Origin of the sequence: Neorhizobium lilium (genome assembly GCF_004053875.1) — a bacterium.
GTDB classification, from domain to species: Bacteria; Pseudomonadota; Alphaproteobacteria; order Rhizobiales; family Rhizobiaceae; genus Neorhizobium; species Neorhizobium lilii.
The window spans coordinates 280,048-335,711 of sequence record NZ_SBIP01000003.1 but is presented as its reverse complement, the minus strand read 5'-3'; the positions used below and the strand labels follow the sequence as shown (position 1 = coordinate 335,711).

Here is a 55,664-nt window from a genome sequence, read left to right as displayed (position 1 = left end):
GCAAGCCGCCCTTGCCCTCCTTGACGTTCGGCTCGACCAGATAGCGGGTATCGCCTGCCTTCTTGTGGCGCTGGTCGCGCTCGGCAAGTTTGGCGGCGATGAATTCGGGGCCGGTGTCGGCAACGACTTCCTTATCGAAGCGGCTCTCGAGCTCGCTCACCAGCGCGCGGCGGCCGCAAATGTCGCGGCTCTCCAGGATCGCGGTACGGATGGTCATGTCGCTCTTGGCGAGGCGAATGCACTCTTCCACCGTGCGGGTCGCATGGCCGACCTTGAAGCCGAGATCCCAAAGTACGTAGAGCAGGAACTCCACCGCTTTGCGCATATTGTCGGTGTTCTTTTCCGGGAGGAGGAAAAGCAGATCGATATCCGATCCCGGCGCCAGTGTACCGCGGCCATAGCCTCCGACCGCGGCCACTGCAATCGTGTCGGCCTCGGGATAGACATGGCGTCCGGTTGCTTCATACAGCACGCAGATCAACTGGTCCTGAATCCAGGAGATGCGGCGGGCGCAATTCAAACCGCTGCCGTCCTTGTCCAGCAACTTGCGCGCCTTCTCCCGACCTTCCGTGCTGGCGCGCCTCAAAATGGGCAAAAGCGCCGAGCGCTTGTCCAGAAGCGGTCGTTCGGGGCTGCTTACCACCTCCTCGCATTCGGCTTTCAGGCGAACAAGGTCAATGAGGTCGGAAAAATCGATATCGTGTCTGGCCATGTCATCCTACCGGTGCCGACCTGCCGGGGAGGCTTGGCTTTGTTTTTCTGGCACCTGACCAGCAATTATGACCGCTGGACGTTTCCAAGTTGTTGCCTTGCGCCGCGAAGGTCAAGCCCGTTATTGCGTGGATTTGCTCACTTGACGGCAAGATGTCGATGAAGAGATGAAACCGGCGGACGACCTCAGGCAGCGCGTGCCGCCTCTTCTACCGCCAGCTCGGCCATGGCAAGGGCTGCCTCGCGGGTCTTGGCGGCCGCAATGAAGCGCCCGTTGTGACAGAAGGTGGCGCCCTTGACGCCGGAGACGGCCTCAAGCTCACCATTGGTAAGCCCCGCCCAGGCCGCGGGCAGGTCTGCACGCAGCTCGAACCTGTTTTCTTCACGCCTGATGCCCGTGACGCACCAATCGGAATCACGCGGATGGACGACGAAGAGGAGGTTGTCGGCACCGGCCTGGATGATGGCAGCACGGAAGGGCATGCCCTTCGGCAGTTCCAGAACGCTGCCCTTGCCCGTTTTCTCGATGGCTTCCATCACCAGCGCCTCGGCTCGCAGCTTTGCCGCACGCTGTGCAAGCTCCGCCTCTACGAAGATACGGCTGACGGACAGGGCTTGATGAAAGGCTTGATCCGCCGCATCCGGGCTCTCTTCATCGAAGACCGGCTTCAGGGTTTCCAGCAGGCTCGGCAGCGTGAGGCCTGCCAGCGGCCCCGCCACCGAAGGGCTGAGCGCGCCATTGTCCAGCAGATCGATCGGCAGCACGAAGCCGGCTTCAAACGCTGCGTGGATGATGTCGATATGCTCTTCCGGCGTGCTTAGATCGGCCAGATAGGGGCGCCCATAGTGCTTCCAGATCAGGCCGAAGGAGCTATAAGGCCTGCCATCATCCCGAAGCGGCGCGCCGCGCTGGTGGTGGTCGAAGATCTGGGCCTGCGGATCGTACGCACCGCCGACATCGTAGACGATACGATCACTGGCCGGAGTGATCCATTCCGGCGCCCGGCTGCGAACAATCCGGGCCTGTGGAAAAACCCGTGTGAGAATGACGCTGGAGAGCAGCTCGTCTGCATGAAAGCCACCCGAATGGGTGACGAGGAATTCTGGTTTCATGCCGCTCCGCGCCTTTGCCTGGTTCAATCACGCCAGATACCACAGCCGGCTGTAATCTCAAGTTGTCCACGCAAAATCCTGTCTAGGCGTCACCATTGCCGGGTCGCTCAGGAGATATCGATAATTTCCAGCTCCTGATCACCAAGCATGGCCACATCGCCGACGGCCTTGCCCATCAATGCTGCTGCCACAGGCGCGACATAGGAGACGGATCCGGTTTTGGGGTCTGCTTCGTCCTCTCCCACGATACGGTAAGTCTGGACGCGGCCATCGTCGCGGCTGAATTTGACGGCGCTGCCAAATGCGACTGTGTCAGTCGACACCGGCGCCGGCACCACCTGTGCCGTGTGAACCCGTTCCGACAGGTAACGCAGGTCGCGCAACGGGCCGGCCATCTGACGCCGCCGCTCGTTGACGTCTTCGACCTTGCTCGCGACTTCATAGGCTTCGCGGGCCTGCTGCAGCTGGGCTTCGAGCGCCCTGAAGCCTGCTTCCGTCACCAGGTTGTGAGGTGAAATTGCCCGATCAGGCAGCAACGTTTCCGCGGCCGTCTCGGCACTTTCTTCCTTGACGAAAGCAACGCTCACTTTTGAAACTCCTTAAACCGGCCGCCTTGCGAAGAGGGCCGTGACAGTACATGCGACGTCATTCGACATCGGACAGACTCTTCCAAACCAATATATAGGTCGGCGAGCATGCAGTTGCCAATTTCAACCAGCGGCAACTGTCCGTGTCTACTTCGTGGAGAGCTGCTTTTTCAGCGCATACAGCGCGTCCAGCGCCTCGCGCGGGGTCATGTCGTCCGGATTGATCGCCTTCAGTGCCTCTTCCACCTTTGAAGAGCCGGTGCGCTTGGCTTCCTCCCGCCGCACCGCCACCTGGAAGAGCGGAAGATCGTCGATCAGCTGGCTTGCCGGGTTCTTGCGATCCGAATCCTCCAGCTTCGCCAGCACATCTCGGGCACGAGTAACGACGCTGTCTGGAAGGCCCGCCAGCCGCGCGACCTGGATGCCGTAGGAACGATCCGCAGCCCCGGGACCCACCTCATGGAGGAAGATGACCTCTCCGTCCCATTCCCTCACCTTCATGGTGGCGTTGGAGAGGCGGTTCAGCTTCTCCGACAGAACCGTCAGCTCGTGGAAATGGGTCGCGAACAGGCCGCGGCAACGGTTTGCCTCATGCAGATGCTCGACAGCAGCCCAGGCAATAGACAGACCGTCGAAGGTCGCCGTGCCACGGCCGATCTCGTCCAGAATGACCAGGGACCGGTCCGTCGCCTGGTTGAGGATGGCCGCCGTCTCCACCATTTCGACCATGAAGGTGGAACGGCCGCGGGCGAGATCGTCCGAGGCGCCGACGCGGGAGAAGAGCCTGTCGACCACCCCGATATGGGCTGAAGCCGCAGGCACGAAGGAGCCCATCTGAGCCAGGATCGCGATCAGCGCGTTCTGGCGCAGAAAGGTTGATTTACCGCCCATGTTCGGGCCGGTGAGCAGCCAGAGCGCGCCGAACTCCGCAGTGCCATGGGGCGACAGATCGCAATCATTGGCAATGAAAGGCCCTGTCGATTGGCGGCGCAGCGCCTGTTCCACCACGGGATGACGGCCGCCTTCGATGGCGAACATTCGGCTGTCGTCAACGATCGGCCGCCGGTAATTCCATTCCTCCGACAGCAGCGCCAGCGCGGCTCCCACGTCGATGATGGAAAGTGCGCGGGCGCCGGCCTTGATCGCCTCGGCTTCCGACGTGACGGCAGCCACCATCCGGTCGAAGGCTTCCAGTTCGATCGTCAGCGCCTGATCGGCAGCATTGGCGATACGGCTTTCCAGATCGGCAAGCTCGGTGGTGGTGAACCGCATGGCATTCGCCATGGTCTGGCGGTGGATGAACCGCGCCTTGCCCTCCAGCGTATCGATCATGGGAGCCGCATTGCCGGCGGTCACTTCGATGAAATAGCCGAGCACGTTGTTGTGCTTGATCTTCAGCGACTTGATGCCGGTTTCCTCGGCATATTGCAGCTGCAGCCCGGCGATCACCTTGCGGGACTGGTCCCGCAGCGCGCGCACCTCATCCAGCTCGGAATTCGCACCATCGGCCAGAAAGCCGCCATCCCGCTTCAGGAGCGGCAATTCCTGCGCCAGCATGTTGCCCAGCATGGATTCCAGCTGCAGTGGCAGGTTCTTGAGGTCAGCCAGCGCTTCGCCCAGCTCCTCGGGCAACAGGGAGCGTTCCAGATAGGCCGCGACCCCGCGAGCGGCCTCCAGCCCCTGGAGAATGGCACCGAGATCACGCGGGCCGCCGCGGTCCAGCGCCAGGCGCGACAGAGCGCGAGGCATGTCCGGCACATGCTTGAGCGACGCTCTCAGCTCGCCACAAAGCCCCGGCTCGTCCAGCAGGAAGGAGATGGAATCGAGCCGCTTGTTGATCCGCTCCGGGTCCGTCAGCGGCGACATCAGCCGCTCCGCCAGAAGACGGGCGCCGCCGCCCGTCACGGTGCGGTCGATCACTTTCAACAGGGTGCCGTCACGTTCCCCGGAAAGGGTCCTCGTCAGTTCGAGGTTGCCGCGCGTGGCCGGGTCAATAAACAGCGTGGAAGCGCCGCTTTCACGCTCCGGCCGGCCAAGCGGCGGGCGCTCGGCGATCTGTGTCTTTTCCACGTAAGCAGTTGCGGCGGATGCGGCGGCAAGTTCGGCCCTCGAAAACGTGCCGAACCCATCCAGCGTGCCGACGCCGAAATAGCGGGCGATGCGCCCTTCTGCGGTCGCGCTGTCAAACAGTACCGCAGGCTGCGGCACGGCCACGCGGCCGAGCACGTCGAAGACCGGCTTCAGTTCAGCATCGTGAAAAATCGTGTCGGGCAGGATCAGCTCGCGCGGATCGATGCGCAGGATATCGGCGAGCAGCCGCGACGGGTCGGTCTCCGCCAGCCGGAAAACGCCAGTGGAAATATCGATCCAGGCGAGCGCCATCTGCGCTTCTGCGGCGCCACGCACCCGCGCCAGCGCCATCAGATAGTTGGATTCGGAGGCGACGAGCAGCTTTTCCTCGGTAATGGTGCCGGGCGTGACCAGCCGAACCACATCACGCTTCACCACGGATTTCGAGCCGCGCTTCCTGGCTTCCGCCGGGTCTTCAATCTGCTCGCAGACAGCGACGCGGAAGCCGAGCCCGATCAGCTTCTGGAGATAGTCGTCCGCAGCATGGATCGGGACCCCGCACATGGCGATGTCCTGTCCCATGTGCTGGCCGCGCTTGGTAAGCGTAATCCCGAGTGCGCGCGAAGCGGCCACGGCGTCTTCGAAGAAGAGCTCGTAGAAATCGCCCATACGGTAGAACAGCAGCGAATCCGGATTGTTCGCCTTGATCTCGATATACTGTTCCATCATCGGCGTGGCCGAGGCACGGCTCGCCTCCGAGGCAAGCTCGGTTGCGTTTAACGGCTCAGTAGACAATCTTTCGAATTGGGTCACGGATCGGATTTTTTGTTGCGCGGCGGAACTGGCGACACTATCGGTTATGGCCCTTGAAAGACAACATCTGCTGCGGCCCGGAGGATGGCTGCCCACAAAAAACCTGGAGGAAGCATGCCCGTCCCAGAAAAGCCTGGTCAGGACAAAGCGACACGCCCGCGCACATCGGTGACGGAACAGGAGGCTCTAGACTTCCACTCTGAGGGAAGGCCCGGGAAGCTGGAGATCACTCCGACCAAGCCGATGGCGACCCAGCGCGATCTTTCGCTTGCCTATTCGCCGGGGGTCGCCGTGCCCGTGAAGGCCATCGCCGCGGACCCGGAGGCAGCCTACGACTATACGACGCGCGGCAATATGGTGGCGGTCATCTCCAACGGCACCGCGATCCTCGGGCTTGGCAATCTGGGCGCACTCGCCTCCAAACCTGTGATGGAGGGCAAGGCCGTCCTCTTCAAGCGCTTTGCTGACGTGGACTCCATCGACCTCGAAGTCGATACGGAAAATGTGGACGAGTTCATCAACTGCGTGCGCTATCTCGGGCCCTCCTTCGGGGGCATCAACCTCGAAGACATCAAGGCACCCGAGTGTTTCATCATCGAAAGCCGCCTGCGCGAGTTGATGGATATTCCGGTCTTCCACGACGACCAGCATGGCACGGCAATCATCGCCGCTGCCGGTCTCATCAACGCGCTGGAACTCACCGGCCGGGACCTCAAGACGACCAAGCTCGTCTGCAACGGCGCCGGTGCGGCAGCCATCGCCTGTATCGAGCTCATCAAAGCCATGGGGTTCAGCTCGGACAACATCATCCTCTGCGACACGAAGGGTGTCATCTACCAAGGCCGCACCGAGGGCATGAACCAGTGGAAATCGGCCCATGCGGTGAAGACCGACAAGCGGACGCTTGTGGAAGCCATGAAGGGCGCCGATGTGGTTTTCGGCCTCTCGCAAAAGGGTGCTTTCACCGAAGACATGATCCGCTCGATGGCCGACAAGCCTATCATTTTCGCCATGGCCAATCCCGATCCGGAAATTACTCCGGAAGAGGTGGCGCGCATCCGCGACGATGCGATCATGGCGACCGGTCGGTCAGACTATCCGAACCAGGTCAACAACGTGCTCGGCTTCCCCTATATCTTCCGCGGCGCGCTCGATGTCCGCGCCCGGCAGATCAACGATGCGATGAAGATCGCCGCGGCCCGGGCGCTTGCCGATCTTGCGCGCGAAGACGTGCCGGACGACGTGGCTGCCGCCTACCAGGGCAACCGTCCGCGGTTTGGCGCGCAGTACATCATTCCCGTTCCCTTCGATCCGCGGTTGATCTCGGCCATTCCGGTCGCCGTCGCCAAGGCCGCGATGGAAAGCGGCGTCGCACGCCGCGATATCGGCGATCTGGGCGCCTATGCCTCCGAGCTTTCCGCACGCCGCGATCCGATCGCCGCGACCACGCAGAATATCTATGAGCGCGTGCGGCGCTTCCCCAAGCGCGTCGTTTTCGCGGAGGCCGAAGAAGAGCAGGTGATGCGGGCGGCCATCTCGTTCACCCACCAGAAGCTCGGCACCGCCATCCTGCTTGGCCGCGACGACGTGATCCGCTCGACGGCCGAAAAGGCGGGCATCGATCTCGATCGTCCCGGCATCGAGATCGTCAATGCGCGTCTCTCCAATCGCGTCGATACCTATATCGACCATCTGTATGCACGCCTGCAGCGTCACGGCTTCCTCTATCGCGACGTGCAGCGCCTGATCCATAACGACCGCAACCATTTTGCCGCGACCATGGTGGCGATTGGCGATGCGGACGCGATGGTGACGGGCACGACCCGCAACTATGCGACAGCGCTTTCCGACGTGCGCCGCTGCATCGACGCCAAACCGGGGCACAAGGTGATCGGCGTCTCGCTAGTGATTTCCCGAGGCCGGACGATCTTTGTGGCCGATACTGCCGTGCACGACATGCCGAATGCCCAGGAACTTGCCGATATCGCCGTGGAGGCCGCTCGCGTCGCCAAGCGCATGGGCTACGAGCCGCGTGTTGCGCTCGTCGCCTATTCCACCTTTGGCCAACCGATCGGCGAGCGGTCGGAACGGGTGCGCGAGGCGGTGAAGATACTCGACAGCAGGCGCGTCGATTTTGAGTACGATGGTGAGATGGGCGCCGATGTGGCTCTCAACCCGCACCGCATGGAGCAGTATCCATTCTGCCGGCTTTCAGGCACGGCGAATGTGCTGGTCATGCCGGCGATCCATTCGGCCTCGATATCCACCCGAATGCTTCAGGAACTCGGGGCCTCGACGGTGATCGGACCGCTTCTGGTCGGCCTGGACAAGTCCGTCCAGATAACCTCCATGGGCGCGAAGGATAGCGATATCGTCAACATGGCGGCGATTGCGGCCTATAACGCGGGCACCTGAGGCGGTTGAAAGTTTTCACCCAGTGGACTAAGTTCAGTGAACTAAGTTCACTAGGTGCAGGCCATGAAAACCGTCAATATCCATGAAGCCAAAACCCATCTGTCGCGTCTCGTCGAGGAAGCGGCAAACGGTGAGGCTTTCGTTATAGCCAAGGCCGGCAAGCCGATGGTGAAGGTCGTGCCGCTAGAGGAGGCGCCCCTGGAGAAGCCAAAGAAGCGCAGAGCCGGCTTCCTGAAGGGCTATGCTCAAGTTCCCGATGACTTCAATACGATGTTTGCCAAAGAGATTGAGGAGATGTTCTACGGAGACTCTAAATGAGGGTTCTTCCGGACTCTCACATCCTCGCATGGTTTGCGGAAGACGACGAGAAGCTTACTGCAGAGATGCGTGAGATCCTCGAGGACGATAGCAACGAGCTTTTCTTCAGTGCGGCGAGTATTTGGGAACTTGCGATCAAGCGTGCCTTGAACCGCCACGGTTTCAACATCGAGCCACGCATGCTGGAACGCTCTCTCGTCGAGAACGACTTTACTGAGCTTCCGGTCACGTCGCGGCACGCCCTTGCCGTCGAAAGCTTGCCACCGATCCACAAGGACCCGTTCGACCGCATCCTGATCGCCCAGAGCATGTCGGAGGGAATGCTGCTCTTGACCTCAGACGAAACCATCGCGCGATATAGCGGGCCGATCCGGCTCGTCAGGTAGACCCTCGCGATATTCCTGAGGTCATTTCACCGACGGTGAAAACTCAGCTCGCAAAGCGGCGGGCGTCGGCGCCGAAATGGTTGATGTAGCGGCCGGAGATGGCGGCAATCGGCAGGACGATCAGCACATCTGTGGTGTTGAACGCCTCGTCCACCACCGCACCGTCGCCGATCATCGCGCCAAGGCGCAGATAGCCCTTGATCAGCGGCGGCATAGCGGACAAAGCCTTGCGTGCATTGATCGCTTCCACGGGCATGAGATCCATCTGGCGATAAAGCTCGGGCAGCGCCGATACGGCCCAATCGTCCTTCGCCGAAACCGTATGATAAAGGAAGGACAGCGCCAGCGCATGCTCTTCCGGAGAAATGCCTGGGAAAGACGCGCAGCCGAACATGGCATTCATGCCGTGCTTCAGCGCATAGGCCCAATTGCCCTGCCAGAGCAGTTCAACCGTCCGCTTGGTCCGGTAGTCCGGCAGAACGCAAGAGCGGCCCAGTTCCATGAACTGCTTTTCAGGATGACGCGCCAGAAGCGGGGCAATGTCGAATTCGGAAGCTGAATAGAAGCCGCCATTGGCCAGCGCCACCTCCTGCCGCAGCAGGCGATAGGTGCCGACGATCTGATCCTCGATATCGCCTTCGATCGCGTTGTCTACGACGAGAAGATGGTCGCAGATCGCGTCATAAGAATCGACGTCGCGGCGAATGCGCATGGCATCCGGGCTCAGCTTAGCGTGCATTTCCTCGACAAAAACGCGATAACGCACAGCCTGCGCAGCATCGATCTCGCGGGCATTGCGAGCCAAGCGCGTTTCTAGCGTGCCGATGCGTCCGAAGACGTCGCTGCTTGCCGGAGTAAGGGCCGGCGCCTGGTTTGCTTCAGGAGTCAATTCGCGGTTCAGGAATTCAAGTGCCATGGTGATTCGTCCCGTCCCGGTTGGATCACCGCCATAAAACATCTCTCTGCAACAACAAGGTGACAGAGTTGTCACAATAGGTATTCCGGCACAGCGCGTCAACGCGCCTGACTGCGATTAGTTCCCTCCGGACGGAGATGCTGCACCTCCTCGACAAGCTGTCCGGGATTTACCGGCTTCTGGAGAACCCGATCCGCCCCGCAACGTAGCAGTTTCTGATGCAATTCGGGTGCCGCCTCTCCCGTCAGAATCATGATCGGCGTGTAGCGAGACGGAGCAGCCGCACGAAATGCGGCCAGGAACTGCATTAATGTGCCGCCCGGCATGTGCATATCGCAGATAACGAGATCGGGCGCGTTTTCTGCATGTGTCGCGGCCGCTGTCAGATCCGGGAAATCCGCCATGATCCGGACCCGATGCCCAGCTTTTTTGAGAATGGCCTTCACCAACATGGCGTTGACCGGATCGTCTTCCCCCAGCACGATGTCGAGCCCGGCCGGGACCTGTGGAACCGCGGCCGGCAAAGAAATGACCGCCGGGTGCTGCTCGGCAACGCTGTCGCGAGAGCGAAAGCCACGCAGGCGGCCGCTGAGCACATCGATCAGCGACTTTTCGCGCAGCGGCCTGATCAGCCAGGCATCGAAGAAGTCCTGCGGCTGCGAAGCGCGCTCCTCCGGGTTGACCAGAAGAATGCGGTGCAGGGGCGCATGCGAGGGCTCGCAGGCATAGTCGGACGCCAAACGGTGATCGACGATCAAATCCGTGTAAGGCGCGGGTCCGGCCGCGGCACGATCGAGGAACATCTGCACGAGAGACGGATCAGAAACATGGCGGCAGCGCCCGCCGAGTGTTTCGATGCTTGCAACCGTGCCCGTGGCCGCCGGCCCTTCCGGCGCAAGAAGAAGCACGCGGGAGCGGGACAGAAGAAAACGGCGCTCGCCTGCGCCTGCCGGTGCATCCTCGGCAAGCGAAAGAGGAAAACGGATGACGAAGGTGCTACCCTGACCCTTGCGGCTTGCCACCGAAAGCGAGCCGCCGAATTCCGTCAGGATGCGCGACGCAATGCCAAGTCCGAGGCCGGTGCCGCCGCTGCGCTCGGACGCCGAACCAATCTGCTCGAATTCGCCGAAAATGCGCCCCTGTTCCTCGGGTGTCATTCCGGACCCGCTGTCGATGACAGCAATCGAAACCTGGCCGTCTACCAGCGTGGCCTCAACCAGAACGCCGCCGGTCGCAGTGAATTTGACTGCGTTGCCGATGACATTGAACAGCACCTGCCTCAGCCGGCCAGGATCGAAATCGAGGAGCTCGGGGATATCCGCGGCAATTGTCGCTGCGACTTCTATGCGCTTTTCGTGAGCGCGCGGCGCCAACATCTCGACGACGCTTTCGATCAGCTGGCGCAGATTTTCCGACCGGTTGTTGAGCCGGAAGCGGCCCGCCTCCATGGTCGAATGATCGAGCAGGTCCTCGACGAGCTGGGCCAGTGCGTAGCTCGACTGCCGGATACCGCTCAGGTAGTTCTGCTGTTCGGCGGTCAGCTTGGTCTGCCCCAAAAGGTGGGTCATACCGAGCATACCGTTCAACGGCGTTCGAATTTCATGCACGACGGTTGCGATCTGCCGCGATTTGGCGGCGCTTGCGGCCTCGGCATTCTGCAAAGCCTGCCGCATGTCAGCGGTTCGGCTCGGCCAGCGCCAGAAGAAGATGTGAGAAAATAGCCGGCCGATCGGGTTTTGCGATGACGGCGTCCGTTGCAGCGGCGGCACCAGGTGCTCGCCCGCGGCCTGCTCCTCATCCCCAAGGGTGGGAGCCGTGAACGCCTTCGAGATACGTTCATGTATTTCGGCGATCTGGCGCATGGTAGAAAAGGTATCCGCCTTTTCTTTCCGATTTCCTAGATCAATTCGATAAAATCTTATGCAGCCGGCTTTTTAGGACCGACAAGCTCGTCGATGATGACCAGCGCTGCGCCGATGCTGATGAAACTATCCGCCAGATTGAAGACGGCGAAAGACCAGTTCGCCGTGTGGAACAGAATGTAATCAATCACATGCCCATAGAGGAAGCCATCGATCAGATTGCCGATGGCACCTGCAATGATGAGGGCGAAACCCGTATGCGCGAAACGCCGATCCTTGGCCGTTCGCCGCCACAGCCACAAGACGAAGGCGACGATGAGGATGCGCATGCCGACGATGACTTCGCGCTCCATTCCAGACAGCAGCGAGAAAGCGACCCCGAGATTATAGGTGCGGTAAAGTGCGAGCACCGGCAGAAGCGGAACGGCCTCTTCAAGCGGCAGATAAGCCTCGACAGCCAGCTTCACGGCCTGATCGAGCACGACCGCCAGAATGATCACGATGGCGGCCACGATGGGCCGAGACAGGGGTGCGGCGCGGGCGGTCATTCTTTTGCGTCCAGTGCGAGAAGATGGCGCCGGGCCTCGAACAGCATGACAGCGGTCGCGACGGCGAGATTGAGGGAATCGGCCCTCCCCTGCTGGGGAATGCGCACGGTGCGATCCGCGGCCTTGGCAAGATTTTCGGGCAGGCCCGATTGCTCGTTGCCCATCAGCAGCACGGTCGGCTTGTTACGATAATCGACGGTTCGGTAATCGACGGCGCCGGCCAGATGCGTGGCGACGACCTGTGCGCCCGCATGCTTTTGCCAGGCCAGGAACTCTTCCACCGATGCCTTCACCACCGGTACGGCAAACACGGAGCCCATGGTAGCGCGCACCGTTTCCAGCGAAAAGGGATCGGTGCAATCGCCGATCAGCAGAACCGCCGAGGCGCCAGCCGCGTCCGCCGTGCGAATAATCGTGCCTAGATTGCCGGGATCGCGCACCCTGTCGAGCGCCACGATCGTCGCGCTCTTTTCAGGCCGCAGGTCGTCTAGCTTTCTCCAGCGTTGCTCAAAGACACCGACCACCATTTGCGGGTTGTCCCGCCGCGTCACCGAAGACAGCACTTTTTCGCTGACTTCCAGCACGAGGCCGCCATGGGCGACTGTTCTGGCGGCCACCTGTTCGACCAGTGGCTTGCTCTTGGCCGCCTTGGCATAGATGAGGGTGCGGATCACCCAGCCAAGCTGCAGCGCATCGATCACCAGTTTGAGGCCTTCCGCCATAAAGGTCCCGCTTTCCTCGCGGTCCTTCTTGTTGGTAAGCGCCTTGATGTCCTTGATAATCGGGTTGGACAGGGACGTGATTTCCTTCACCTGCCCCACGCGTCGCGGTCCGGTTCGTTGCATATCGTCGGTCATACCGGCACCCAGCGGCTGAAAAGGGAAGTGGAAAGCGCGCGGCCCGGCGTCTTGCCGTCAAGGCCCGCTTCGCGGATGACAAGTTCGCCCGATTCCACGACGCCACCTGCGCCGCGCATGGTCTCGCGCATCAGTTCGTGTATTGAGAAGAAGCTTGCCCGGATGGAATAGGCTGTGAGAACGAGGCCGAGCGCGTTCGGGGAAAGGAGCTCGCGGCAGATATCGAGCATCAGAGGAAGATGGTCGAAGAGGTGCCAGACTTCACCATTCGGTCCGCGTCCGAATTTGGGCGGATCGGTGAGGATGATGTCGTATGTATTGCCCCGACGCTCCTCCCGCAGGATGAACTTCATGGCATCCTCGCAGATCCAGCGAATGGGCGCCTTGTCGAGCCGCGAAAGCGTCTGGTTTTCGCGAGCCCAGCCGATCGCCTTCTTGGACGCATCCACATGGGTGACTTCGGCGCCGGCAGCGGCCGCAACCAGTGAGGCCACACCCGTATAGCCGAACAGGTTCAGCACCTTGACCGGCCGATCCTTGCCCCTCTTCGCCTGCTCTACCTGGGACTTCATCCATTCCCAGTGAACGATCTGCTCGGGAAACACCCCGACATGCCGGAAGGCGGTAAAGCGACCGAGGAAATCGATGCCGAGCAGCGAGAGCGGCCAGGTCTCCCCCAGGGCCTGCCCTTGAAAACGCCAGCGCCCCATGCCGTCCTCGTCCGTATCGCCGGTGAAGACCGCATCGGCCTTCTCCCATACATGGGCCGGCAGCGCCGGCTGCCACAGGGCCTGCGCCTCGGGCCGCACGATGCGATAGGAGCCGTATTGCTCGAGCTTCAGGGCATTGCCGCTGTCGATGAGGTGAAAATCGCCAGCGCCAGAGGATTCCAGGATGACCGGAACACGCTCGGGCGGGCGGTCACCGGTGCGGTGGCTGAGCGGGCGGCTTTCCACAACAGGCTGTAGGGCCTGCTTCTGCAGTTTTTCCTGGGGTTTAGGCACAGGTTTTCCGACAGCAGCGGGGCGTCGCGGCGTTTCCTGTCGGCCAGCGGCCTGACCCTGGCGCATCGGCCGCCTGTCCTTGTTCTTCAACACATTCATCCGGTTTCATCAAAGAGATGGCAGCAGATAGCATTTGCGCGCGGCTCTTTCAAAGGGGCAAGCAGCAGTACCGCCCACACAAGACGTCAATGGCGTCTTGGCTTCAAGGGCGGCTCTTGTCATAACTGTGTCGAACAGGCTTGGGAGGAGCATGACATGGATATGGAAGGCGAGGAGCGGATCGCAGCACCGCGCGCGGTGGTTTGGCAGGCCTTGAACGATGCGGATATTCTCCGTCAGTGCATTCCGGGCTGTCAGAGCTTGGAATGGACGTCGCCGACGGAACTGGCCGCGGCCGTGAAGCTCAAGATCGGCCCCGTCTCGGCCAGCTTTTCCGGCGCCGTGACTCTATCCGACGTGGTCGCTCCGGAAAGCTACACGATCACCGGCGAAGGCAAAGGCGGGATTGCCGGTTTTGCCAAGGGCGGCGCACAGGTAACGCTGCTCGATGAGGGGCCGGAAACGCTGCTGCGCTACACGGCACAGGCGCAGGTCGGCGGAAAGCTCGCTCAGCTCGGCTCGCGTCTGATCGGGTCTAGCTCCCAGAAGCTGGCCACGCAATTCTTCGCGGATTTCAACAAGGCAGTCGTGGCACGCGCCGAGCAGTCTGTCCAATCATAGCCCTCGCGGCATCGGCTGCGGAGCGTCTAATTGACCTTGACGATCTGCGATGCGGTGCTGCCGCTGGGATTGGCTGAAACACTTGTCGCGGCAGGTGCAGCCACCGCCTTGTGCCATTTCACGGCTTCCCGCGCCTCGATGCGAGCCTGACGGCGATAGCGTCCCTGGCTCCACCAGGTAGCGGCCGAACCGATCGCCATACCGAGCAAGATGGCAAGAAGAAGGAAAAGGAAGAAGGGCGCGCTCAGGGAGAGAACGCTGTCTTCCGGCCGAAACGGATTGAGCGCCAGCGTGACCATCTGCCGATTGGCCACCGCCAGCACGACGAGTACAATGCCCAGCGGCACGAAGATCACCAGCGTGAGGATCCGTTTCAGCTTATCCATCAAAAACTCCCGGCGGCAGACAAGGCGCTAAACATAGAGGCAGGCGGCGGCAAGCGTCGTCTGCCTGCATGGCAGAATAGGTGCCAGACCGGCCGTTTCAAGGGCAGGAACCGACACGCGCCGTTTCAATCCTCTTCTTCCTCGTCCGCGAGATCGGGGTTGAGACGCTCTCGCAGCTCCTTGCCGGTCTTGAAGAACGGCACCCATTTCTCCTCCACGAACACGCTTTCCCCGGTGCGGGGATTGCGGCCGGAGCGCGATGGCCTGTTCTTGACGGAGAAGGCGCCGAACCCGCGCAATTCCACGCGATTTCCCGCCGCGAGCGCGTCCGTGATTTCATCCAGGACGGCATTGACGATGTTCTCGACGTCGCGATGGTAGAGATGCGGATTGCGCGCCGCTACAATCTGCACCAATTCTGACTTGATCACGATTGCCCCCTGAAAAACCTTGGCTTTTAACGCTGACCAACCTGCCAAACGGAGACCAGACCGTCAAGGAACAACTTGTCGGTGCCTAGAACCTGCAGTGCCGACGGGACAAGAGATCGATCCACTCCCATCAGCTGCATAACGGTTATCATGGCGTGCGAGAACCAGAAGGATGACGAGCTGCTGTCGTCCTTCCATTCCACGACCGGCAGGTCTTCGGAGACGCCTCGTCCCTTCAGATAATTGCGAATTTCCTCGTCGCCGCCGAGCTGATCCACCAGCTTGACCTTGAGCGCCTGGCGACCGGTGAAGATGGTGCCGTCTGCGAGCTTCAACACTTCGTCACGCGGCATTTTGCGGCGATCGACAACCAGATCGACGAACCAGGCATAGCTGTCCATCACCATGTTGCGGATCATGGTCTTGGCTTCTTCGCTGGCCGGATGGAATGGCGAGGGCTCGGCCTTGAGCGGCGCCGACTTGATCTCCTCCAGCGAGACGCCGATCTTTTTCATCACCTCATCGACCTGAGGGTATTGGAAGATGACGCCGATCGAGCCGGTGATGGAGCTTTCGCCCGCCACGATGTAATCGCCGGCTGTGGCAATCATATAACCTGCCGAGGCCGCAAGCGTGCGTACATCCGAAACGACCGGCTTGGTTTCCGCCACATGGCGGATCGCCTTGAAGATACGTTCGCCGCCATAGGTGGTGCCGCCGGGCGAGGAGATGGAAACGATCAGCGCCTTGACCTGGCTGCTCTTGGCAATGCTGTCCAGCCGCTCCAAAAGCTCCCGGTCGTCGGTGATCATGCCCGAAATGCGGATCTGGGCCACATGCGGCACCGCGGAACCGGCGGAGGACCCAAGCGTGACCCTGTAGAGGGCAAAACCGATACCGACCAGAAACAGAAGGGCGATAACGCGCCAGAAACTCAGCTTGCGCCGAAGATGCCGGCGCTCGGCAATTGCCATTTGATCCATAAGCGATTTCCTCATAATGCGTGGCAGCCTAGCTAGGGCATCGCCTGCCGCTTCAAGCCCTGATATCACGTTTTTCTGTTGTCATTATTGTTTGTTGATGAATAAAAACCATATTGGGCGGCAAGAGAACGGGTGCTCCTCCGCCAATGTGCGGAAAATGTTGCACACGGGGCACCAACAAGGACCAAGGCCAGCATCCATGCTGCAGCAACTCATCAAGTCGGCGGGCCTTGCAAGCGCCCTCAGCGCACCGTCCGGCGCATATCAGGCAGCGGTCGCGCATTCGGCGCTGGTCGGCCGGCTGAAAGTGCTTCTACCCATTTCCGCGGCCGTCATCTCCCTCGCCTTCATCGGAGTGGCCGTCGTCCGCGCCTATGTGCCGGAAAACCTGTCCATCGAAAGCGCCCGCATAGAAGATGGCAAGATCGTCATGGAGCGGCCGGCTATTTCGGGCCGCAACGGCGACGGCATCAACTATTCGATGGTCGCCAACCGGGCTCTGCAGGATATAGAGAACCCGAACAAGATCACGCTGCAGGATGTCAAGGCGGCAGTGCCGATCAATGACGAGGTGATTGCCCGGGTGGCCGCGTCCGGTGCCGACTTCGATCGCGGCAGCGATATGCTCGATCTGACATCGCCATTCGACGTGAACCTCAGCAATGGCATCACCGCCCGCTTCAAGTCTGCGCATCTGAACATACCCGGTGGGGTGATGGACAGCCGCGACCCCGTCAACATCACCATGACCGGTGGCGCGATTGTTGCAGACTCCTTAAAGATAACTGATAAAGGACATACCATCACCCTCATCGGGCAGGTTCGCGTCAACGTCGATCCTGCCGCCATTCGCAACAAGGGCAAGTGAGCCAGGCCACCATGACCTATCGCCGCTATCAGACCACCGCAACTGCCGTGATCGCGGCAGGACTGATGTCCTGCCTGGCCTTCGCCGCCCATGCGCAATCCACCACCAGCAATATGGATGGCCTCAAGCTTTCCAAGGACCAGCCTATCCAGATCCAGAGCGACCAGCTGGAGATCAAGGACCAGGAGAAGAAGGCTTTCTTCACCGGCAATGTGCAGGTCGTTCAGGGCAGCACAACGATGAAGGCCGGCAAGATGACCGTGCTTTACACCGGGGAAGGCGCGTCCGTGACAGCCGGAGCCGCCGACATCGACAAGATTTTCCTCGACGACACGGTCTTCCTCACCTCGGGCACCCAGCAGGCGACTGCCGAAAAGGGCGAGTTCGACATGGCCACCCAGACCTTTACGCTGGAAGGCAAACAGGTGGTGCTGTCGCAGGGCGCCAATGTGTTCAAGGGCTGCAAACTGACCGTCCTGATGGAAACGGGCCAGGCCAAGCTGGACGCCTGTGGCGGACGGGTCGAGATCATGCTCGATCCCAAGTCGCGGCCGCCGAAGCAGTAGACCCACGCCCGTGAAAATACCGTTCCTTTCCAGCTCGTCGGCAACCAAGCCGTCTGCTCCCGATCCCTTCATCGCGCGTGACAAGGCGCGCTATGAGGGAACCCTGGTGGCGCATGGCCTTTCCAAAAGCTATGATACCCGTCGCGTCGTGAACGGGGTTTCCCTGGTCGTGCGTCGCGGCGAAGCCGTGGGATTGCTCGGCCCCAACGGCGCCGGCAAGACGACATGCTTCTACATGATTACTGGCCTGGTGCCCGTCGATGAAGGCATGATCGCCATCAACGGCAACGAGGTGACGCGCATGCCGATGTATCGGCGGGCTCGCCTCGGCGTCGGTTATCTTCCGCAGGAAGCCTCTATCTTTCGTGGCCTCAGCGTGGAGGACAATATCCGCGCCGTACTCGAAGTGCACGAGCCCAACCGGGACAAGCGGGAAAGCAAGCTCGACCAGCTTCTGGAAGAATTTCATATAAGCCAACTCCGCAAAGCAGCGGCGGTGGCTCTTTCGGGCGGCGAGCGGCGTCGGCTGGAAATCGCCCGCGCGCTTGCGACCGATCCTGCATTCATGCTGCTCGACGAGCCCTTTGCCGGCGTCGATCCGATCTCGGTGTCCGACATCCAGAATCTGGTTCGCCACTTGACGGCCCGCGGTATCGGGGTACTGATAACGGACCATAATGTTCGCGAGACGCTGGGCCTCATCGACCGGGCCTATATCATCCATGCCGGCGAAGTTCTGACCCATGGCCGCGCGGACGACATCGTGAACAATCCGGATGTTCGCCGTCTTTACCTTGGCGATAAATTCAGTCTCTGAGCCGGCAAAGAATTCCTCCTCGGCCTGCTTCGAGCGCTTGACCAAATCTCTCAAAAAAGCAATTCTCGTGCCAGATGCAATTCTGGCAATACGGGGGTAGGGCCGGAAACGCAGCAGCCGCGATGATCCGCGGCTGATGGGGATCTACGGGAGTTTTGCGTTCACCATGGGTTTATCCGCCAGCCTGTTTCTGCGGCAGACGCAATCGCTGGTCATGACGCCGCAGCTGATGCAGTCGATCCAGCTGCTGCAGATGACGCATTTCGAACTCAACCAGTTCATCGCCCAGGAAGTCGAAAAGAACCCGCTGCTCGAAATAGCGTCACCGGAGGGTGAAAGTGGCGCGGATTTAGCCTTTTCAGGCAGTTTCGAGCCTGAAAGAGCAGCGTCCGAACACGAATCCAGAGAGGGTGACGGCGGCGAGGCAGGCTGGTTTGACACGCAATCCGACGGTGCGCCCCAAACCCTTGGCGAAGACCTCGATGCCGGGTTTGAAAACGTCTTTCCCGATGATGGACCGGCGCGACGCGCCGACGCGCCTGAGCTTCTATCCCAATGGAAGTCCATGCCCGGCGGAGAGTCCGGCGAGGATTACGACCTCGATGATTTCGTGGCCGGGCATGTCGGGCTTCGTGAGCATATCAACCAGCAGATCCCGTTCCTGACCGCCAATCCCTCCGAGCGGCTGGCCGCGCAGCATCTGGCCGATCAGCTGGACGATACAGGCTATCTGCAGGGAGACATGGAAGAGATCGCCGGGCGGCTTGGCAAGACGCGGGCGGAGATGGAATCCCTGCTGCATGCGCTGCAGACGCTCGACCCTCCTGGCGTTTTCGCACGATCCTTAAGCGAATGCCTTGGCATTCAGCTGCGCCAGCAGAACCGACTCGATCCCGCCATGGCTATGCTCCTCGACCATCTCGACCTCCTGGCAAAGCGCGACTTCGCGAGCCTGCGCAAGATCTGCGGCGTCGATGACGAAGACCTGCTGGACATGCTTTCCGAGATCCGCAAACTCAACCCGAAACCGGGTGCGGCCTTCGACGTGGTCGTTTCCGAAGCGGTTGCTCCCGATGTCGTCGTGCGCCAGTCCTCGGATGGCGGCTGGCTGGTGGAGCTCAATCCGGAGACCCTGCCGCGCGTGCTGGTGAACCAGACCTATTTCCAGGTCGTCTCGAAGAAGTGCCCGAAGAACGGCCCTGACCACGACTTCCTGTCTGAATGTATGCAGAATGCCAATTGGCTGACGCGCAGCCTGGACCAGCGTGCGAAAACGATCATGAAGGTGGCAACCGAAATCGTCCGGCAGCAGGACGCCTTCCTGCTGCATGGCGTGGATCATCTGCGCCCGCTCAACCTGAAGACCGTGGCCGAAGCCATCAAGATGCACGAATCGACCGTCAGCCGCGTTACCTCCAACAAATACATGCTGACTCCGCGTGGCCTGTTCGAACTGAAATATTTCTTTACCGTTTCCATCGGCTCGGCGGATCAGGGTGGCGATAGCCATTCCGCCGAAGCAGTGCGCCACAGAATACGTCTGCTGATTGCCCAGGAAGCGCCGGATGCGGTCTTGTCTGACGACGATATCGTGGTGAACCTGAAGCATGGCGGCGTGGAACTCGCGCGCCGGACCGTGGCCAAGTACCGGGAAGCCATGAACATCCCCTCCTCCGTACAACGTCGCCGCGAAAAGCGTGCCATGGCCCGGTTGGCTGCCGTTTGAACGGCAGCTGCTGGCGCGGCTTGGCCGAAGCGGCAATCGCCTACAGGTTGACAATGGGTTAAAGCGGAGCTAGAAGCCCGCCCGAATTGACGGGGCCTACTCAACCGGCATCCATGGCGATACGATGGTCCTAATTCATCAAGTCGCACCTGAACGGCTTGGATGAGAGATCAGCTTGGCGTAGACTGAACACGCAAGTCACGACAAGAAGGAGAGAACTCCATGAGTGTGCGTGTGTCCGGTAAGCACATGGAAATAGGCGAGTCGTTCCGCGAGCGGATCGAAGGCCACATCGGCGACGCGATCGCCAAATACTTCGACGGAGGATATTCCAGTCAGGTTACCGTTGAGAAGTCGGGATCCCGTTTCTCGGCAGATTGCAAGGTCCATCTCGATACCGGGGTTGTCCTGCATGCCGCCGGCGAAGCGAATGATCCGCAAGGCTCTTTCGATGCCGCCGCACAGCGGATCGAAAAGCGCCTGCGCCGCTACAAGCGGCGTCTGAAGGACCATCACGCGGGCAACCATCTGAACGGAAGCTCCGAAGTTGCCTATACGGTAATGGACAGTGTACCGGACGAAGACGAGGAAGTGCCGGACGATTTCGCGCCCACCATCGTGGCCGAAAGCTCCAAGCAACTCCAGACGATGTCTGTCGCGACGGCCGTCATGGCACTCGACATGACAGACGAACCTGTTCTCCTGTTCCGAAGCCCCGGCAAGGAACAATTGAACATCGTATATCGCCGCAATGACGGCAATATTGGCTGGATCGACGCGGCCAATATCAAGAACTGAGCAATAAGGGAGAGCGTCGGCCTCCGGCGCTTTCCCCGCCCTAGCGGCACAAAGGAAGAAGAGAATGGCTTTGGCAGATTTGCTGCAGCAAGATGCGATTATTCCTGCCCTGAAAGTGAATTCCAAGAAACAGCTTCTGCAGGACCTGGCCGCCAAAGCTTCCAAGCTGACGGGCGTGCCTGAGCGCGAGATCTTCGACGTCATCCTTCAGCGCGAACGGCTGGGCTCCACCGGGGTCGGCCACGGTATTGCGATCCCTCACGGTAAGCTGAACAGCATTTCGGCAATCCGTGGCGTCTTCGCGCGTCTCGATGTGCCGGTCGATTTCGAAGCGCTGGACGACGAGCCTGTCGATCTGATTTTTCTGCTTCTGGCCCCTGAAGGCGCCGGCGCCGACCACCTGAAGGCGCTTTCGCGCGTGGCCCGCGTCCTGCGCGACCAGGATCTCGTGGGCAAGCTGCGCAAGACGAATTCGGCCTCCGCCATCTACGCCTTCCTGAACGAAGAACAGGCGACCCACGCCGCCTGAAGCATTCCACGCGGCTTTGTGAAGAAAGCCGGCGGTGCCGGCTCTCCGTCGCAAAGCACTTCAGCCGTTCTTCTGTTCGGCGCCTTCGGTTGCGGTGGCAGCATCCTTCGGGCCACCCTTGGCAACCCCGACCATGGCCGGTCGCAGGACGCGTTCCCCGATCGTGTAACCCGCCTGCACGACCTGAAGGACAGTGTTGTTCGGAACGGCCGGATTGGGGATTTCAAACATGGCCTGATGAAAGTTCGGGTCGAACTTCTGGCCTTCGGCATCGATCTTCTTGACGCCATGGCGCTCCAGGGCGGACAGCATGGATCGCTCCGTCAGCTCCACGCCCTCCAGGAGCGTGGTGAGCGCGGCATCGGCGGTGGCACGCATTTCCGTCGGCACGGCATCCAGCGCCCGGCGCAGATTGTCCGAAACGGCCAGCATGTCGCGCGCAAAACCGGCGACGGAATAGGACTTGGCGTCCTTCACGTCCCGGTCGGTGCGGCGGCGCAGATTGTCCATCTCGGCGGCAAGACGCAGGAAGCGATCCCGCAACTCGCCGTTTTCCGCCTTCAGCGCTTCGACCGGATCCGGCTCGTCCGCCTCGGTCTCGGGCGCATTGCTATTGGCAATGTCCTCAAGGGCAGACGCCACAGCTTCCGCCGTGTTTTCTGCGGCAGTTGCGTCAGGTCCGTTCTTGTTGGTTTCGTCGGTCATGACGGTCTCCGAATTCTTGGCTGTTCTGATGATGATTTTGAGCCCGATATCGAGGTTCCAACGGAAAAAATCAAGGCTTGGAAGCAAACTTGGGAGGACGATCGCGCTATCGCGAGAGCCGTGCCAGAAGCTGCGCCGTATAATCCACCATCGGGACGATGCGGGAATAATTGAGCCTTGTCGGCCCGATGACGCCAACCGCGCCGATGATCTTGTCCTCACCGTCGCGATAGGGCGCAACGATCAGGGACGAACCGGACAGGGAAAACAGCTTGTTTTCCGAACCGATGAAGATTCGCACGCCCGGCCCCTTTTCCGCAAGGTCGAGGATTTCGATCAGGCTGTCCTTCTTTTCCAGATCGTCGAACAGCAGCCTCAACCGGTCGAGATCAGCCGTCTCGTCCAGCCCATGCAGGAGGTTGGCGCGACCGCGCACGATCAACTGGCTGGGCTTGCCCTCCTCCGCATCTCCGGACCAAACGGCAAGGCCCCGCTCCACGAGGTCTTGCGACAGGGCATAAAGCTCACTCTGCACCTGATCTTTCAGGCGTGTCAGTTCGCCCCGCAGTTCCGGCAGGGTCTGGCCGGTCAGATGAGCATTGAGGAAGTTCGCGGCCTCCGTCAGCTGCGACGAAGTCACCCCCGCCGGCAGATCGATGACACGGTTCTCGACCTGATTGTGTTCGCCGACCAGAACGGCCAGCGCCTTGGTGGGCTCGAGCCGAATGAACTCCACATGCTTGAGCACGGGATCGCTCTTGGCGGCGATCACGATGCCGGCGCCCCGCGAGACGCCCGACAGCATCAGGCTCGCTTCCGCCATCAGGCCTTCCAGCGAATGGTCCCGATTAGCGGGGCGTATCTGCCGGTCGATGTTTGCCCGCTCCTCCTCCGAAAGGCTGCCGACCTGCATGAAGGCATCCACGAAGAAGCGCAGGCCTGCTTCCGTCGGCAGCCTGCCGGCGCTGATATGCGGCGAATAGATGAGCCCGAGCTCCTCCAAATCGCTCATGACGTTGCGCACGGATGCCGGCGACAGGGACATGGGCAGAAGCCGCGACAGATTGCGCGAGCCGAGCGCCTCGCCTGTCTCAAGATAGCTTTCCACGATGCGGCGGAAAATTTCGCGCGAACGGTCGTCCAGCGAAGCATTGCTGTCTCTGCCCGTCGTGACCGAAAAACCCATTTATGTTTCACCGCAGATGATCGTTTACCCGGCAAAATATAGTCATTCATACGGGTATCGCCAAAGAGAAAAATTTCGCCATACAGAAAGGCCGCCATGGCTGGGTCGCGGCTTTTTCTTTGCAAATGAAAGCCCGGAGCCGTAGAAGGCGAAAACAAATCCAGGGAGTGACGAATGCGGCCTTCAGGCAGACAGACGAACCAGATGCGCAAGATCTCGTTCGAGCGCAATTTTTCCAAGCATGCCGAGGGCTCCTGTCTGGTGAAGTTTGGCGATACCCATGTTCTGTGCACGGCGAGCCTCGAAGAAAAGACGCCGCCATGGCTGCGCAATTCCGGCAAGGGCTGGGTGACTGCCGAATACGGCATGCTGCCGCGTGCCACGGGCGACCGGATGAAGCGTGAGGCTGCAGCCGGCAAGCAGGGCGGGCGCACGCAGGAAATCCAGCGCCTGATCGGCCGTTCGTTGCGGGCGGTCGTGGATCTCGGGGCGCTCGGCGAAAAGCAGATTACGGTCGACTGCGACGTCATCCAGGCTGATGGCGGCACTCGCACGGCTGCCATTACCGGCGGCTGGATCGCGCTCTACGACTGCCTGAAATGGATGGAAGCACGTTCGATGACCAAGGTCGAGAAGGTGCTGAAGGATCACGTGGCGGCCATTTCCTGCGGCATCTTCGCAGGCCAGCCAGTCATCGATCTCGATTATCTGGAAGATTCTGCAGCCGAAACCGATGCCAATTTCGTCCTGACGGGCAAGGGCGGCATTGTCGAGGTGCAGGGAACGGCGGAAGGTGCGCCTTTCAGCCAGGACGAACTTCTTCAGCTTCTGGCGCTTGCACAAAACGGAACTCAGGAACTGGTTGCGCTGCAAAAGCAGGCGATCGCCTGAGCGAAGGAGGGTATCGGTGATACAAGGCATACTTGAGACGGCACTCTATGTCGACGATCTGAATGCTGCAGAGGCCTTTTATGGCGACCTTCTCGGTCTCGAAAAAGTCTTGAGGGCCGACAACCGGCATGTCTTCTTTCGCTGCGGCCCCGGCATCTTGCTCGTCTTCAATCCGGAAGAGACCATAAAGCCTCCGCCTACAGATGCCCTGCCGGTTCCGTCGCATGGAACAAACGGTCCGGGGCATGTGTGTTTCCGGCTGTCAGGCGACGAGATTGACGTGCTCATGGAACGGCTGAACAAGGCGGGCATCACCATCGAAAGCGATTTCCGCTGGCCGAATGGGGCGCGCTCCATCTATTTCCGCGACCCGGCCGGCAACAGCATCGAGTGCGCCGAACCGAAGCTTTGGGGTTTGGAATAGGAAGAACATGCGCAAGCTAGACACCAAGACGATCGTCGTCGCCAGCCACAATGCCGGCAAAATCCGCGAGATCGCAGAACTCATCGGACCGCTCGGCTTTTCCGCCAAGTCGGCCGCCGAGTTGAAGTTCGAAGAGCCTGACGAAACCGGCACGACTTTCGAGGAAAATGCCGCCATCAAGGCACTTGCCTCCGCCAAGGCTTCCGGCCTGCCGGCGCTCTCCGACGATTCCGGCCTGGTGATCGATGCACTGGACGGCGCTCCGGGCGTCTACACGGCCAACTGGGCAGAGCGGGAAGACGGCAGCCGGGACTTCCAGATGGCCATGGAAAAGGTCGAGGCCGCTCTTGCAGACAGGGGCGCGACAAGGCCAGAGCAGCGGACCGGCCGTTTCGTCAGCGTGCTTTGTCTCGCCTGGCCCGATGGCCACACCGAATTCTTCCGCGGCGAAGTGGAAGGCACGGTGGCCTGGCCGCCTCGCGGGTCTCAGGGGTTCGGCTACGACCCCATATTCCAGCCGCAGGGTTACGACACGACCTTCGGCGAGATGAGTTCGGACGAAAAGCATGGCTGGACGCTTGGCCAGCCACAGGCCCTGTCGCATCGCGCCCGCGCCTTCAAGCTCTTCGTCGAAACCTGCCTGGAGGCGTGAACGCTTTGTTCTCCGCCGCGCCCGCCCCGTCGGATGCCTTGCTGCCGGACACGGGCGATCCTGGCTTCGGCGTCTATGTGCATTGGCCGTTTTGCGCGGCCAAATGCCCCTATTGCGACTTCAACAGCCACGTCCGGCACCAGCCCGTCGATCAGCCCCGCTTTACCGCCGCCTTCCTGAAAGAGATGGAGGTGATGCGCCGCATCGGCGGGCCGAAAACCGTCACCAGCATCTTTCTGGGCGGCGGTACGCCGTCGCTGATGGACCCGGCGACAGTCGCGGCAATTCTGGATGGCATCGCGCGGTATTGGCATGTACCTGCCGGCATCGAGATCACCATGGAGGCGAACCCTTCCAGCGTAGAGGCCGAGCGCTTCCGCGGCTATCGCCATGCGGGCGTCAACCGGGTGTCGCTTGGCGTCCAGGCCCTCAACGATGCGGATCTGCGCTTCCTCGGGCGGCTGCACAATGTGGAGGACGCGCTGAAAGCGATCCGGCTCGCCCGCGACATCTTCCCGCGCATGAATTTCGACCTCATCTATGCCCGGCCGAACCAGACCGTGGAGGCCTGGGAAGCCGAGCTCAACCAGGCGGTTTCCTATGCGGTCGATCATCTGTCGCTCTATCAGCTGACCATCGAGGAAGGCACGCCCTTTTACGGCCTGCACAAGGCCGGCAAGCTCATCGTTCCGGACGGGGACCAATCGGCCGATCTGTACGAAGCGACGCAGGAGATCACGGCTCGGCACGGGATGCCGGCCTATGAGGTTTCCAATCACGCACGGCCGGGGGCGGAAAGCCGCCATAATCTCACATACTGGCGCTATGGCGACTATGCCGGCATCGGCCCCGGCGCGCATGGGCGGCTGACGCGCGGCCGCGACAAGATCGCGACGGCCACCGAGCGGCGGCCGGAAACCTGGCTGGAACAGGTGGAAGCCCAAGGTCACGGTATGGTGGACCAGGAGATGCTCGGGCTGGACGAGCAGGCAGACGAGCTGTTGCTCATGGGGCTGCGGCTGCGCGAAGGCGTGGATCTCGCCCGCTGGCACGATCTTTCCGGCCGCGATCTCGACCCTATTCGCGAAGAGCGGCTGCTCGAGCATGGCTTCGTGGAACGGCTCGGCAATTCGCGCCTGCGCTGCACGCCTTCAGGCATGCTGATCCTCGACGCGGTCGTCGCCGATCTCGCCTGTTGAGGCCATCATGTCGGTCGATCATGCTTATACCCATCCCGAGCTTGCCGCGATCTATGATGTCCTCAATGCAGGCGGCGCGGACCAGAGATTCTATCTCGGGCTTCCCAAGCCGCAGTCGCGCATCCTGGATATAGGCTGCGGCACAGGAGAACTTGCCTTGGCTTTTGCAGAAAAGGGGCATGAGGTAACTGCCGTTGATCCGGCGCCGGGTATGCTGCAAATGGCCCGGCTGAAGGATGCGGGAGCCCGCGTCCGGTGGATCGAGGCGACGGGGCAAGATTTCGTTGTCTCCGGTCCATTCGATCTCGCCATCATGACCGGACATGCCTTTCAGGTCTTTCTCGATGACGAAGAAACACTGGTCGCCTTGCGTAACATCCATCGCCACCTGGGCCCGGATGGCCGTCTCGTTTTCGAAAGTCGCAATCCATCACGCCGTGCATGGGATGGGTGGACCAAGGAGGCAACCCACCGGACGCATGACGTTCCCGGTGTCGGCCAAGTCGAGGTGCATTACCAGTTGCTGGAGGCCAAAGGGGAGCATGTCACTTTCGAAACCGTGTTCCATTTTGTCGAGAGGGGACAGAAGGAAAGAAGCCTGAGCCGGCTGCGTTTCCCAAGCCACGACGAGATCGCCGTACTGCTTGACGCGGCAGGGTTTTCTGACGTGGAATGGCTGGGTGATTGGGACGGGTCGCCTCTGTCGGATCTCAGCCCGGAAATGATTGTGCTGGCGATGGGACATCCCGGGGTCTCGGCGACCCTGCCATGTCTTGCAGGTGACGCGGCGAAGCAATGCGTTAGTCGAGCCAGTTCTTAACGTCGCTTGGCCCGTAGACGATGGCGACTACGAAAATGCCATAAGGCATAGGTTCGTAGATGGCGATATAGCGCCCCTCGATCAGAATTCTTGCCGTCGCGCTCAACTCCGGCCGGGGAGACCCCATAAAAGGATGCTCGGCCGCAAGCTTGGCCTTCTCCAGAAGTCGCCTCAACAAGGTGTTGGCAGCGCGTTCGTTGTCCGGCGCAATCGCCCGCCAGATATCGCGCAGATCTTCCTCGGCACGGGGCTGAGAATGTACTTAGCCACGCAAACGGGCTTCCGCCTTCAGTTCTCTCAAAAGCGTGTCGGCATCGACCTCGCGGCCTTGCCCGCTCGAAAGGCCCTCATCATAAGCCTTCTTGAGGCTGCCAATTTCCATGCGGCGGATTTCTTCACGCTGCTCCCAAAGCCGGAGAGCGTCGCGGACGATTTCACTGCTGGAAGCGTAACCCCCGCTTTCGACAGCGCTTTCCATCATCGCGGCCTGCTGAGGCGTCAGGGATACTGTAAGGGTGCGCGTGCTTGTAGCTTTCATCTTGGCTTTATAGCACAGGCAACAAGACCTGACAAAGTCGCTGGCATATAGCGACGTACCGTGAAACCGCTTTGGCCTATGCGGGGAATTGCCGCAGCCACGGGACGATCACATAAACCGCGCTAACCCTTCACCGCCGTCACATGAAGCCAGTTCGTCGGCTCGCCATCATAGCCGCCTCCGGCAACCTCGTCGATTTCGAACGACGACCAGGAGAGGCCGCTATAGAGGTTCGAAAGTCATCCGCGCGACGGATAATTGTAGTAACGGCCAAGCCCGTCGAGACCTTCCGCCTCTCCTGCCTTGAAGCTGGCATAGAAGACACCGCCTTCCGCAACGCCCTGTGGATCCGGCCCAGTATCTCGCCCAGCTGGCTGCGCGGCACATGCAGCAGGCAGGCATTCGCCCAGACCCCGTCGAAGGCTTCGATCAGGTCAATGTCCTCGAAGCGCAGGACTTCGACCTGCATGCCGAGACGTTTGGACGCCTGCGCCGCCATCTCAGGCGTCCCGTCCGTCGGGGTGACGCGGAAGCCCCGGGTCATCATCCAGGCGCTGTCCCGCCCATTGCCGCAGCCGAGTTCGAGAATATGGGCGTCTCGGCCGAGCGGGGCCAGGAAGTGCTCCAGCCGTCTTGTGCTGGGTGTCGTGCAATGGCCGGCATAAACGGACGCATTGTCGGCATAGAAGCGGGTCGTGGGATCGTCCTCTACGCCCATCAACCTGTCCTATCGCGACAACAGAAGCTTCGTGCCGAAGCCGACGAAAACCATGCCAACGGCAAGATCGATCTTCTTTCTGGCGCGAAGATAAGCTGCAGCGACCGCCGGATGGGTGATCAGGGCGATCAGGAAGGTGTAGTAAAGCGCCGAGATGCACAGCATCACCGCGATTGCCGCAAGTCCGTACAGGAAGGGTGTGCCGGCCGGCATGGTCGCCGCGAAAAGACTGGCAACGAAGAGTGCCGATTTCGGGTTGGCGAGATTGGTCGCCAGCCCCATGCGATAGGCGGTTGCCAATGGCACGTCCGTTTTCGCTCGGCCAAGATCTTCCGCCCGCTTGGATTTCCTAAGATCGAAAAAGATCTTCGCCCCGAGCCAGACAAGGTAGAGGCCGCCAATAACCTTCAAGGTGACATAGGCAAAGGGGGCGGCCTGAAACAGGATGTTGATGCCGAGCCAACCGGCCAGACCCCAGCAAAGCGTGCCCGTCACTGTGCCGGCAACGGCGTTGATGGCCACGCGGCGCGGCGCCGTCAGGCAATAGCGCATGACCAGCAGGGTATTGGGGCCGGGCGTTATGCACGCCACGGCCCAGATTGCTGCAACGGATAGAAGAAATGGCATCATTTGCCTCTGCTCCGATCAGGCGTTGTTCTCGTTGATCAAACGCTTCAACAGCTCGATTTCGTGGCCGAGCTTGGTGTCTGCCGTGATCAGATCCTCGATCTTGCGCACCGCATGAAGGACCGTCGTGTGATCACGTCCGCCAAACCGCCGGCCGATCTCCGGGAAGGAGCGCGGCGTCAGGGTCTTGGCCAGATACATGGCGATCTGCCGCGGCTTGACGATGACGCGGGTGCGCCGGTTCGACACCAGTTCCTGGCGGGACACGTTGTAGTGCCGCGAAACGATGCGCTGGATATCCTCGATACGGACGCGCTTGGCCTCGCCTGCCCCGACCAGATGCGCCAAAAGTTCGTCAACGCGCTCGAGCGACAGGTTCGGCTCAAAGGAGCGGCGGAAGAGAAGCTGGTTGAAGGCGCCTTCCAGTTCGCGCCCGCTGGCGGTGACGTTGCGGGCAACATGGCTGAGGATCTCAGCCGGAATATCCAGCGAAGGATCTTCCTGACGCGCCGTTTCCAGCCGGCCCGTCAGCATTTGCAGGCGCATCTCGTAATCGGGCGCCTCGACCTCAATCGCAACGCCACCCTGAAGCCGCGAACGGACACGCGGGTCAAGCGATTCCAGTTCCCAGGGCGCACGGTCGGCGGCAACGACGACTTGCTTGGCGCTGTCGAGCAGCATGTTGAGAAGGTGGCAGAACTCGTTCTGGATCATCTTGCCCTGCAGGAACTGCATGTCGTCGATAATCAGCAGGTCGATATGGCGCAGAGAATCCTTCAGCGTCAGGGCGTCGTTGTCGCGGATGGCGGTGGCAAAGCGCCACATGAAGTACTCGGCGGTCAAATACACCACACGCGGCATGCGCTGGCTGCCGATGGCGGCATTGGCGATCGCCTGCAGAAGGTGACTTTTTCCAAGCCCGACGCCGGAATGAATGAAGAGCGGGTTGAACCGGACGGCGCTGGCGCCGGCCTCGGCAATGGTTTTGGCTGCGGCAAGCGCGACCCGGTTGGAAGAGCCTTCCACGAAGTTGTCGAAGGTAAAGCGGCTGTCAAGCGGCGAGCCGAAAAGCGTAGCCCCGCCAGAGGTCGGCCGCGGTTGCTGGGACGCGGGCGGCGTGAAGACGGCAATCTTGCCGATTTCCCGCGGTGCCTCTTTGCGGAGAAAGGACTGCGACTGCACAGGCTCGGCAGAGCGCTCCTCGTCGACAATTGGCGCCTTGGTATGGCGGCTCGCGCTGCGAACCACGATTTCCACCTTCAGGATTTCCGCATCCTCGGCCTGGAAGATCGTCGTGATCTGGTCGAGATAGCGATTGTTGATCCAGGATTTCAGGAAGGTCGTCGGGACCGTCAGCCTGACAACGCTCTTCGAGACCGAATGAAGCTTTAGCCGCGCAAACCAACTTGCATAAACGTCCTGTCCGACCTGTGCCTTCAGACGCGCGCTAAACCGCTCAAAAAGAGCATCATGCTTCATCTCGGATGTTTCCCCTGCCGCTTTGGAGCAAATTGAATCGAATCCCTTTCGCGCCTGGTCCCCAGTCCCAACAGCACGAGCCGATACGGTATTCATAAGCATTATTTGCCGCCTTCCAATTTCAGCCTGGCGATCATTCTTCGCCGCCAGAGCAAACTTATCTCAAGGCACAGCACAGCCTCCCGAAACGGGACCTGCCGCCGCGCACCTCCGCGCACCTCATTTCAACTGCCCCCTCCCGCCTCGCTTCGGTCGAAAGCCAGAGCGCAATGCCGCCTCGCAACGACACGCACCCACGGTAGCCACCCCGTGTCTCGGACGCCTCATCCTCATCATGAGCCGTCGCGATGTCAGCCTCTCTCCTTTTCCCCAATCACACACATACGCAAAGCGCACCCGTTGCCGGAAGCGTCAACTTCCGGCCTGCAACTACTGGTTATATCGGAAACGAGCACATTGCCCGCCGCAAAGAGACAAAAGCTATTCGCCTCGCCTCATAAGGGCGACGACCGGCAGCTTTTACAAACTTATCCCCGTGCCCCTTGCTGAGACGCATTTAGGCAGGATCGAACCCCGAGATCAACGATGAATTTTACGCAAAATTAAGAGCCGGCTGTTGACTCTTCAAGCGTGATTTGAATGTCACAGAAGTTGTCGCGGAGAATCGCAGTTGAATCAATGAGATTCAAAAAAGGCGCTTCCATGGGGTCCCAAGTTCCTCCGAAAATAAAAAAAACTTGACGTGCCGGGCGCCATCTTCGGCACCCAAGAAGGCGACCCAAACTATAGGGACCTCTCGCAACTATCTGATTTTCATTGTCTTTTTCTGTCACCGCAGCGACATGAAAGTGTTAACAACTCGAACCGGCTAAAGAGCCAAACCGGAAAACACAAAAAGCCCGGTCGGGCGACCAGGCTTCTTATTCATGCTACCAGAGATGTTAGTTCAGGCTGACAGAGCCTTCACACGAGCCGCCAGACGGGACACCTTGCGGGATGCCGTATTGCGGTGAAGAACGCCCTTGGTGGCAGCGCGCTGGATCTCCGGCTGCGCAGCCTTGAGTGCCTCGGCGGCAACCGTCAGATCGCCCGTTGCGATGGCTTCTTCCACCTTGCGGATGAAGCCGCGCATGCGCGAACGACGCGCCTTGTTGATTTCAGTACGGCGCGCGATCTTGCGGGTCGCCTTTTTCGCCGAAGTTGTATTGGCCATTTCATGCCTCTCTACGAATTCAAACCAAAACTCCGCCATTGCCGCGCCGGTCCTGCGACCATCAATCCAGCAATACGGGAGCAATAGAGGAAGCCAAGGTCAGGCTTCCCAACTGTGGGCGGGCATATAGCGGGAATAGCTTCCTCAGTCAACGCGCATTTTGAGCCTTGCGCGGCAAGGGCGCTATCTGTTCGAGAACTGCGGCGGGCGCTTGTCAGCGAATGCCGCCATGCCTTCCTTCTGATCGGTGGTGGCAAAGAGCGAATGGAAAAGCCGCCGCTCGAAACGCAGCCCTTCCCCAAGCGTCGCCTCGAAGGAGCGGTTGACTGCTTCCTTGGCCATGAGCACGGCTGCGCGGGGAAAGGAAGCGATCCTCGTCGCCGCCGCCATGGCCTCCTCGACCAGTTGCTCCGGGGCGACGATGCGCGACACGAGGCCCGCCCGTTCCGCCTCGGCTGCATCCATCATCCGCCCGGTCAGCACCATATCCATGGCCTTGGCCTTGCCGACGGCGCGGGTGAGGCGCTGCGAGCCGCCCATGCCGGGAATGACCCCGAGCGTAATTTCCGGCTGACCGAATTTGGCCGTTTCGGAGGCGATGATGAAATCGCACATCATGGCGAGTTCGCAGCCGCCGCCGAGCGCAAAGCCGGATACCGCGGCGATCAGCGGCTTTCGAAAAGATGCGACCCCTTCCCATCCGGAAATGAAGTCCTGCAGATAGGCATCGATGAAATCGATGCCCTGCATCTCCTTGATGTCGGCACCGGCAGCAAAGGCCTTGTCCGACCCGGTCAGCACGACGGCGCCGATTGCCTCGTCCCTGGCAAGATCCGCCAGGACATCGGTCAGTTCCGCCATCAGGACGGAGTTCAGCGCATTCAGTGCCTTCGGACGGTTGAGCGTCACGAGCGCGACGGCGCCCCGGGTTTCGGTCAACAAGGTCTCATAGATCATCGGCTCTCCTCTCCCGGGTCTTGCGAACCGGCTTCGCCTTCTCACCGCTGACAGGCGGGGCAATAGAAGGTGGAGCGACCGGCTTGCGTGATGCGCGCCACCATACCGCCGCAGTCCGGCGTGCGACAAGGCTTGCCTTCCTGGTCGTAGACCGAAAAGGAATGCTGGAAGTAGCCGAGAGAACCATCCGTCTGGATATGGTCGCGCAGCGACGAGCCGCCGGCCGCGATCGCATCGGCTATGACCTCGCGAATGGCCGTGGTGAGCAGCAGGAGTTCCTTTTTCGGCCGGCCCGTCATAGTGACGACCGAGCCTGCCGTACGTTTCGGTGACAGGTGAGCCCGCCACAGCGCCTCGCAGACATAGATGTTGCCGAGGCCCGCCACCACCGTCTGGTCGAGAAGCGCACTCTTGAGCGGCTGGCTCCTGTTTGCGAAGCGCGCGGCCAGATAGGCCTCACTCAGGGCATTGCCGGTCGGCTCCGGACCAAGTTCGGCAAAGGCAGGATAAAGATCGAGTTCACTACGCTTCCAGATGTGCATGAAACCGAAACGCCTCGGATCATTATAGATGACCCGCAGCGGCCCCTTCGGCCCCTGGAGGTGGAAGACGACATGATCGTGCTTCCTATCCTTGGAGCGCGGATGGTGGAAATCGCCCATCACATCGTCCTCGATGCGGAAGGAGCCGGACATGCCCAGATGCGCCACGATCGTCAGGTCGTCTTCAAGCTCGATCAGGAGATATTTGGCCCGCCTGCCGAGCGAGACGATGCGGCGTCCCGTCACAGCCTGGGCAAAATTCTCCGGCAAGGGGAAGCGAAGGTCCGGCCGGTTGAGTTCCAGTCTTTCGATCCGGGCGCCCTCCATAACCGGCGCCAGGCCTCGCCTTACGGTTTCCACCTCTGGCAATTCGGGCATGGTGTTCCTAACTTCCTGTTTCGCGGTAACCGATCCTGGTCTATAGACCCGAGCGGCTCCGCTGTATGTATAGGCCGCGCCACAGATAGAGAGGCCCAGCGCTGATCGCTATGGCCTCCCCCGGAATTGCGTCAAGGAGTTCGCCAATGACCGAAGCTCGTACCAGCGCCGACGGCGGGATGGAAACCTCCTACGGCTTTCGCCAGGTGGCGGAAGGTGAAAAGCAGACCCTGGTCAACGACGTCTTCCACAAGGTCGCCAAGCGCTACGACGTGATGAACGACGTCATGTCGGCGGGCATGCACCGGGTGTGGAAGGATGCCCTGATCGCTGCCCTCAACCCGCGCAAGGATGCCGGCTACAGGACGCTCGATGTGGCGGGCGGCACGGGCGACATCGCATTCCGTATCGTCGAGGCCTCCGATCGTCTGGCGCATGTGACCGTTCTCGACATCAACGGCTCCATGCTGGGGGTCGGTGCCGAACGCGCCGCAAAACAGCGCCTCTCCGACAATCTTACCTTCGTGGAAGCCAATGCGGAATCACTGCCCTTCGACGACAATTCCTTCGATGCCTACACCATCGCCTTCGGCATCCGCAATGTGCCGCATATCGACGTGGCGCTGAAGGAAGCCTACCGCGTGCTGAAGCGCGGCGGACGGCTTCTCGTGCTGGAGTTTTCCGAGGTCGAAATGCCGCTTCTGGAGCGCTTCTATGAAGAATGGTCGTTCAAGGCGATCCCGCGCTTCGGCAAGATGATCACCGGCGAGGCCGAACCCTACCAATATCTGGTCGAATCCATCCGCAAATTCCCCAACCAGGAGAATTTCGCGGCCATGATCCGCAATGCCGGCTTCTCCCGCGTCACCTTCACCAATTACACCGGCGGCATAGCGGCCCTGCATTCCGGCTGGAAACTGTAAGGGATGAGTACGCTTGGCGCTTATTTTCGGCTTGCCCGGGTGGGCTGGGTTCTGGTGCGCGAAGGGGTCGTTTCCGCCCTGCCGACCCAGGACATGCCGCCCGTCGTTGGGTTCATCAAGATTCTGACCGAACCGCTTGCCCGCTTCCGCGCCAAGAAACAGGCGCGCAGCGAAAGGCTGACACGCGCCGTCGATCGCCTGGGGCCTTCCTATGTGAAGATCGGGCAGTTTCTGGCAACCCGCCCGGATGTGGTCGGCGTCGATTGGGCCATCGATCTGTCCATGCTGCAGGATCGCATGGCGTTCTTCCCGACTCCGGTGGCAAAAGCTGCTGTCGAAGCCTCGCTCGGGCGGCCGATTTCCGATCTCTACACGTCCTTCGGCGAACCGATCGCCGCCGCCTCAATTGCGCAGGTGCACCCCTGCATGATCGGCGACCGCCAGGTGGCCGTGAAAGTGGTGCGTCCCGGCATCCGCCAGCGCTTCGCCCATGACATCGAGGGCATGTATGTCCTTTCGCGCCTGCAGGAACGGTTCGTGCCGTCGAGCCGTCGTCTGCGCCCTGTCGAGGTGACGCGCACACTCGAACAGACCACCAAGATGGAAATGGACCTGCGGCTGGAAGCTGCGGCGCTTTCGGAGCTCGCGCAGAATACGGCGGACGATCCCGGCTTCCGTGTGCCCACGGTGGACTGGGAGCGAACCGGCCGCGACGTCATCACCATGGAATGGATCGATGGCGTCAAGATGAACAATATCGAGGCGCTTCGCAGCGCCGGGCATGATCTGGAAAAGCTGGCGGAGACTCTGATCCAGTCCTTCCTGCGCCACACGCTGCGCGACGGCTTCTTCCATGCCGACATGCACCCCGGCAACCTGTTCGTCGATCCCAACGGCACCGTCGTCGCCGTCGACATGGGTATCGTCGGGCGGCTCGGGCGAAAGGAACGGCGGTTCCTGGCCGAAATTCTGTTCGGCTTCATCACCCGCGATTACCTGCGTGTCGCCGAGGTTCATTTCGAAGCGGGTTACGTGCCCGCGCACCACGATGTCGCGGCCTTTGCGCAGGCGATCCGCGCCATTGGCGAGCCCATCCACGGCCAGCCGGCCGAAACCATCTCCATGGCGCGCCTGCTGGCGCTGCTGTTCGAGGTGACCGACCTGTTCGAGATGCAGACGCGGCCGGAACTGATCCTGCTGCAGAAGACCATGGTGGTCGTGGAAGGCGTCGCGCGCATGCTCGACCCACGCTTCAACATGTGGAAAGCGTCGGAACCCGTCGTCGGCCAGTGGATTCGCGACAATCTGGGGCCGAAACGCATCGTTGCGGACCTGCGCGACGGCGTCAAAGCGGCGATCAAGCTTGCGGAAGCCGTGCCCGAGATTGCCTCCAAGACCGAGACGCTGCACAAGGAGCTCGTCCGCATGAGCGAAAACGGGCTGCGCTTCGACCCGGAAACCGCCGACGCGATCGGCAAGGCGGAAGCGCGGCATGGCCGGTCCGGCCGGATTGCGCTCTGGATCATCGCGCTGTCGCTGCTCTATATCGCCCTCACGCTGTAAACCGCCGCACCGGTCGCAATCTCGCTTCATGTCTCCGTTTTGGGATATACCCCAAAGCCGCACCCGCGCTAATCTGCGGCAAAGGTGATCAAATGTCCGACATGAAAATCCAGATCGAACTAACCGGCCAGCCGCTCGGCTTTGCGGAGCTGCTGACGATCGGCAAAGGCAAGGCGGAGATCAGCGTGGAACCCGAAGGGTTTGCGCGGGTCCAGGCTGCTCGGGACGTTCTGGAAAAGGCTATCGCGGACGGCCAACCCGTTTATGGCGCGACCACCGGCGTCGGCGCCATGAAGGATGTGGCCTGGTCCGCCGAGGATCTGGATGCCTTCAATCTTGGCCTCGTGCGCGCCCATCATTTCGGCACGGGCAAACCTTTCCCGATGTCCGTGGTGCGCAACGCTATGGCATTGCGCGTCAATACGGCACTGACCGGCTATGTCGGCTGCTCGACGGATCTTGTGCAATCCTATCTCGATCTCCTTGCCGCCGACGTGATCCCCGTGGTGCGGCGGACCGGCTCGATCGGCTGTGCCGATATCGGCCTGATGGGGCAGATCGGCGCCGTGCTGACCGGCGTCGGCGAAGCCATGTATCGGGGCGAGCGGCTGCCGGCCGAGGAAGCCTTCCGGCGGGCGGGCCTCCACATATTCCGCATGGCGCCCCGCGACAGCCTCGCCTCGCTCAGCGTCAATTCGGTGAGCTTTGCGGCAGCGGCGGAGGCGACACGCGGTGCGGCGGGCGCCGTGCGCGCTTTGCTTGCCACCGGCCTTGCCGCATCCGGCGCAATGGGAGCATCGCGCGATCCCTGGCTTGCGGTGACGCATGTGGGCACTGCCCGCGAGGCAATGATCGGCCAGTGGCTGTGCAACGCATCGGAAGGCTGGGCCTGGCCGCATGCGACCCATATCCAGGACCCGCTCAGCCTGCGCATGATCCCCCAGGTCTTCGGCGCCGTCTATGAAAGCATACTCAGCGCCGGCCACAAGGTGCTGGCGGCGACCGGCCGGTCCGACGACAATCCGGTGATCGTCGAGGGCAAGGTGCTGACCTCCGGCGGCTCGCTGCCGCTCGATGTCACCGTGCTGCTTGAATCGGCCGTGCTCTGCATGGCCCATGCCGCCCGCAACTCCTTCAACCGCTGCGTCCTGCTCGGCAACGGCCAAAGACGCAGCCTGCCGGTCAATCTGGTGCCGGAGGGAGCAATTGCAACCGGGTTCGGACCAATCATCAAGCTGGCCGGCGAGATTTTCTCGCGGGTCCTGTCCATGATCAATCCGGTCTCGGCCCAGTCCCTCGTCGTCGCCGGCGGAATGGAGGACGAGGCGGCCTTCCTTCCACTGGTGATCGAGCGTTTCGAGCGGCAAACCCAGGCGCTGAAGCGTCTGGCGGCGCTCGAGGCGCTGCTGGCCTGCCAGGCCATGGACATACAGGGGGACGAACCTGCCGGCGCCGTTAAACTCGTCTACGACGTGGTCCGCCGGCATGCCGCCTTCTATACGGTCGACCGGCCGCTGTCGGTGGAGGTCGAAGCGATCGAGCAGGACCTGTCCTCGGAAGCCTTCCTCACCGATCTCATTGCCCTTTCCCCCATCCATGCCATAGACGGGTTCTTCGCTCTTGGCGGTTTCGGACGCGGTGAAATGCCGATCAAGCGGTTGCATGGCCTAGGGTGAGCGGTTCAGGCTCTTGGGAGACCGTGCCCATAGAGATGGAGGTGACATTATCACCTTAAAGGGTGTCTCCTTTTTCAGGCGACACCCTTTAAATGTCTGTTTTTATAGTGTTGAGCTCTGCGCCAGCAGATCGCGCAACTGGCTTAGTAGCAGCCCCATCGTCCGCAACGACGATAGTAATGGGGATGATCGTTCAAGCTAGCCCCCAGGACTGCCCCGCCGACGACCCCCAAAGCAGCTCCGGCGACAGCGTTATTTTCCGCCTGCTGGGCCTGTACACGATTGCTTTGATAAGTCGCACCCACACATCTGTCGTATTGCCTTGTGCCGGCTCTCAGTCCTTGGGCATTACATGTCATCTGAGCACTGGTTGCGGATTCCTGGGGTGTCTGGCACGACGCCAAGCCCGCGACCATGATGAGTGACATCGTCCCCACAATAGCTTTCTTTAACATTTTTCCCTCTTCGATAATTCCCATTCTTAAAATTACGATCACGTCTGCGGGCGCAATAAAAGAACCCGGCTTCCTTCGCATGGAGGCTGACGAAAGCCCACTAGTACGGATGGGCTAGGACCGGCGCGTTACTGATGCCCGCTCCGCCATGTTCGTTCGGAGAGGTGGGCGTTGCCGGCCACGCCTTCATTCTGCCCGTTTCTTCATTCTCTTTTAAGGAATACATTCCTTTTTCCGCTGCCCTTCCGGAGATGACCATGGCGCTTGGCGCTTCCCAACGCTTGCACGACGGCGTCGCGGCCGTGGAGACGATGACCCGGTTTGCGCTGGCCGTTCTGGCGCTGGCCTCCGGCGTCTATACCTATCTGGGCGCGCGCAGCATTCTTGACGGCTCGCCCACCGCCGTGTTCTTCGCAGCCCTTATCTATTCGGCTTCGGTATCGGTCGGCATCTATGCCTTCTGGTCCTATATGGCCCGCTTTTATCCGCATGTGACGACCCGCACCGGGCGTGCCGGCATGCTGTTCGTCATGGCGATCGGTGCGGCCATGATCATGGCCATGTCGAGCTGGCTGAATGCCGCAGCGCTTGCGGGCTCGGCCGCCGTGGAACAGCATCTGTCCGAGACGGTGGAGGATTATACGACCGATCTCGACCGTGCCTATCAGAACGCGTTGTCGGTGCAGGGCCTGCTGCCTGACATCCAGCGCGCAGGCGAGCGGTTCGCCCAGCTGGCGGGCGTAGAGCGGCAGTCCGGTTCGCTGACCGGCACGACCGGCTCGGGCAGTGTCGTTCAGCTCCTGTCGCAGATGTCAGCCCAGATGAAGGGTCTCGAAAACGGCATCAATGCTTCGCGGGAGCAGGTCGCCGACTTGTTCGCCCAAGGGCAGAAGCGGCTCGAAGCCATGCGGACGCTGGTGTCGGCACCCGGTGCCATCGAGCCGCGCGCCGACCAGTTCTCCACCGAGGCCGTGGCCCTGACCGGCATCATCACTTCGCTGGCGCAGACATCCGTCGCACCTTCGATCCGCCGCGCGGCAGACGATCTTTCGCTGGGCTTCATCGCCCCCGTGCCGGACGGGGCAGCGCCGGACCTGATCAACCGCCAGAACCAGGTGATGGAGACAGTCAAGGCCTCCGTCACCTCGCAGTCCAAGGCGCTGGCAAAGGCCGCCGACGATATTCTTTCGCGACCGCCCGTCGTGGAGCGGCGCTTCGTGCCGCTGTCTTCGGCGGCTGCCGTTCTGGAATACGCGCCCGATTTCATCCCGGCCTGGGCTGGCGCCATTTCAATCGATCTTTTGCCCGGCGTCATGGTGTTCATTCTCGCCGTCGTACATGGAGCCATTCGGCGCCAGGAAGAGGACATGCCCTTTGCAGAACGCATCACGGCGGCGGAACTCCTTCAGGCACTCGAAATCCAGAGAGCAGTGAGCGCGATGGGTGCTGTGACGCCAGCCACGCCACCAGAGCCCCTTGGACCAGTCGAAGCGGAGCTCGAACCCGGGGACATTGCGGATGAGCACAACAACATCACCAATCTCGACCTGAAATCGCGGCGGGACCGGACGCATGTCGCGCCGGGACCGGACGCATGAGGATCGGTGAAGCCCTTCGCAGGCTCGACGACGGGATGCTGATGCGCGGGGCCTTCTATGCCCTGCTCTCGGCTGCTGCCATTTTCCTCGTTATCGACATCCGCGACATTTCCCGCGCCAATGCGGGGCTTCCCGGTTTCGACCCTCTCCACGAGGACCAGCCCGTTCTGCCGCCCGCATTGACGGACGGCCGGCCGGCGGCGCCTCCCGTCGAGCCCGCAAGCCCGGCCGAAGTCCTGCGAAAGGCGATCCGCTTCGAGCTCCAGACCGGCGGCGTACTGCTGGCAGAAGGTGCGATCGATCCCGGTGCGAGCGCCCGCTTCGCGCAGGAGATCGAGGCCCGAGGCGAGTACGTGAAGGTCATCGCGCTCAACTCTCCTGGCGGCTCCGTTGAGGATGCAATCGCCATGTCGAAGCTGATCCGCGAGAAGAAGCTCAACACCAAGGTTGCCTCCAAGGCACTCTGCGCCTCCTCCTGCCCGATCGTCTTTGCGGGCGGCGTCGGCCGCATAGCAGAGAAGGATGCCGTCATCGGCGTCCACCAGGTATTCAACGGTAGCAAGGACCACCCCAGCGCCGATCAGGCCATGTCGAGCGCGCAGGCGACCACGGCGCGGGTGGCGCGCCACCTGCAGGAGATGGGGATCGAGGCGGGGCTGTGGTTTCACGCCCTGGAGACCCCACCCGACCGGCTCTATTACCTGACTCCGAAGGAGATGGCGGAGTTCAAGCTGACGACCGCCGAGCCGGCACCGGTCGCACGGAAAAAGATCTGATCAGGCGTCCGGCTTAATCTCGCGCTCGCAAAAGGAAATGCGGTTGCTGAAGGGGTCGGTCACCGTCAATTCCAGTCCCCATGCAGCCTGTTCGAGGCCGGGTTTCATATAGCGGTAATCCTTGCCGATCAGTTCCGCATGAAACTGCCTGATGCCCTGCATGGGCACAAAGGCCCGGGCACCGGGCGACGCGTCGCCGGCATGCTCGGAAAGGTGCATCAGCATGCCGTTGCGCGATACCTGACAATAGAGCGGAAAGTTGTCGCCGAAGCGATGCTCCCAGTCCACGGTGAAGCCGAGGAAATCGCGATAGAATTCCATCGCCTTGTCGACGGAGAAAATCCGGAAGATCGGGATCGCCGGCTGGATCGAGATCTCATCCGGCCTCCTGTGCTTTGGGTTTTCCGCGGCAATCAACGCCGCAAAAATATTCCAGTCGTCATAACCGAATTGGGCTGCCACGAGTTCGAGCGCCTGGCTATGTGTAAGTTCTATTTTACGTTCGGCCAGCGCTTCGCGCAGGGTCTTGGCCATCAGTTTTGCATCGCGGAAATCGCGCATCTCATCATCCCTTCAACGGACGAACGGCAAAATCAGGCCCCGCATTGCTGATCCGTTCGTCACCGTCTGCCGGATGGCGATAAGACGAGAGGCGATTGGATGCGTTCACCATAGCGCAGATGCGCCGCGGGCGGCTGGCCGCATCCGGCCGCTGAAACGGTAGCGCGCTCTCGAAACCTGCGCAAGACGGAGCTATGATAATGGCAATTGCAACTCCGCAGCCAAGAGCCTAGCTTCCGCCCGTTCGGTATCCGGGGCACGCATGGAACTCTCAGGCAAACGCATTCTTCTGATTATCTCCGGCGGGATCGCGGCCTATAAGAGCCTCGACCTCATCCGCCGCCTGCGAGAGCGGGGCGCGACAGTGAGACCCATCATGACCAAGGCGGCCCAGGAGTTCATCACGCCGCTTGCCGTCGGCGCCCTTTCCGCCAGCCATGTCTATCTGGACCTGTTTTCCCGCGAGGACGAGCAGGATGTCGGCCATATCCGTCTGGCGCGGGACGCCGACCTCGTGCTCGTTGCGCCGGCCAGCGCCGACCTGATGGCCAAGATGGCGCATGGCATGGCAAGCGACCTTGCGAGCGCCGTTCTGTTGGCGACCGACAGGCCGGTGCTGATCGCGCCTGCCATGAATCCGAAGATGTGGGCAGCGCCTGCCACCAAACGCAATGCCGAGACACTACGCGCCGACGGAATCCGCTTCATCGGACCCGCCTGCGGCGAGATGGCCGAAAGCAACGAGGCGGGAACGGGCCGGATGGCCGAGCCCCTCGACATCGTTGCGGCTGTCATCGCGCTGCTTCAGGAGGCCCCCAAGCCGCTTGCCGGCAGGACCGCTATCGTCACCTCCGGACCGACGCATGAGCCGATCGATCCCGTCCGCTACATTGCCAACCGATCCTCGGGGCGACAGGGGCATGCCATCGCCGCGGCACTGGCGAAGCTGGGCGCCAAGGTAACGCTTATCTCCGGTCCGGTCACCATTGCCGACCCTGCGGGCGCCGAGACCCTTCATGTGGAAACGGCCGAGGAGATGCTGCAGGTGGTCCTCTCGCATCTGCCCGCGGATATCGCCGTGATGGTGGCCGCCGTTGCAGACTGGCGCGTCGCCTCCGCTGCGGGCCAGAAGATCAAGAAGCAACAAGGAGAGGCCCCACCTCCCCTTTTTCTTACGGAAAACCCCGACATCCTGAAGACCGTGGGCCACCACCCGCAGCGCCCGAAACTGGTGGTGGGATTTGCGGCGGAAACACAGGACGTGGAGACGAACGGCCGCGCCAAGCTGGAGCGCAAGCGCGCCGACATGATCGTCGCCAACGACGTCTCTCCGGAGACAGGCGTGATGGGAGGCAGCCGCAATCGTGTGAAGATCATCACGGCTGGCGGCACCGACGAATGGCCGGATCTTACCAAGGACGAGGTGGCGGATCGGCTGGCGGCGCTGATCGCGGCTCGGCTCGGCTGAGGCCTGCCTGGTTCAGGCCGCTTCCGACAGCACTTCGGGCTGGAAAAGCAGTGCCTGCATGCCCTCCGCCGTTACCTTGACCGCGCTTCCATCCGGAATCTCCACCCAGGTATCCGCTTCGTCGTTGAGCGGTTCGGAGACGAGGCAATAGCCGCTTTTGCCACCCATGGGTGCTGCGTAAAGCGTCGGCGGCTTATGGTCTGTGGCGTAACGCACCGCATAAAGCGCCCGGCCGTCGGAAAAGGCCGCGGTGAAGCGGACCAATGCCTCGCCGGATTTCTCGCGCGACAGGTTTTCGACGGCGAAAATCGCCTTTTCCATCGCCCCGAAGGGGTCGGCATCGAGACCGAATTCCAGCGCCAGCAAAAAAAGCAATTCGGAATCCGTAGTGCCGGTACGGGATTCGAACAACTCGTCGGAGAGCATAGCCTCCATCTGCCGGCGGATCCTGTCGAAGCCGGCAATCTGGCCATTGTGCATGAAGGACCAATGGCCGTGCACGAAGGGATGGCAGTTGTCGCGGCGGGTCGCGCCGGTGGTCGCTGCCCGCACATGGGCCAGAAACAGCGGCGAACGGATCTGGCGCGCCAGGCTGCGCAGATTGCAGTCGGACCAGGCCGGCAGGACATCGCGATACCGACCAGGCTCCGGCCGGTCGCCATACCAGGCAATGCCGAAGCCGTCGCCATTGGTGGCCGTCTTGGCGCGCGTGGCGCAATGGGATTGCTCGATCAGCGAGTGAGCGGGCGAGGATACGAGTTCTTCGAGGTAGAGCGGTTCGCCCTTATAGGCTGCCCAACGGCACATTGGTCTGTCTGCTCCCAATCACCGCAAACGCGGCTTCAACGTCTTCCCAAGGGTCTCGGGAAATGGTTAACGAAGGCTAAATCCCGGAGTTTCATGACAGATTTTTGGCGAAGTCCTTATCACTTTTTCCAATGCGATGTGGTGCGGCGCGGTTGCCGCGGCGGGTGTCCCGCCTACATTCCGACTTATGTCCTACGAACCCAACACTCTTCAGGCTACCCTCGACACCGTGCAATCCGGCGGTGCCATTCTCTATGACATTGCCCGAGACCCCGGCCGCTGGGCACTGTTTCTCGATATCGACGGTACGCTGATCGATATCGCGGACAGCCCGGACGGCATCACGGTGCCACCCGACCTGCCGAACACGCTGGAGCAGATCTCGCAGCTGCTGGGTGGCGCGCTGGCCCTGGTAACCGGACGGGCGCTGGTTTATGCGGACGCCCTGTTCGGCTCGCATCATTTTCCGATCGCCGGGCTTCACGGCGCCGAGCGGCGCTCCTCGTCGGGAGAGGTTCAAAGGCTTGAAAGATCCGGCGATTTCGCCGCGCTGAAGGAGCGCATCACCGACCAGGCCAGGCAATGGCCGGGCGTGCTGGTGGAAGACAAGGGCCTCGCCATTGCCGCGCATTACCGGCAGGCGCCGGAATACCAACAGCAGGTGGAGGCCGTGATGACGCATTTCGCGGAACTTGCCGGCCCCGATTACATGCTGCAGCGGGGCAAGATGGTGCTGGAAATCCGCCCCTCGCGCGCCAGCAAGGGAGAGGCGCTACGAGCCTTCCTGTCCGAGCCGCCCTTCCAGGGTCGTATTCCCATCGCCGTTGGAGACGATCTCACCGACGAAGCCATGTTCAGGGTCGCCAACGAATTGGGCGGCCACTCGATCCGCATCGAGGAAACAGCGGCGCAATCCATCGCCACATCCGCCCTCCCCTCTGCCGCCGGCCTGCGCGCCATTCTCGGCACACTCGCGCAACAGCGGAAGCAAGCTGGAAAGGACGCGTCTTGAGCCGTCTTGTCATCGTTTCGAACCGGGTCAGCGTTCCGGAAAAAGCCGGTGCTGCCCCCGCCGGCGGCCTGGCTGTTGCTCTCCAGGCTGCATTGGAAGAGCATGGCGGCATCTGGATGGGCTGGTCGGGCAAGTCTAGCGGCGCCAAGGCGCCCGGTCCGCTCGACATGCGCAACCACGGCAAGATCACCTATGCGCTGACGGACCTCACCAAGACGGATGTCGAGGAATACTACCACGGCTTTGCCAACCGAGTACTCTGGCCGATCTGCCACTACCGGCTGGACCTTGCCGAATACGGCCGTAAGGAAATGGCCGGCTATTTCCGGGTCAACCGCTTCTTTGCCGAGCGCCTCGCACCGCTTCTCAAGGAAGACGACATTATTTGGGTCCATGACTACCACCTGATCCCGCTTGCCTCCGAACTGCGGCAGATGGGCGTCAAGAACAAGATCGGCTTCTTCCTTCATATTCCCTGGCCGCCCGCCGACGTGCTGTTCGCCATGCCGGTGCATGAGCAGATCATGCGCGGCCTCTCGCAATATGACCTCGTCGGCTTCCAGACCGACTTCGACCTCGACAATTTCGGCGGCGGGCTGGTGCGCGAAGGCATTGGCGAGAGGCTGGAAGGCGGCAAGTTTTCCACCTACGGCCGCACGTTCAAGGGCGGCGCCTATTCGATCGCGATTGAAACCCAACCCTTTGCGGAATTTGCCCGCAAGGCTGCCAGCAACAGCATGGTGCGCAAGGCGCGCCAGAGTGTCGAGGGCCGGGATCTGATCATCGGCGTGGACCGGCTGGATTATTCCAAGGGGATCACCCAGCGCATCGACGCCTTCGAGACCTTTGTGACGCTGAACCCAAACTATCAGAACAAGGTGACTTATCTTCAGATCACGCCGAAATCCCGTTCGGAAGTGCCGGAATACGAGCAGATGCAGCGGACGGTCGCCGAGCAGGCGGGACGGGTAAACGGCGCGCTGGGTACTGTCGATTGGGTGCCGATCCGCTATGTCAACCGCTCGATCGCAAGGCCGCTTCTGGCAGGTCTCTACCGGTTGGCGAAGATCGGCCTGGTGACGCCGCTGCGCGACGGCATGAACCTAGTTGCCAAGGAATATGTCGCCGCACAGGACCCCGACGATCCGGGCGTTCTGGTTCTCTCGCGGTTCGCCGGCGCTGCCCGGGAACTGACCGGGGCGCTGCTCGTCAATCCCTACGACATCGAGGGCACGGCGCATGCGATCGCGCGCGGACTCACCATGTCGCTCGACGAGCGCAAGCAGCGGTGGGAAAAGATGATGGATCATCTTGTCAAATACGACATCAATCGCTGGTGCGAAGACTTCCTCAAGGACCTGACCGCCGAGGATGTCGAGGAGACCGCCGGCTGACGCCCTAAAGCGTGTCGCGATCTTTCAGATTCGCTTTCCACGCTTTAAGCCTTTGTTTTATCGCATGTCGTTGACGCAAAACCGATACACACTTTTGCGCGACATGCTGTACGAGCCGTCTTTCGCAACCTTCGTCATGCAGGCCGCGACCTTTCGCCTTGCGTATTGCCGGCGCCGAGGATAACCCCGGCTATCTCATTCAAAGGATAGGTCATGGCGCTCGAGCAGGTCACCCCGGAGCAGATTTCCAGCATCCATGCCCTGATCCGGCAGCATGTGCGGCATACGCCCACCATGCAAGCCGACCTGTGCGATTTTGGAGGCCACGCCTTGCCGGTAGACCTGAAGCTGGAACTCCTGCAGCATTCCGGCTCGTTTAAAGTGCGCGGCGCCTTTACGAACCTTTTGACCCGGCAGGTGCCGGCAGCCGGCGTTGTCGCGGCATCGGGCGGCAATCACGGCGCGGCGGTCGCCTACGCAGCCAAACAGCTGGGCATTCCTGCCACCATCTTCGTCCCGAGCGTCGCATCCGCCGCAAAGATCGACCTGATCCGCTCCTATGGAGCCCAACTCGTGGTGGGCGGCGACCGCTATGCGGATGCGCTTGCCGCGAGCGAGATCTACGTGACCGAAAGCGGCGCCATGCCCATCCATGCCTATGACCAGGTGGAAACCATGCTTGGTCAGGGCACGCTCGGCAAGGAAATCGAGGAGGACCTGCCTCATGTCACCACGCTGCTGGTGGCCGTAGGCGGCGGCGGCCTGATCGGCGGCATCACCTCCTGGTTTACCGACCGGATCAAAATCGTGGCGGTCGAATCGGACGGCGCGCCGACGCTGTTCGACGCCTTCAAGGCTGGTCATCCCGTGGATGCGCCGGCTGGCGGCATCGCTGCGGATTCGCTTGCCCCAAAGCGGATCGGCGAGCTAGCCTTCCCTCTTGCGCAGAAATATCTGCAACCGCCAGTGCTGGTTTCGGACGACGAGATCCGCTCCGCCCAGCAAGCCTTGTGGAACGGTATGCGCCTGGTTGCCGAGCCCGGCGGCGCTGCGGCTTTCGCCGCCCTGCTATCGGGCAAGTATGTTCCCGGCCTGCAGGAGAAGGTCTGTGTGCTCGTCTGCGGCGGCAACACAACCGCCGTCAATTTCGGCTGAGATTTCGCGGCTTCCATTCGGAGAATGCCGGCGATAATGCTGCGCCATGTTTCAGCTAGAGCAGCCGGCTGCATTCGAGCAGGTCATCAAGAAGAGCAGGTTCGTCGCTGTCGCTCTTCCCGTCGCGACCGAGGAGGAAGTCAAAGCCGCAATCGCCTCGCATCGTCACGCCGACGCCAACCACAATTGCTGGGCCTGGCGGATCGGCACCGCCTATCGCTTTTCCGATGATGGCGAGCCGAGCGGCACGGCGGGCAAGCCTATCCTTGCTGCGATGGACGGCCAGGCGCTGGACAAGGCCGTGGTCATCGTCACCCGCTGGTTCGGCGGGATATTGCTCGGCAGCGGAGGGCTCGTCCGGGCTTACGGCGGCCCGGCGGCGCTCTGCCTGAAAGGCGCGCAACTCGTGGAGGTGAAGCCCTCCGTAAAAGGTGTCGTCAGTCTTGAATTCTCGGATCTTGCGCGCATCAAAGCCCGGCTGCAATCCATCGAAGGCCTGACGGTTACCGAGGAACGATTTCAGACAACCGGTGCCGATATCATCGTCACACTGCCGGAAGCGGAGATCGGAGCAGTGTCGCGGATGGTCCTCGACCTGACAAGCGGGCGCGCCGACCTCGTTATAGAGTGAATATCACGCCGCCTGAGCGACGTGATATTCCTTGATGGCGACCATCTTGATCGAGGGATAACGTTCCGACTCGTAGCGCAGCGAGAACGCGTCCTGCGCCAGGAAAACCGGATCCCCATCGAGGTCGCGGGCGATATCGCCCCGCTTGACGGTCAGGAATTTTTCGAGATCGGCCGGGCTGTCGGACGAGATCCATCGGCAGACCGAAAAGCGCGACATTTCGAAGGAAACCGGCAGCGTATATTCGCCGGAAAGCCGCTCCTTCAGGACGTCGAGCTGCAGAGCGCCGACGACGCCGACGATGGCCGGCGAGCCGTCTTCCGGCGAAAACAGCTGCACGACGCCTTCCTCGGCCATCTGCTGCAGCGCTTCCTTCAGCTTCTTCGCCTTCATCGCATCCTCCAGCCGCACGCGGCGCAGGATTTCCGGTGAAAAGTTGGGCACGCCCTGGAAGACAAGCGGCTCGCCCTCGGTCAGCGTATCGCCGATGCGCAGCGTGCCGTGGTTGGGGATGCCGACCACGTCGCCGGCATAGGCCGTATCCGCAAGCTGGCGCTGCGAGGCGAAGAAGAATTGCGGGGCGGTCAGGCCCATCAGCTTGCCGGTGCGGGCGAGCTTGGCCTTCATGCCGCGTTCCAGCTTGCCGGAGCAGATGCGCGCAAAGGCGATGCGGTCCCGGTGGTTCGGGTCCATGTTCGCCTGGATCTTGAAGACGAAGGCGGTCATCTTGTCTTCGGCGGCGTGGACGGTGCGGATATTCGCCACCTGGTCGCGCGGCGGCGGCGCAAAATCGCCGAGAGCATTGATAAGGTCGCGCACGCCGAAATTACGCAGCGCCGAGCCGAAGAAGACCGGCGTCATATGACCTTCCAGAAAGGATTGGCGGTCAAAGGGACGGCAGGCTTCCCGCGCCAATTCCAGCTCTTCGATAAAGGTGTCGCGCTCGTTTTCCGGCAGGTGATGCGCGATGCTCTGCGGACCGTTGACCGGCGTCGCCTCCACCTGGGTGTCGCTGCCGCGGAAGGTGTTGTTGGCAAGGTTATAGGAACCGCAGAAGCTCTTCGAGCGGCCGACCGGCCAGGTAATGGGCGCCGTATCCAGCGCCAGCTTCTCTTCTACCTCGTCCAGGATCTCGAACGTGTCGCGGGCTTCGCGGTCCATCTTGTTGACGAAGGTGATGATCGGGATATCCCGCATGCGGCAAACTTCGAACAGTTTCAGCGTGCGTGGCTCGATGCCCTTCGCCCCGTCGATGACCATGACCGCCGCATCCACCGCCGTCAGCGTGCGGTAGGTATCGTCGGCGAAATCCTCGTGACCCGGCGTGTCTAGAATGTTGAAGACATTGCCGTCGAATTCGAATGTCATGACCGAGGTGACAACGGAAATGCCGCGTTCGCGCTCGATCTTCATCCAGTCGGACCGGGTCTGGATACGGTCCTTCTTGGCCTTGACCTCACCGGCAAGCTGGATCGCGCCGCCGAACAGCAGCAGCTTTTCGGTGAGCGTGGTCTTGCCCGCATCCGGGTGGGCGATAATGGCAAAGGTGCGACGGCGGGAGACCGCCTCGGCTATGGTTTCCGGCATGGACAAAGATCCTTCGAGTTGCCGCGTATCTAGCGACTCGACGCCCAATATGCAATTGACGCGGTTTGCAGGAGTATCCCATGAACGACGTCATCGGCCCCAAGCTCAACCTGATCCGGCTGCCGCACGCAGAAGGTCTCGAACTGCCCGCCTATGAGACGGCGGGTGCAGCGGGCATGGACCTGCGGGCGGCGGTGAACGAGGATGCGCCGCTGGTGCTGGCGCCGGGCAAACGCGCTCTCATACCCACAGGTTTCGTCTTCGAAATCCCGCAAGGCTTCGAAGCGCAGATCAGGCCGCGTTCCGGCCTTGCCTTCAAACACGGAATAACCTGTCTCAACACGCCCGGCACAATTGACTGCGATTACCGGGGCGAGGTCAAAGTGCTGCTGATCAACCTGGGCGACGAAGATTTCACCGTGACCCGCGGCATGCGGATCGCGCAGATGGTGCTTGCGCCCGTCACACGGATGCAGGTCGCGGAAGTGGAGACCACCACTCAGACGACACGCGGCACCGGCGGCTTCGGTTCCACCGGAGTGTGACGACGGCCCGTCGAGCCGTCGTCATTTTGAGCGTTTCTAGAGTTCGCGGCGGCTGATTTCGAACAGGAACCAGGTCCGGCGTTCCGTTTCGTCGATCCAGTTTTCGAGAAGGCTCGCTGTCGCAACGTCGTTATGCTCGTCGCAGAGGCTATGTGTTTCGCGCATGAAGCCGAGCAGCTGCTTATTGTCCTCGCGCAGTTCCGCAATCATGTCGTCCGGCGTTACGAAATCCGCGTCATTGTCCTCAAGACGCGACAGGCGGGAGGCGTGGCCAAGCGAACGCAGCGTGGTGCCGCCGATTTTGCGGGCGCGCTCGGCCAGGTCGTCGGTCATTGCGAAGATCTGGTCGCCGTGTTCGTCGAGCAGCAGGTGGTAATCGCGGAAATGCGGTCCGGACATGTGCCAATGAAAATTCTTGGTCTTCATGTAGAGGGAGAACACGTCGGCCAGCAGCGTGGTCAGCGCGGCGGCGATATCGGTGACAGCATTGGCGCCGAGGCCGGATGGGGTATTGAGTGCGGCAGTTTTGCGCTTCTTGGCGTCAGAATCAGACATTGGCCAAACCTCTCGATGATCCAAATGATGACCGCGGCCGCGGTCTTGTCTTAAGGTGCCGCGCCGGCCATTCTTTTCAATAAGTGCGCTGCTTTTCAGGAAAGTTCTTGAACGATCACACGGTCCCTTGTCCAAGCCTGCGGCGTGGCGGAAGGTCGCCGCCGGCGGGCTGGCATCGACGCTGCTTTCGGCCTATCTTTCCCTCACGAGACTTTCATGAGGGACCCACATGTCGACAAAGCCCGGCCGCGGCCGTATCTATTCCTCGATCACCGAAACCATTGGCGATACGCCCATCGTGCGGCTGGACAAGCTCGCCTCCGCAAAGGGCGTGAAGGCAAACCTCTTGGCCAAGCTGGAATTCTTCAACCCGATCGCTTCAGTGAAGGACCGCATCGGCGTTGCCATGATCGAAAGCCTGGAAGCGCAGGGCAAGATCACCCCCGGCAAGACGACGCTGGTGGAGCCCACCTCCGGCAATACGGGGATTGCACTGGCCTTCGCGGCTGCCGCCAAGGGTTACAAGCTCATCCTCACCATGCCGGAAACCATGTCGATCGAGCGGCGCAAGATGCTGGCGCTGCTGGGCGCCGAACTGGTGCTGACGGAAGGCCCCAAGGGCATGAAGGGCGCAATCGCCAAGGCGGAAGAGCTGGCCGCCTCATTGCCGGATGCGATCATCCCGCAGCAGTTCGAGAACCCGGCCAATCCCGAAATCCACCGTCAGACGACGGCCGAAGAAATCTGGAACGACACCGAAGGCAAGATCGATATCTTCGTCTCCGGCATCGGCACGGGCGGCACGATCACCGGCGCCGGCCAAGTGCTGAAGAGCCGCAACCCCAACCTAAAGGTGATCGCGGTCGAGCCGGAGGAGTCACCGGTGCTTTCGGGCGGCCAGCCCGGCCCACACAAGATCCAGGGTATTGGCGCCGGCTTTGCCCCGAAGATCCTCGACACGCATATCTATGACGAAATCGTCACCGTCAGCAGCGCCGAAGCGATCGAAATGGCACGGCTGGTCGCCCGCCTTGAAGGCGTTCCGGTGGGCATTTCATCCGGCGCGGCGCTGACGGCGGCCATCGAAATCGGCAGCCGCGAGGAAAATGCCGGCAAGAACCTCGTCGTCATCATCCCCTCCTTCGCCGAGCGCTATCTCTCGACCGCGCTTTTCGAAGGACTTGGCGGCTGAGCGGGAGGTGAGCAGAATTGGCGCTATCCACCACTCTCTACTCGTCTGCTCATGCCAATGGCCGGTCGTAAATTTATAGCCTCAGGTGACCACCAAATCTGGGAAGTGCGTTACCTCATCCGGTTGTTCGAGGTGACGCACGAACAGATGGGCTTGCGGATCGGCAGCAAGATCTAGTTGGCTTTGGAACCGGTCGCCTCGCGGAATGAAGCCCAACTCGATCCTGTCAAATGATCGATCGGTCGTCAGGGCCAGAAGATCCAGATCCAGATCATCCCGTTCCGTCAGCCACTCGGCAACGAAAAGGCTGTTCTCCTTCTCCTCGGTGCAGACAACGCCCGCCCCTTCTGGGAGCTCGTGGGCAATGATTCCCGAGTTGAACAGGTGCCATATAATCGTTGATCCATCTGGCGATGCGGAAAGACCGCCTTGGTGTGGCCGAGCCGCCTGCGCAGCCTTGATGATCTTATCTCGATCGCCGGTATCGTCTGGGTTGAGGCGGCGGGAGTGCAGGTTGATGGGCACCACTCTGTGTCTGACATAAATGCTATGCGACGAAACCTGAACAAACCCGAATCGCGGGTAGAAGCCAATGACATCTTGATTGGCAAACAAGATCACAGGCAAGGAGAGGCCATCAGCCTCCTGCAAGGCATATTCCAATAGCTGGCGGGCCGCGCCGAAGCCGCGATAGTCGTATGCCGTCGCCACGGCGCCGAACTGGAGAGCTGGGCGCGGTTCTCCTCCACTAACCAAGACCTTCATGCGGGTCATCCCGACAGTGGAGACAATAGCCTTGCCTTCGACCAGTGCCAGAACCGTATAGTTTTCGGTCCAGTTGCCGCTATCCCTCCAGCGAAGGAAATCGATTGGTCCAAAACAATCGCGCATATGGTCGAAGAATGGTCCATGCCATTCCACGCTGTTGTGGCCGATCCTGATCGTGTGGCGGCTTTTCATCCCCACCTCAGGCTGTTGCCGGTGCCAGGCGCTCACCGGCCATGCGATAAGAAATCGCCTCAGCCAGATGGATCCGGCTGACCCTGTCCTTGCCGTCCAGATCAGCGAGGGTGCGGGCGACCTTGAGGACACGGTGGTAGCCGCGTGCGGAGAATTTCAGCTTTTCCGCCGCATCGCGCAGCAACTGGAGCCCGCCCGGGTCCGGGTCGGCAATCTTTTCAATCAGCGCGGTGGAGCAGCGGGCATTCGTCACCGTCGTGCCCATGCCGGCGCCCTCGAAGCGCTCGCGCTGCCGTTCGCGTGCCGCCGCGACACGCTTGGCAATGTCGGCGCTTCTTTCTGCCGGTGCCGGACGGATGAGATCCATGGCGGAGACCGCCGGCACGTCTATGCGGATATCGATACGGTCCATCAACGGCCCGGAAATGCGCGCCTGATAATCGGCAGCGCAGCGCGGCCCACGGGCGCAGGTATGGCCGGGCTCGCCCGCCATACCGCAACGGCAGGGGTTCATGGCTGCTACGAGCTGGATGACTGCCGGATAGGAGACGCGGTGATTGGCGCGGGCAATCACACATTCGCCGCTCTCCAGCGGCTGCCGCAGCGCGTCGAGCACCTGGGGCGAAAACTCCGGAAACTCGTCCAGGAAGAGCACGCCGTGATGGGCAAGCGATGCCTCGCCGGGCTTTGCCCTCAGGCCCCCGCCGACAAGTGCCGCCATGGTCGCGGAATGGTGCGGCGCCCGATAAGGCCGCCTGTCGGAAAGCTTGCCGCCTGACAACTGGCCGGCAATCGAATGGATCATGGAGACTTCCAGTAGTTCGGCGGGTCCGAGCGGCGGCAGGATGGAAGGAAGCCGCGCCGCCAGCATGGATTTTCCGGAGCCCGGCGGACCGACCATCAAGAGATTATGACCGCCTGCGGCAGCAACCTCCAACGCCCGCTTGGCACTTTCCTGCCCCTTGATGTCGGCAAGGTCCGGCAGATCTCCCGGCGCTGCGCGAATTGCCGGCTGCGGGCGCGAGATCACCTGCGTGCCGCGGAAATGATTGGCAAGCGCAATCAGGCTGCGCGGCGCGATAATGTCGAGACCGGAGCCCGCCCATGCGGCCTCCGGCCCGCTGTCGGCGGGGCATATGATCCCCTTGCCGAGGGCATTGGCGCCGATGGCTGCCGGAAGCGCACCGGCGACCGGCGCAAGCGTGCCGTCGAGATTGAGTTCCCCCAGCACGACGTAGTCGGTTAGCGCATCCGCGGGAATGGCGCCGAGCGCTGCCATCAGCCCCAGCGCAATCGGAAGATCGAAATGCGACCCTTCCTTGGGAAGATCGGCCGGCGCGAGGTTGATGGTGACTTTCTTGGGCGGCATGGCAAGGCCGGAGGCATGCAGGGCCGCCTGCACCCGCTCGCGGCTCTCTGCCACCGCCTTGTCCGGCAGGCCAACGATATGCATGTTGATCTTGCCCGGTCCAATCATGACCTGAACATCGACCGGAACGCCCTCGATTCCCTGAAACGCAACCGTGCTGACGCGCGCAACCATACCGAACCCCGACCCCAAACATCATGTCCGGAACGGCAGCATCCGCGCTTCCGTGCCTTGGAGGGCAATCTGGCACGGAAAACGGAATGAAACAAGAACATTTCAAGGCAGGTGATTTTACACCCCCGTGGCAGGTTCAGCCGCGCTTTGCCTCGATGGCGTCCCAGAGAAGGCTCGCGACATCGGCGCCGCCGAACTTCTTTACTTCGCGGATGCCGGTCGGCGAGGTGACGTTGATCTCGGTCATGTAGTCGCCGATCACGTCGATGCCGACAAAGAGGAAGCCGCGTTCGCGCAGTGCCGGCCCGATGCGGGCGCAGATTTCCTTTTCGCGCGGCGTGATGTCCGTCGCCTCGGCCCGGCCGCCGACATGCATGTTGGAGCGGCTGTCGGTTTCGGCCGGCACACGGTTGATGGCGCCGACGGGCTCTCCGTCCACCAGCAGGATGCGCTTGTCACCCTTTCGGACCGCCGGCAGATAGGCCTGGGCGATGTAGGGCTCGCCGCGATACATCTGGCCGAACATTTCCAGGAGCGAGGTGAAGTTGCGGTCGTCGCGGGCCGAATGGAAGACTCCGGCGCCGCCATTGCCGTAGAGCGGCTTCAGGATGATGTCGCCCAGTTCCTCGCGGAAGCTGGCGATTTCCTGGGGGTCGCGCGAAATCAGCGTGGCCGGCATCAGGTCGGCGAACTCGGTCACGAAGATCTTTTCGGGCGAATTTCGCACCCAGGCGGGATCGTTCACCACCAGCGTGTTCGGATGGATGCGCTCCAGAAGATGAGTCGAGGTGATATATCCCATGTCGAAGGGCGGATCCTGGCGCAGATGCACCACATCCATAGTCGACAGATCGACGCGCTCCTTCTGGCCAAGGGAAAAGTGGTCGCCCTTGATGTCGCGCACCTGCAGCGATTCCACGGCGGCGAAGACCTTGCCGTCGCGCATGGTCAGCCGGTCGGGCGTGTAATGGAAGAGTTCGTAGCCTCGCGACTGCGCTTCCAGCGCCATGGCAAAGGTAGAGTCTCCGGCAATGCCGATGCCGGAAATATGGTCCATCTGAAATGCGACCCTGCGGATTCGTGCCATGGCTTCCATCCCTCGAAATAAGCTCGCCAGATCTAGTGCGCTTCGCAGTTAAATGGAAGCGCCCTGTCGGCCCGGCGATCGGAAGCGTCGGGCGTCAGCCCGCGAGACCCACAGGACGGCTTCGGCGCAGACGGTTGCGCAGCCGGTAGAGAACCGCAAGCGGGGCCGGAGCGGGCCGGCGCAGGAAGGCGATTTTCCTGACATAGGTTTCCACATGCCAGGTAGCCCAGCTGCCGCCCTTGAAATAGGCGATGTCACCGGCTCGCAGCAGGCGCTGCGTGCCGTCCTCGGCCTTCACGAGCACTTCCCCTTCGAGGATCATGACGGTCTCGTCCCAGCCGAAGAACCAGCGGAAGCTGCCGGCCGTGCAATCCCAGACGGATGTCAGGCCGGACTCGTCTTCCGCCCTGGAGTGAAACGCAC

55 protein-coding genes and 2 pseudogenes (2 of these 57 only partly in view) are annotated in these 55,664 nt (G+C 61.4%); 27 read left to right on the top strand and 30 right to left on the bottom strand.

Features of this window, described 5'->3' with window-relative positions; translation table 11 throughout:
- From EPK99_RS14230 to mutS, 4 genes are all read right to left on the bottom strand, one after another.
- Positions 1–712, bottom strand: partial view of a [protein-PII] uridylyltransferase gene (locus tag EPK99_RS14230; RefSeq protein ID WP_128443742.1) — the start only. The gene continues 2,123 nt to the left of window position 1, outside the view; 712 of the gene's 2,835 nt are visible here — the first part of the coding sequence; the start codon lies at positions 710–712; its stop codon lies beyond the left edge, outside the window.
- A 185-nt stretch (positions 713–897) separates the two neighbouring features.
- Positions 898–1,824: an MYG1 family protein gene (locus EPK99_RS14225; protein ID WP_128443741.1), complete on the bottom strand. Its 927-nt coding sequence runs from the start codon at positions 1,822–1,824 to the stop codon at positions 898–900.
- A gap of 107 nt (positions 1,825–1,931) precedes the next feature.
- Positions 1,932–2,411: a transcription elongation factor GreA gene (gene greA / locus EPK99_RS14220; RefSeq protein ID WP_128443740.1), complete on the bottom strand. Its 480-nt coding sequence runs from the start codon at positions 2,409–2,411 to the stop codon at positions 1,932–1,934.
- Positions 2,412–2,558: 147 nt separating this feature from the next.
- On the bottom strand, positions 2,559–5,210 hold the full coding sequence (gene mutS / locus EPK99_RS14215) for a DNA mismatch repair protein MutS (protein WP_245582462.1): 2,652 nt from the start codon (positions 5,208–5,210) through the stop codon (positions 2,559–2,561).
- Positions 5,211–5,408: 198 nt separating this feature from the next.
- On the opposite strand from mutS, the gene EPK99_RS14210 reads away from it, so the two are divergent.
- The 3 genes from EPK99_RS14210 to EPK99_RS14200 all read left to right on the top strand — a co-directional run bounded on the left by EPK99_RS14210 (position 5,409) and on the right by EPK99_RS14200 (position 8,413).
- Positions 5,409–7,709, top strand: coding sequence for an NADP-dependent malic enzyme (locus EPK99_RS14210; RefSeq protein WP_128443738.1), 2,301 nt, complete (start codon positions 5,409–5,411; stop codon positions 7,707–7,709).
- A 63-nt stretch (positions 7,710–7,772) separates the two neighbouring features.
- Entirely contained in the window at positions 7,773–8,027 is a 255-nt protein-coding gene (locus EPK99_RS14205; RefSeq protein ID WP_128443737.1) for a type II toxin-antitoxin system Phd/YefM family antitoxin, read from the top strand.
- Entirely contained in the window at positions 8,024–8,413 is a 390-nt protein-coding gene (locus tag EPK99_RS14200) for a type II toxin-antitoxin system VapC family toxin (RefSeq protein ID WP_128443736.1), read from the top strand. Before EPK99_RS14205 ends, EPK99_RS14200 begins: the two co-directional genes overlap by 4 nt.
- A 43-nt stretch (positions 8,414–8,456) precedes the next feature.
- Here the strand turns inward: EPK99_RS14200 and olsB are convergent, their stop codons facing one another.
- From olsB to EPK99_RS14175, 5 genes are all read right to left on the bottom strand, one after another.
- Entirely contained in the window at positions 8,457–9,329 is an 873-nt protein-coding gene (gene olsB / locus EPK99_RS14195) for a l-ornithine N(alpha)-acyltransferase (RefSeq protein ID WP_128443735.1), read from the bottom strand.
- Positions 9,330–9,427: 98 nt separating this feature from the next.
- Positions 9,428–11,191 carry a hybrid sensor histidine kinase/response regulator gene (locus EPK99_RS14190; protein WP_128443734.1) on the bottom strand — a complete coding sequence of 588 codons (1,764 nt, stop codon included), beginning with the start codon at positions 11,189–11,191 and terminating at the stop codon, positions 9,428–9,430.
- Positions 11,192–11,247: 56 nt separating this feature from the next.
- Positions 11,248–11,739, bottom strand: a complete 492-nt coding sequence (gene lspA, locus EPK99_RS14185; protein WP_128443733.1) for a signal peptidase II — start codon at positions 11,737–11,739, stop codon at positions 11,248–11,250.
- Entirely contained in the window at positions 11,736–12,596 is an 861-nt protein-coding gene (locus EPK99_RS14180; protein ID WP_128443732.1) for a TrmH family RNA methyltransferase, read from the bottom strand. The genes lspA and EPK99_RS14180 overlap by 4 nt, the downstream gene beginning before the upstream one ends.
- Positions 12,593–13,690 (bottom strand): class I SAM-dependent methyltransferase, encoded by a 1,098-nt coding sequence (locus EPK99_RS14175; RefSeq protein WP_128444235.1) that lies wholly within the window; start codon positions 13,688–13,690, stop codon positions 12,593–12,595. Before EPK99_RS14175 ends, EPK99_RS14180 begins: the two co-directional genes overlap by 4 nt.
- 165 nt (positions 13,691–13,855) lie before the next feature.
- Here EPK99_RS14175 and EPK99_RS14170 point away from each other — a divergent pair, with 165 nt between their 5' ends.
- On the top strand, positions 13,856–14,320 hold the full coding sequence (locus EPK99_RS14170; protein WP_128443731.1) for an SRPBCC family protein: 465 nt from the start codon (positions 13,856–13,858) through the stop codon (positions 14,318–14,320).
- Between the two features lie 26 nt (positions 14,321–14,346).
- Here EPK99_RS14170 and EPK99_RS14165 read toward each other — a convergent pair whose 3' ends face one another.
- The 3 genes from EPK99_RS14165 to sppA all read right to left on the bottom strand — a co-directional run bounded on the left by EPK99_RS14165 (position 14,347) and on the right by sppA (position 16,120).
- Positions 14,347–14,706, bottom strand: a complete 360-nt coding sequence (locus tag EPK99_RS14165) for a DUF1049 domain-containing protein (protein ID WP_128443730.1) — start codon at positions 14,704–14,706, stop codon at positions 14,347–14,349.
- Between the two features lie 125 nt (positions 14,707–14,831).
- Positions 14,832–15,137, bottom strand: coding sequence for an integration host factor subunit beta (locus EPK99_RS14160; RefSeq protein WP_128443729.1), 306 nt, complete (start codon positions 15,135–15,137; stop codon positions 14,832–14,834).
- A 26-nt stretch (positions 15,138–15,163) separates the two neighbouring features.
- Entirely contained in the window at positions 15,164–16,120 is a 957-nt protein-coding gene (sppA, locus tag EPK99_RS14155; RefSeq protein WP_128443728.1) for a signal peptide peptidase SppA, read from the bottom strand.
- Positions 16,121–16,319: 199 nt separating this feature from the next.
- Here sppA and lptC point away from each other — a divergent pair, with 199 nt between their 5' ends.
- The 6 genes from lptC to ptsN all read left to right on the top strand — a co-directional run bounded on the left by lptC (position 16,320) and on the right by ptsN (position 21,424).
- Entirely contained in the window at positions 16,320–16,988 is a 669-nt protein-coding gene (lptC, locus tag EPK99_RS14150; RefSeq protein WP_128443727.1) for an LPS export ABC transporter periplasmic protein LptC, read from the top strand.
- Positions 16,989–16,999: 11 nt separating this feature from the next.
- Positions 17,000–17,554 (top strand): LptA/OstA family protein, encoded by a 555-nt coding sequence (locus EPK99_RS14145; RefSeq protein WP_128444234.1) that lies wholly within the window; start codon positions 17,000–17,002, stop codon positions 17,552–17,554.
- A 10-nt stretch (positions 17,555–17,564) separates the two neighbouring features.
- Complete coding sequence (gene lptB / locus EPK99_RS14140) at positions 17,565–18,371, top strand: LPS export ABC transporter ATP-binding protein (RefSeq protein WP_128443726.1); 807 nt, start codon at positions 17,565–17,567, stop codon at positions 18,369–18,371.
- A gap of 166 nt (positions 18,372–18,537) precedes the next feature.
- On the top strand, positions 18,538–20,097 hold the full coding sequence (gene rpoN, locus EPK99_RS14135; protein WP_128443725.1) for an RNA polymerase factor sigma-54: 1,560 nt from the start codon (positions 18,538–18,540) through the stop codon (positions 20,095–20,097).
- 222 nt (positions 20,098–20,319) lie between these two features.
- Positions 20,320–20,895: a ribosome hibernation-promoting factor, HPF/YfiA family gene (gene hpf / locus EPK99_RS14130; protein WP_128443724.1), complete on the top strand. Its 576-nt coding sequence runs from the start codon at positions 20,320–20,322 to the stop codon at positions 20,893–20,895.
- Between the two features lie 64 nt (positions 20,896–20,959).
- On the top strand, positions 20,960–21,424 hold the full coding sequence (ptsN, locus tag EPK99_RS14125; protein ID WP_128443723.1) for a PTS IIA-like nitrogen regulatory protein PtsN: 465 nt from the start codon (positions 20,960–20,962) through the stop codon (positions 21,422–21,424).
- A 60-nt stretch (positions 21,425–21,484) separates the two neighbouring features.
- Here the strand turns inward: ptsN and grpE are convergent, their stop codons facing one another.
- Positions 21,485–22,129: a nucleotide exchange factor GrpE gene (gene grpE, locus EPK99_RS14120; protein WP_128443722.1), complete on the bottom strand. Its 645-nt coding sequence runs from the start codon at positions 22,127–22,129 to the stop codon at positions 21,485–21,487.
- A gap of 106 nt (positions 22,130–22,235) precedes the next feature.
- Positions 22,236–23,315, bottom strand: a complete 1,080-nt coding sequence (gene hrcA / locus EPK99_RS14115) for a heat-inducible transcriptional repressor HrcA (protein WP_128443721.1) — start codon at positions 23,313–23,315, stop codon at positions 22,236–22,238.
- Between the two features lie 174 nt (positions 23,316–23,489).
- Between hrcA and rph the strand changes: the two genes are divergently transcribed.
- From rph to EPK99_RS14090, 5 genes are read left to right on the top strand one after another with little or no spacing between them, the layout of a single operon-like run.
- Entirely contained in the window at positions 23,490–24,206 is a 717-nt protein-coding gene (gene rph, locus EPK99_RS14110) for a ribonuclease PH (RefSeq protein ID WP_128443720.1), read from the top strand.
- A 16-nt stretch (positions 24,207–24,222) separates the two neighbouring features.
- Positions 24,223–24,630, top strand: coding sequence for a VOC family protein (locus EPK99_RS14105; RefSeq protein WP_128443719.1), 408 nt, complete (start codon positions 24,223–24,225; stop codon positions 24,628–24,630).
- A gap of 7 nt (positions 24,631–24,637) precedes the next feature.
- Positions 24,638–25,282, top strand: coding sequence for an RdgB/HAM1 family non-canonical purine NTP pyrophosphatase (gene rdgB, locus EPK99_RS14100; protein ID WP_128443718.1), 645 nt, complete (start codon positions 24,638–24,640; stop codon positions 25,280–25,282).
- Between the two features lie 5 nt (positions 25,283–25,287).
- Complete coding sequence (gene hemW, locus EPK99_RS14095) at positions 25,288–26,481, top strand: radical SAM family heme chaperone HemW (RefSeq protein ID WP_128444233.1); 1,194 nt, start codon at positions 25,288–25,290, stop codon at positions 26,479–26,481.
- Positions 26,482–26,488: 7 nt separating this feature from the next.
- Positions 26,489–27,301 (top strand): class I SAM-dependent methyltransferase, encoded by an 813-nt coding sequence (locus EPK99_RS14090; protein WP_128443717.1) that lies wholly within the window; start codon positions 26,489–26,491, stop codon positions 27,299–27,301.
- Here EPK99_RS14090 and EPK99_RS14085 read toward each other — a convergent pair.
- The 8 genes and pseudogenes from EPK99_RS14085 to mutM form a co-directional block, all read right to left on the bottom strand.
- A pseudogene (locus EPK99_RS14085) lies at positions 27,282–27,539 on the bottom strand (type II toxin-antitoxin system RelE/ParE family toxin); the annotation flags it as partial. The gene EPK99_RS14090 and the pseudogene EPK99_RS14085 overlap by 20 nt on opposite strands.
- A 24-nt stretch (positions 27,540–27,563) precedes the next feature.
- Entirely contained in the window at positions 27,564–27,839 is a 276-nt protein-coding gene (locus tag EPK99_RS14080; RefSeq protein ID WP_128443715.1) for a type II toxin-antitoxin system ParD family antitoxin, read from the bottom strand.
- Positions 27,840–27,961: 122 nt separating this feature from the next.
- Positions 27,962–28,557 (bottom strand): annotated as a pseudogene (locus EPK99_RS14075) (class I SAM-dependent methyltransferase).
- Positions 28,558–28,566: 9 nt separating this feature from the next.
- Positions 28,567–29,187, bottom strand: coding sequence for a LysE family translocator (locus tag EPK99_RS14070; protein ID WP_245582426.1), 621 nt, complete (start codon positions 29,185–29,187; stop codon positions 28,567–28,569).
- A 15-nt stretch (positions 29,188–29,202) separates the two neighbouring features.
- Complete coding sequence (gene dnaA, locus EPK99_RS14065) at positions 29,203–30,765, bottom strand: chromosomal replication initiator protein DnaA (RefSeq protein ID WP_128443714.1); 1,563 nt, start codon at positions 30,763–30,765, stop codon at positions 29,203–29,205.
- Between the two features lie 844 nt (positions 30,766–31,609).
- Positions 31,610–31,876, bottom strand: coding sequence for a 30S ribosomal protein S20 (gene rpsT, locus EPK99_RS14060; protein ID WP_128443713.1), 267 nt, complete (start codon positions 31,874–31,876; stop codon positions 31,610–31,612).
- Between the two features lie 183 nt (positions 31,877–32,059).
- Positions 32,060–32,833, bottom strand: a complete 774-nt coding sequence (locus tag EPK99_RS14055) for an enoyl-CoA hydratase (RefSeq protein WP_128443712.1) — start codon at positions 32,831–32,833, stop codon at positions 32,060–32,062.
- 41 nt (positions 32,834–32,874) lie between these two features.
- The gene (gene mutM, locus EPK99_RS14050; protein WP_128443711.1) at positions 32,875–33,753 is read right to left on the bottom strand and encodes a bifunctional DNA-formamidopyrimidine glycosylase/DNA-(apurinic or apyrimidinic site) lyase; all 879 of its coding nucleotides are present in this window, start codon (positions 33,751–33,753) and stop codon (positions 32,875–32,877) included.
- 146 nt (positions 33,754–33,899) lie between these two features.
- Here mutM and ubiE point away from each other — a divergent pair, with 146 nt between their 5' ends.
- The 5 genes from ubiE to EPK99_RS14020 all read left to right on the top strand — a co-directional run bounded on the left by ubiE (position 33,900) and on the right by EPK99_RS14020 (position 40,744).
- Positions 33,900–34,676, top strand: coding sequence for a bifunctional demethylmenaquinone methyltransferase/2-methoxy-6-polyprenyl-1,4-benzoquinol methylase UbiE (gene ubiE / locus EPK99_RS14045; RefSeq protein WP_128443710.1), 777 nt, complete (start codon positions 33,900–33,902; stop codon positions 34,674–34,676).
- A 3-nt stretch (positions 34,677–34,679) separates the two neighbouring features.
- On the top strand, positions 34,680–36,239 hold the full coding sequence (gene ubiB / locus EPK99_RS14040; protein ID WP_128443709.1) for a 2-polyprenylphenol 6-hydroxylase: 1,560 nt from the start codon (positions 34,680–34,682) through the stop codon (positions 36,237–36,239).
- Positions 36,240–36,331: 92 nt separating this feature from the next.
- A complete protein-coding gene (locus EPK99_RS14035) occupies positions 36,332–37,915 on the top strand; it encodes an aromatic amino acid lyase (protein ID WP_128443708.1) in 1,584 nt (527 codons plus the stop codon).
- A gap of 712 nt (positions 37,916–38,627) precedes the next feature.
- Complete coding sequence (locus EPK99_RS14025; RefSeq protein WP_128443707.1) at positions 38,628–39,968, top strand: hypothetical protein; 1,341 nt, start codon at positions 38,628–38,630, stop codon at positions 39,966–39,968.
- Positions 39,965–40,744, top strand: coding sequence for a COG3904 family protein (locus EPK99_RS14020; protein WP_128443706.1), 780 nt, complete (start codon positions 39,965–39,967; stop codon positions 40,742–40,744). The genes EPK99_RS14025 and EPK99_RS14020 overlap by 4 nt, the downstream gene beginning before the upstream one ends.
- Here the strand turns inward: EPK99_RS14020 and EPK99_RS14015 are convergent, their stop codons facing one another.
- Positions 40,745–41,305 (bottom strand): glyoxalase superfamily protein, encoded by a 561-nt coding sequence (locus EPK99_RS14015; RefSeq protein WP_128443705.1) that lies wholly within the window; start codon positions 41,303–41,305, stop codon positions 40,745–40,747. It lies immediately after the preceding gene.
- Positions 41,306–41,567: 262 nt separating this feature from the next.
- On the opposite strand from EPK99_RS14015, the gene coaBC reads away from it, so the two are divergent.
- On the top strand, positions 41,568–42,773 hold the full coding sequence (gene coaBC, locus EPK99_RS14010) for a bifunctional phosphopantothenoylcysteine decarboxylase/phosphopantothenate--cysteine ligase CoaBC (protein ID WP_128443704.1): 1,206 nt from the start codon (positions 41,568–41,570) through the stop codon (positions 42,771–42,773).
- 12 nt (positions 42,774–42,785) lie between these two features.
- Here coaBC and EPK99_RS14005 read toward each other — a convergent pair whose 3' ends face one another.
- Positions 42,786–43,580: a class II glutamine amidotransferase gene (locus EPK99_RS14005; RefSeq protein WP_128443703.1), complete on the bottom strand. Its 795-nt coding sequence runs from the start codon at positions 43,578–43,580 to the stop codon at positions 42,786–42,788.
- Positions 43,581–43,767: 187 nt separating this feature from the next.
- Between EPK99_RS14005 and otsB the strand changes: the two genes are divergently transcribed.
- The 4 genes from otsB (at position 43,768) to EPK99_RS13985 (ending at position 47,772) form a co-directional block, all read left to right on the top strand.
- Positions 43,768–44,592 (top strand): trehalose-phosphatase, encoded by an 825-nt coding sequence (gene otsB / locus EPK99_RS14000; RefSeq protein WP_128443702.1) that lies wholly within the window; start codon positions 43,768–43,770, stop codon positions 44,590–44,592.
- Positions 44,589–45,986 (top strand): alpha,alpha-trehalose-phosphate synthase (UDP-forming), encoded by a 1,398-nt coding sequence (gene otsA, locus EPK99_RS13995; protein WP_128443701.1) that lies wholly within the window; start codon positions 44,589–44,591, stop codon positions 45,984–45,986. Before otsB ends, otsA begins: the two co-directional genes overlap by 4 nt.
- A 213-nt stretch (positions 45,987–46,199) precedes the next feature.
- The gene (locus tag EPK99_RS13990; protein ID WP_128443700.1) at positions 46,200–47,141 is read left to right on the top strand and encodes a threonine/serine dehydratase; all 942 of its coding nucleotides are present in this window, start codon (positions 46,200–46,202) and stop codon (positions 47,139–47,141) included.
- A gap of 46 nt (positions 47,142–47,187) precedes the next feature.
- Entirely contained in the window at positions 47,188–47,772 is a 585-nt protein-coding gene (locus EPK99_RS13985) for an IMPACT family protein (RefSeq protein WP_128443699.1), read from the top strand.
- A gap of 3 nt (positions 47,773–47,775) precedes the next feature.
- On the opposite strand, the gene EPK99_RS13980 is transcribed toward EPK99_RS13985, so the two are convergent.
- Positions 47,776–49,359 (bottom strand): peptide chain release factor 3, encoded by a 1,584-nt coding sequence (locus tag EPK99_RS13980; protein WP_128443698.1) that lies wholly within the window; start codon positions 49,357–49,359, stop codon positions 47,776–47,778.
- An 80-nt stretch (positions 49,360–49,439) separates the two neighbouring features.
- On the opposite strand from EPK99_RS13980, the gene dut reads away from it, so the two are divergent.
- Positions 49,440–49,904 (top strand): dUTP diphosphatase, encoded by a 465-nt coding sequence (gene dut, locus EPK99_RS13975; RefSeq protein ID WP_128443697.1) that lies wholly within the window; start codon positions 49,440–49,442, stop codon positions 49,902–49,904.
- A 36-nt stretch (positions 49,905–49,940) separates the two neighbouring features.
- Here the strand turns inward: dut and EPK99_RS13970 are convergent, their stop codons facing one another.
- Positions 49,941–50,459, bottom strand: a complete 519-nt coding sequence (locus EPK99_RS13970; protein ID WP_128443696.1) for a Dps family protein — start codon at positions 50,457–50,459, stop codon at positions 49,941–49,943.
- 229 nt (positions 50,460–50,688) lie between these two features.
- Here EPK99_RS13970 and cysK point away from each other — a divergent pair, with 229 nt between their 5' ends.
- Positions 50,689–51,651: a cysteine synthase A gene (cysK, locus tag EPK99_RS13965; RefSeq protein WP_128443695.1), complete on the top strand. Its 963-nt coding sequence runs from the start codon at positions 50,689–50,691 to the stop codon at positions 51,649–51,651.
- Between the two features lie 81 nt (positions 51,652–51,732).
- On the opposite strand, the gene EPK99_RS13960 is transcribed toward cysK, so the two are convergent.
- The 4 genes from EPK99_RS13960 to EPK99_RS13945 form a co-directional block, all read right to left on the bottom strand.
- Positions 51,733–52,611, bottom strand: a complete 879-nt coding sequence (locus EPK99_RS13960) for a GNAT family N-acetyltransferase (RefSeq protein ID WP_128443694.1) — start codon at positions 52,609–52,611, stop codon at positions 51,733–51,735.
- Between the two features lie 7 nt (positions 52,612–52,618).
- Entirely contained in the window at positions 52,619–54,154 is a 1,536-nt protein-coding gene (locus EPK99_RS13955; protein ID WP_128443693.1) for a YifB family Mg chelatase-like AAA ATPase, read from the bottom strand.
- 136 nt (positions 54,155–54,290) lie between these two features.
- The gene (gshB, locus tag EPK99_RS13950; RefSeq protein ID WP_128443692.1) at positions 54,291–55,241 is read right to left on the bottom strand and encodes a glutathione synthase; all 951 of its coding nucleotides are present in this window, start codon (positions 55,239–55,241) and stop codon (positions 54,291–54,293) included.
- Positions 55,242–55,335: 94 nt separating this feature from the next.
- Positions 55,336–55,664, bottom strand: the 3' portion of a protein-coding gene (locus tag EPK99_RS13945; protein WP_128443691.1) for a cupin domain-containing protein. The gene runs 175 nt beyond the window's last position; 329 of the gene's 504 nt are visible here — the last part of the coding sequence; its start codon lies off the right edge, out of view; the stop codon is at positions 55,336–55,338.

Excerpts from the sequence above, each read along its gene's own strand:
- EPK99_RS13970 (WP_128443696.1), bottom strand. The coding sequence starts at position 50,459 with ATGTCTGATTCTGACGCCAAGAAGCGCAAAACTGCCGCACTCAATACC.
- lptC (WP_128443727.1), top strand. The coding sequence starts at position 16,320 with ATGCTGCAGCAACTCATCAAGTCGGCGGGCCTTGCAAGCGCCCTCAGC.
- EPK99_RS14090 (WP_128443717.1), top strand. The coding sequence starts at position 26,489 with ATGTCGGTCGATCATGCTTATACCCATCCCGAGCTTGCCGCGATCTAT.
- EPK99_RS13985 (WP_128443699.1), top strand. The coding sequence starts at position 47,188 with ATGTTTCAGCTAGAGCAGCCGGCTGCATTCGAGCAGGTCATCAAGAAG.
- sppA (WP_128443728.1), bottom strand. The coding sequence starts at position 16,120 with ATGGATCAAATGGCAATTGCCGAGCGCCGGCATCTTCGGCGCAAGCTG.
- olsB (WP_128443735.1), bottom strand. The coding sequence starts at position 9,329 with ATGGCACTTGAATTCCTGAACCGCGAATTGACTCCTGAAGCAAACCAG.
- EPK99_RS14055 (WP_128443712.1), bottom strand. The coding sequence starts at position 32,833 with ATGATCTATGAGACCTTGTTGACCGAAACCCGGGGCGCCGTCGCGCTC.
- EPK99_RS14025 (WP_128443707.1), top strand. The coding sequence starts at position 38,628 with ATGGCGCTTGGCGCTTCCCAACGCTTGCACGACGGCGTCGCGGCCGTG.
- EPK99_RS14165 (WP_128443730.1), bottom strand. The coding sequence starts at position 14,706 with ATGGATAAGCTGAAACGGATCCTCACGCTGGTGATCTTCGTGCCGCTG.
- mutS (WP_245582462.1), bottom strand. The coding sequence starts at position 5,210 with ATGATGGAACAGTATATCGAGATCAAGGCGAACAATCCGGATTCGCTG.
- mutM (WP_128443711.1), bottom strand. The coding sequence starts at position 33,753 with ATGCCCGAATTGCCAGAGGTGGAAACCGTAAGGCGAGGCCTGGCGCCG.
- ubiE (WP_128443710.1), top strand. The coding sequence starts at position 33,900 with ATGACCGAAGCTCGTACCAGCGCCGACGGCGGGATGGAAACCTCCTAC.
- rpoN (WP_128443725.1), top strand. The coding sequence starts at position 18,538 with ATGGGTTTATCCGCCAGCCTGTTTCTGCGGCAGACGCAATCGCTGGTC.
- cysK (WP_128443695.1), top strand. The coding sequence starts at position 50,689 with ATGTCGACAAAGCCCGGCCGCGGCCGTATCTATTCCTCGATCACCGAA.
- EPK99_RS13955 (WP_128443693.1), bottom strand. The coding sequence starts at position 54,154 with ATGGTTGCGCGCGTCAGCACGGTTGCGTTTCAGGGAATCGAGGGCGTT.
- dut (WP_128443697.1), top strand. The coding sequence starts at position 49,440 with ATGAACGACGTCATCGGCCCCAAGCTCAACCTGATCCGGCTGCCGCAC.
- gshB (WP_128443692.1), bottom strand. The coding sequence starts at position 55,241 with ATGGCACGAATCCGCAGGGTCGCATTTCAGATGGACCATATTTCCGGC.
- EPK99_RS14080 (WP_128443715.1), bottom strand. The coding sequence starts at position 27,839 with ATGAAAGCTACAAGCACGCGCACCCTTACAGTATCCCTGACGCCTCAG.
- EPK99_RS14005 (WP_128443703.1), bottom strand. The coding sequence starts at position 43,580 with ATGTGCCGTTGGGCAGCCTATAAGGGCGAACCGCTCTACCTCGAAGAA.
- EPK99_RS14015 (WP_128443705.1), bottom strand. The coding sequence starts at position 41,305 with ATGCGCGATTTCCGCGATGCAAAACTGATGGCCAAGACCCTGCGCGAA.
- ptsN (WP_128443723.1), top strand. The coding sequence starts at position 20,960 with ATGGCTTTGGCAGATTTGCTGCAGCAAGATGCGATTATTCCTGCCCTG.
- EPK99_RS14200 (WP_128443736.1), top strand. The coding sequence starts at position 8,024 with ATGAGGGTTCTTCCGGACTCTCACATCCTCGCATGGTTTGCGGAAGAC.
- dnaA (WP_128443714.1), bottom strand. The coding sequence starts at position 30,765 with ATGCTTATGAATACCGTATCGGCTCGTGCTGTTGGGACTGGGGACCAG.
- hrcA (WP_128443721.1), bottom strand. The coding sequence starts at position 23,315 with ATGGGTTTTTCGGTCACGACGGGCAGAGACAGCAATGCTTCGCTGGAC.
- rdgB (WP_128443718.1), top strand. The coding sequence starts at position 24,638 with ATGCGCAAGCTAGACACCAAGACGATCGTCGTCGCCAGCCACAATGCC.
- EPK99_RS14205 (WP_128443737.1), top strand. The coding sequence starts at position 7,773 with ATGAAAACCGTCAATATCCATGAAGCCAAAACCCATCTGTCGCGTCTC.
- EPK99_RS14225 (WP_128443741.1), bottom strand. The coding sequence starts at position 1,824 with ATGAAACCAGAATTCCTCGTCACCCATTCGGGTGGCTTTCATGCAGAC.
- ubiB (WP_128443709.1), top strand. The coding sequence starts at position 34,680 with ATGAGTACGCTTGGCGCTTATTTTCGGCTTGCCCGGGTGGGCTGGGTT.
- EPK99_RS14180 (WP_128443732.1), bottom strand. The coding sequence starts at position 12,596 with ATGACCGACGATATGCAACGAACCGGACCGCGACGCGTGGGGCAGGTG.
- grpE (WP_128443722.1), bottom strand. The coding sequence starts at position 22,129 with ATGACCGACGAAACCAACAAGAACGGACCTGACGCAACTGCCGCAGAA.
- rpsT (WP_128443713.1), bottom strand. The coding sequence starts at position 31,876 with ATGGCCAATACAACTTCGGCGAAAAAGGCGACCCGCAAGATCGCGCGC.
- coaBC (WP_128443704.1), top strand. The coding sequence starts at position 41,568 with ATGGAACTCTCAGGCAAACGCATTCTTCTGATTATCTCCGGCGGGATC.
- hpf (WP_128443724.1), top strand. The coding sequence starts at position 20,320 with ATGAGTGTGCGTGTGTCCGGTAAGCACATGGAAATAGGCGAGTCGTTC.
- EPK99_RS13960 (WP_128443694.1), bottom strand. The coding sequence starts at position 52,611 with ATGAAAAGCCGCCACACGATCAGGATCGGCCACAACAGCGTGGAATGG.
- EPK99_RS13990 (WP_128443700.1), top strand. The coding sequence starts at position 46,200 with ATGGCGCTCGAGCAGGTCACCCCGGAGCAGATTTCCAGCATCCATGCC.
- EPK99_RS14070 (WP_245582426.1), bottom strand. The coding sequence starts at position 29,187 with ATGATGCCATTTCTTCTATCCGTTGCAGCAATCTGGGCCGTGGCGTGC.
- EPK99_RS14020 (WP_128443706.1), top strand. The coding sequence starts at position 39,965 with ATGAGGATCGGTGAAGCCCTTCGCAGGCTCGACGACGGGATGCTGATG.
- EPK99_RS14170 (WP_128443731.1), top strand. The coding sequence starts at position 13,856 with ATGGATATGGAAGGCGAGGAGCGGATCGCAGCACCGCGCGCGGTGGTT.
- lspA (WP_128443733.1), bottom strand. The coding sequence starts at position 11,739 with ATGACCGCCCGCGCCGCACCCCTGTCTCGGCCCATCGTGGCCGCCATC.
- EPK99_RS14190 (WP_128443734.1), bottom strand. The coding sequence starts at position 11,191 with ATGCGCCAGATCGCCGAAATACATGAACGTATCTCGAAGGCGTTCACG.
- EPK99_RS13980 (WP_128443698.1), bottom strand. The coding sequence starts at position 49,359 with ATGCCGGAAACCATAGCCGAGGCGGTCTCCCGCCGTCGCACCTTTGCC.
- rph (WP_128443720.1), top strand. The coding sequence starts at position 23,490 with ATGCGGCCTTCAGGCAGACAGACGAACCAGATGCGCAAGATCTCGTTC.
- EPK99_RS14210 (WP_128443738.1), top strand. The coding sequence starts at position 5,409 with ATGCCCGTCCCAGAAAAGCCTGGTCAGGACAAAGCGACACGCCCGCGC.
- otsB (WP_128443702.1), top strand. The coding sequence starts at position 43,768 with ATGTCCTACGAACCCAACACTCTTCAGGCTACCCTCGACACCGTGCAA.
- EPK99_RS14145 (WP_128444234.1), top strand. The coding sequence starts at position 17,000 with ATGACCTATCGCCGCTATCAGACCACCGCAACTGCCGTGATCGCGGCA.
- EPK99_RS14035 (WP_128443708.1), top strand. The coding sequence starts at position 36,332 with ATGTCCGACATGAAAATCCAGATCGAACTAACCGGCCAGCCGCTCGGC.